This is a genomic window from Limibacter armeniacum (assembly GCF_036880985.1).
Taxonomy (GTDB): Bacteria; Bacteroidota; Bacteroidia; order Cytophagales; family Flammeovirgaceae; genus Limibacter; species Limibacter armeniacum.
Genome location: NZ_JBAJNO010000009.1, coordinates 2,450,172 through 2,507,842, shown reverse-complemented (window position 1 = coordinate 2,507,842; position 57,671 = coordinate 2,450,172). Strand labels below are relative to the sequence as shown.

44 protein-coding genes and 3 tRNA genes (1 of these 47 only partly in view) are annotated in these 57,671 nt (G+C 41.1%); 28 read left to right on the top strand and 19 right to left on the bottom strand.

All coding sequences use genetic code 11. From position 1 onward, the window contains the following. Nucleotides 1-158 precede the first annotated feature (158 nt). The 4 genes from V6R21_RS28260 to V6R21_RS28245 all read left to right on the top strand — a co-directional run bounded on the left by V6R21_RS28260 (nucleotide 159) and on the right by V6R21_RS28245 (nucleotide 4,055). On the top strand, nucleotides 159-1,136 hold the full coding sequence (locus V6R21_RS28260) for an ROK family protein (protein WP_334246853.1): 978 nt from the start codon (nucleotides 159-161) through the stop codon (nucleotides 1,134-1,136). Nucleotides 1,137-1,299: 163 nt separating this feature from the next. Further along, complete coding sequence (locus V6R21_RS28255) at nucleotides 1,300-2,121, top strand: IS982 family transposase (protein ID WP_456298559.1); 822 nt, start codon at nucleotides 1,300-1,302, stop codon at nucleotides 2,119-2,121. Between the two features lie 166 nt (nucleotides 2,122-2,287). Next, nucleotides 2,288-3,259, top strand: coding sequence for a hypothetical protein (locus V6R21_RS28250; RefSeq protein WP_334246852.1), 972 nt, complete (start codon nucleotides 2,288-2,290; stop codon nucleotides 3,257-3,259). Beyond that, on the top strand, nucleotides 3,237-4,055 hold the full coding sequence (locus tag V6R21_RS28245; RefSeq protein ID WP_334246851.1) for a DUF6048 family protein: 819 nt from the start codon (nucleotides 3,237-3,239) through the stop codon (nucleotides 4,053-4,055). The genes V6R21_RS28250 and V6R21_RS28245 overlap by 23 nt, the downstream gene beginning before the upstream one ends. Before the next feature lie 73 nt (nucleotides 4,056-4,128). Here V6R21_RS28245 and V6R21_RS28240 read toward each other — a convergent pair whose 3' ends face one another. Both V6R21_RS28240 and V6R21_RS28235 read right to left on the bottom strand, forming a co-directional pair. Beyond that, nucleotides 4,129-4,536: a DUF1573 domain-containing protein gene (locus V6R21_RS28240; RefSeq protein WP_334246850.1), complete on the bottom strand. Its 408-nt coding sequence runs from the start codon at nucleotides 4,534-4,536 to the stop codon at nucleotides 4,129-4,131. 170 nt (nucleotides 4,537-4,706) lie between these two features. Beyond that, entirely contained in the window at nucleotides 4,707-5,330 is a 624-nt protein-coding gene (locus V6R21_RS28235; protein ID WP_334246849.1) for an OmpH family outer membrane protein, read from the bottom strand. 323 nt (nucleotides 5,331-5,653) lie between these two features. On the opposite strand from V6R21_RS28235, the gene V6R21_RS28230 reads away from it, so the two are divergent. Beyond that, on the top strand, nucleotides 5,654-7,723 hold the full coding sequence (locus V6R21_RS28230; protein WP_334246848.1) for a BatA domain-containing protein: 2,070 nt from the start codon (nucleotides 5,654-5,656) through the stop codon (nucleotides 7,721-7,723). Between the two features lie 228 nt (nucleotides 7,724-7,951). Here V6R21_RS28230 and recQ read toward each other — a convergent pair whose 3' ends face one another. After that, the gene (gene recQ, locus V6R21_RS28225; protein WP_334246847.1) at nucleotides 7,952-10,102 is read right to left on the bottom strand and encodes a DNA helicase RecQ; all 2,151 of its coding nucleotides are present in this window, start codon (nucleotides 10,100-10,102) and stop codon (nucleotides 7,952-7,954) included. A gap of 353 nt (nucleotides 10,103-10,455) precedes the next feature. Between recQ and fahA the strand changes: the two genes are divergently transcribed. Both fahA and V6R21_RS28215 read left to right on the top strand, forming a co-directional pair. Further along, on the top strand, nucleotides 10,456-11,718 hold the full coding sequence (gene fahA, locus V6R21_RS28220) for a fumarylacetoacetase (RefSeq protein ID WP_334246846.1): 1,263 nt from the start codon (nucleotides 10,456-10,458) through the stop codon (nucleotides 11,716-11,718). Between the two features lie 151 nt (nucleotides 11,719-11,869). Further along, nucleotides 11,870-12,583 carry a hypothetical protein gene (locus V6R21_RS28215; RefSeq protein WP_334246845.1) on the top strand — a complete coding sequence of 238 codons (714 nt, stop codon included), beginning with the start codon at nucleotides 11,870-11,872 and terminating at the stop codon, nucleotides 12,581-12,583. 67 nt (nucleotides 12,584-12,650) lie between these two features. On the opposite strand, the gene V6R21_RS28210 is transcribed toward V6R21_RS28215, so the two are convergent. Then, a complete protein-coding gene (locus V6R21_RS28210; RefSeq protein WP_334246844.1) occupies nucleotides 12,651-13,145 on the bottom strand; it encodes a Dps family protein in 495 nt (164 codons plus the stop codon). A gap of 333 nt (nucleotides 13,146-13,478) precedes the next feature. Here V6R21_RS28210 and V6R21_RS28205 point away from each other — a divergent pair, with 333 nt between their 5' ends. After that, nucleotides 13,479-13,688: a hypothetical protein gene (locus V6R21_RS28205; protein ID WP_334246843.1), complete on the top strand. Its 210-nt coding sequence runs from the start codon at nucleotides 13,479-13,481 to the stop codon at nucleotides 13,686-13,688. A gap of 74 nt (nucleotides 13,689-13,762) precedes the next feature. On the opposite strand, the gene V6R21_RS28200 is transcribed toward V6R21_RS28205, so the two are convergent. The 4 genes from V6R21_RS28200 to gcvP form a co-directional block, all read right to left on the bottom strand. After that, nucleotides 13,763-14,335 (bottom strand): 50S ribosomal protein L25/general stress protein Ctc, encoded by a 573-nt coding sequence (locus V6R21_RS28200; RefSeq protein WP_334246842.1) that lies wholly within the window; start codon nucleotides 14,333-14,335, stop codon nucleotides 13,763-13,765. A 276-nt stretch (nucleotides 14,336-14,611) separates the two neighbouring features. Further along, nucleotides 14,612-15,538 (bottom strand): ribose-phosphate pyrophosphokinase, encoded by a 927-nt coding sequence (locus V6R21_RS28195; RefSeq protein WP_334246841.1) that lies wholly within the window; start codon nucleotides 15,536-15,538, stop codon nucleotides 14,612-14,614. A 235-nt stretch (nucleotides 15,539-15,773) separates the two neighbouring features. Continuing rightward, nucleotides 15,774-16,190, bottom strand: coding sequence for a hypothetical protein (locus V6R21_RS28190; RefSeq protein WP_334246840.1), 417 nt, complete (start codon nucleotides 16,188-16,190; stop codon nucleotides 15,774-15,776). A gap of 175 nt (nucleotides 16,191-16,365) precedes the next feature. Then, nucleotides 16,366-19,269: an aminomethyl-transferring glycine dehydrogenase gene (gcvP, locus tag V6R21_RS28185; protein ID WP_334246839.1), complete on the bottom strand. Its 2,904-nt coding sequence runs from the start codon at nucleotides 19,267-19,269 to the stop codon at nucleotides 16,366-16,368. 375 nt (nucleotides 19,270-19,644) lie between these two features. On the opposite strand from gcvP, the gene V6R21_RS28180 reads away from it, so the two are divergent. After that, complete coding sequence (locus V6R21_RS28180; RefSeq protein ID WP_334246838.1) at nucleotides 19,645-20,286, top strand: helix-turn-helix domain-containing protein; 642 nt, start codon at nucleotides 19,645-19,647, stop codon at nucleotides 20,284-20,286. A gap of 1 nt (nucleotide 20,287) precedes the next feature. Here V6R21_RS28180 and V6R21_RS28175 read toward each other — a convergent pair whose 3' ends face one another. After that, nucleotides 20,288-20,536: a hypothetical protein gene (locus V6R21_RS28175; protein WP_334246837.1), complete on the bottom strand. Its 249-nt coding sequence runs from the start codon at nucleotides 20,534-20,536 to the stop codon at nucleotides 20,288-20,290. Nucleotides 20,537-21,101: 565 nt separating this feature from the next. Here V6R21_RS28175 and V6R21_RS28170 point away from each other — a divergent pair. From V6R21_RS28170 to V6R21_RS28150, 5 genes are all read left to right on the top strand, one after another. After that, nucleotides 21,102-22,133, top strand: coding sequence for a serine hydrolase domain-containing protein (locus V6R21_RS28170; protein ID WP_334246836.1), 1,032 nt, complete (start codon nucleotides 21,102-21,104; stop codon nucleotides 22,131-22,133). A gap of 76 nt (nucleotides 22,134-22,209) precedes the next feature. After that, nucleotides 22,210-23,121: a polysaccharide deacetylase family protein gene (locus V6R21_RS28165; RefSeq protein ID WP_334246835.1), complete on the top strand. Its 912-nt coding sequence runs from the start codon at nucleotides 22,210-22,212 to the stop codon at nucleotides 23,119-23,121. A 279-nt stretch (nucleotides 23,122-23,400) separates the two neighbouring features. Further along, a complete protein-coding gene (locus V6R21_RS28160; protein ID WP_334246834.1) occupies nucleotides 23,401-23,574 on the top strand; it encodes a hypothetical protein in 174 nt (57 codons plus the stop codon). Between the two features lie 542 nt (nucleotides 23,575-24,116). After that, complete coding sequence (locus V6R21_RS28155; RefSeq protein WP_334246833.1) at nucleotides 24,117-24,824, top strand: SDR family oxidoreductase; 708 nt, start codon at nucleotides 24,117-24,119, stop codon at nucleotides 24,822-24,824. Nucleotides 24,825-24,961: 137 nt separating this feature from the next. Next, nucleotides 24,962-25,684 carry a YoaK family protein gene (locus V6R21_RS28150; protein WP_334246832.1) on the top strand — a complete coding sequence of 241 codons (723 nt, stop codon included), beginning with the start codon at nucleotides 24,962-24,964 and terminating at the stop codon, nucleotides 25,682-25,684. Nucleotides 25,685-25,721: 37 nt separating this feature from the next. Here the strand turns inward: V6R21_RS28150 and V6R21_RS28145 are convergent, their stop codons facing one another. Continuing rightward, a complete protein-coding gene (locus tag V6R21_RS28145; RefSeq protein ID WP_334246831.1) occupies nucleotides 25,722-27,587 on the bottom strand; it encodes a mechanosensitive ion channel family protein in 1,866 nt (621 codons plus the stop codon). 539 nt (nucleotides 27,588-28,126) lie between these two features. On the opposite strand from V6R21_RS28145, the gene V6R21_RS28140 reads away from it, so the two are divergent. From V6R21_RS28140 to V6R21_RS28115, 6 genes are all read left to right on the top strand, one after another. Beyond that, entirely contained in the window at nucleotides 28,127-29,335 is a 1,209-nt protein-coding gene (locus V6R21_RS28140; protein ID WP_334246830.1) for a hypothetical protein, read from the top strand. A gap of 270 nt (nucleotides 29,336-29,605) precedes the next feature. Beyond that, nucleotides 29,606-30,187 carry an RNA polymerase sigma-70 factor gene (locus V6R21_RS28135; protein ID WP_334246829.1) on the top strand — a complete coding sequence of 194 codons (582 nt, stop codon included), beginning with the start codon at nucleotides 29,606-29,608 and terminating at the stop codon, nucleotides 30,185-30,187. A gap of 115 nt (nucleotides 30,188-30,302) precedes the next feature. Further along, on the top strand, nucleotides 30,303-31,271 hold the full coding sequence (locus V6R21_RS28130; protein ID WP_334246828.1) for a FecR family protein: 969 nt from the start codon (nucleotides 30,303-30,305) through the stop codon (nucleotides 31,269-31,271). A gap of 281 nt (nucleotides 31,272-31,552) precedes the next feature. Next, complete coding sequence (locus V6R21_RS28125) at nucleotides 31,553-35,050, top strand: SusC/RagA family TonB-linked outer membrane protein (RefSeq protein WP_334246827.1); 3,498 nt, start codon at nucleotides 31,553-31,555, stop codon at nucleotides 35,048-35,050. Nucleotides 35,051-35,136: 86 nt separating this feature from the next. Further along, nucleotides 35,137-36,582, top strand: a complete 1,446-nt coding sequence (locus V6R21_RS28120) for a SusD/RagB family nutrient-binding outer membrane lipoprotein (protein ID WP_334246826.1) — start codon at nucleotides 35,137-35,139, stop codon at nucleotides 36,580-36,582. A gap of 92 nt (nucleotides 36,583-36,674) precedes the next feature. Continuing rightward, nucleotides 36,675-38,207, top strand: coding sequence for a calcineurin-like phosphoesterase family protein (locus V6R21_RS28115; RefSeq protein WP_334246825.1), 1,533 nt, complete (start codon nucleotides 36,675-36,677; stop codon nucleotides 38,205-38,207). Nucleotides 38,208-38,321: 114 nt separating this feature from the next. Here V6R21_RS28115 and buk read toward each other — a convergent pair whose 3' ends face one another. Further along, nucleotides 38,322-39,389 carry a butyrate kinase gene (gene buk, locus V6R21_RS28110; RefSeq protein WP_334246824.1) on the bottom strand — a complete coding sequence of 356 codons (1,068 nt, stop codon included), beginning with the start codon at nucleotides 39,387-39,389 and terminating at the stop codon, nucleotides 38,322-38,324. Between the two features lie 93 nt (nucleotides 39,390-39,482). Then, nucleotides 39,483-40,403, bottom strand: a complete 921-nt coding sequence (locus V6R21_RS28105) for a bifunctional enoyl-CoA hydratase/phosphate acetyltransferase (RefSeq protein ID WP_334246823.1) — start codon at nucleotides 40,401-40,403, stop codon at nucleotides 39,483-39,485. 790 nt (nucleotides 40,404-41,193) lie between these two features. Between V6R21_RS28105 and uvrB the strand changes: the two genes are divergently transcribed. From uvrB to V6R21_RS28070, 7 genes are all read left to right on the top strand, one after another. After that, complete coding sequence (gene uvrB, locus V6R21_RS28100) at nucleotides 41,194-43,230, top strand: excinuclease ABC subunit UvrB (RefSeq protein WP_334246822.1); 2,037 nt, start codon at nucleotides 41,194-41,196, stop codon at nucleotides 43,228-43,230. 24 nt (nucleotides 43,231-43,254) lie between these two features. Further along, nucleotides 43,255-44,421: a tetratricopeptide repeat protein gene (locus tag V6R21_RS28095; protein ID WP_334246821.1), complete on the top strand. Its 1,167-nt coding sequence runs from the start codon at nucleotides 43,255-43,257 to the stop codon at nucleotides 44,419-44,421. Between the two features lie 128 nt (nucleotides 44,422-44,549). Continuing rightward, nucleotides 44,550-46,091: a YifB family Mg chelatase-like AAA ATPase gene (locus V6R21_RS28090; protein WP_334246820.1), complete on the top strand. Its 1,542-nt coding sequence runs from the start codon at nucleotides 44,550-44,552 to the stop codon at nucleotides 46,089-46,091. A gap of 38 nt (nucleotides 46,092-46,129) precedes the next feature. Continuing rightward, entirely contained in the window at nucleotides 46,130-46,594 is a 465-nt protein-coding gene (locus tag V6R21_RS28085) for a CYTH domain-containing protein (RefSeq protein WP_334246819.1), read from the top strand. A gap of 138 nt (nucleotides 46,595-46,732) precedes the next feature. Continuing rightward, the gene (locus V6R21_RS28080; protein WP_334246818.1) at nucleotides 46,733-48,859 is read left to right on the top strand and encodes a multiheme c-type cytochrome; all 2,127 of its coding nucleotides are present in this window, start codon (nucleotides 46,733-46,735) and stop codon (nucleotides 48,857-48,859) included. 49 nt (nucleotides 48,860-48,908) lie between these two features. After that, entirely contained in the window at nucleotides 48,909-51,962 is a 3,054-nt protein-coding gene (locus V6R21_RS28075; RefSeq protein WP_334246817.1) for a golvesin C-terminal-like domain-containing protein, read from the top strand. 22 nt (nucleotides 51,963-51,984) lie between these two features. Next, complete coding sequence (locus V6R21_RS28070) at nucleotides 51,985-53,097, top strand: outer membrane beta-barrel protein (RefSeq protein ID WP_334246816.1); 1,113 nt, start codon at nucleotides 51,985-51,987, stop codon at nucleotides 53,095-53,097. Nucleotides 53,098-53,100: 3 nt separating this feature from the next. Here the strand turns inward: V6R21_RS28070 and V6R21_RS28065 are convergent, their stop codons facing one another. The 7 genes from V6R21_RS28065 to V6R21_RS28035 form a co-directional block, all read right to left on the bottom strand. Next, nucleotides 53,101-53,325 carry a hypothetical protein gene (locus V6R21_RS28065; protein ID WP_334246815.1) on the bottom strand — a complete coding sequence of 75 codons (225 nt, stop codon included), beginning with the start codon at nucleotides 53,323-53,325 and terminating at the stop codon, nucleotides 53,101-53,103. 108 nt (nucleotides 53,326-53,433) lie between these two features. Next, nucleotides 53,434-54,537 (bottom strand): SO2930 family diheme c-type cytochrome, encoded by a 1,104-nt coding sequence (locus V6R21_RS28060; protein WP_334246814.1) that lies wholly within the window; start codon nucleotides 54,535-54,537, stop codon nucleotides 53,434-53,436. A 101-nt stretch (nucleotides 54,538-54,638) separates the two neighbouring features. Further along, complete coding sequence (locus V6R21_RS28055) at nucleotides 54,639-56,006, bottom strand: parallel beta-helix domain-containing protein (RefSeq protein ID WP_334246813.1); 1,368 nt, start codon at nucleotides 56,004-56,006, stop codon at nucleotides 54,639-54,641. A 349-nt stretch (nucleotides 56,007-56,355) separates the two neighbouring features. Continuing rightward, a tRNA-Gln gene (locus V6R21_RS28050) sits at nucleotides 56,356-56,428 on the bottom strand. A 40-nt stretch (nucleotides 56,429-56,468) separates the two neighbouring features. Continuing rightward, nucleotides 56,469-56,541: transfer RNA gene (locus V6R21_RS28045), tRNA-Gln, on the bottom strand. A 29-nt stretch (nucleotides 56,542-56,570) separates the two neighbouring features. Further along, a tRNA-Gln gene (locus V6R21_RS28040) sits at nucleotides 56,571-56,646 on the bottom strand. A gap of 131 nt (nucleotides 56,647-56,777) precedes the next feature. Continuing rightward, nucleotides 56,778-57,311: a hypothetical protein gene (locus V6R21_RS28035; protein WP_334246812.1), complete on the bottom strand. Its 534-nt coding sequence runs from the start codon at nucleotides 57,309-57,311 to the stop codon at nucleotides 56,778-56,780. Between the two features lie 156 nt (nucleotides 57,312-57,467). Between V6R21_RS28035 and V6R21_RS28030 the strand changes: the two genes are divergently transcribed. Next, nucleotides 57,468-57,671: the 5' portion of a type I restriction enzyme HsdR N-terminal domain-containing protein gene (locus tag V6R21_RS28030; RefSeq protein WP_334246811.1), read on the top strand. Its footprint extends 246 nt past the window's final position; 204 of the gene's 450 nt are visible here — the first part of the coding sequence; its start codon is at nucleotides 57,468-57,470; the stop codon falls past the right edge of the window.

Below are 57,671 nucleotides of genomic sequence, written 5' to 3'. Positions count from 1 at the left end.
AAATTAAGCATTTTAATAGAGAGGAATGCCAAATGAGAAGGTCAAGGATGTTGATTTTTTTATAGATTCCTGTTGTTTTAACTTTAAAATGCCTGATGGTGAAGACAAGCAGCATTCATTGATAAAACCATTAAGCTCAAAAATTCAATAATATAAAGATGAAAGAAGTAACGCTTGGTATCGATATCGGAGGAACTAACACAAAACTTGGATTGGTAGACCGTGAGGGAAACTGTCTTGTCAGCTCAAGCATTGAAACGTATGCAGATAAACCTGTAGAAGTTTTTATGACATTACTTTTTAAGGCAATTGACCAACTGAAAGCTCAGGTAAAAGAGCCATTTGAGATCAAAGCTGTAGGTATTGGAGCGCCAAATGGGAATTACTACACAGGAACAATTGAGAATGCAGCAAACCTACATGGATGGGGTGACTACGTTCCATTGGCGGAATTGGTGAAGGATAAATTGAACTTGCCAGTTGCTGTAACGAACGATGCCAATGCTGCAGCTCTAGGTGAAATGAAGTTTGGTGTAGCCAAAGGAATGAAAAACTTTATGGTAATCACACTGGGAACCGGTTTGGGAAGTGGAATTATCGTAAATGGAGACTTGCTGTATGGTCACGATGGCTTTGCTGGTGAGTTTGGTCATATCAACGTAGTTCATAATGGTAGAAAGTGTGGTTGCGGTAGCAAAGGTTGTTTGGAAACATATGTATCTGCAACTGGTCTGAAGAGAAATATGCTGGAGATGATTGCAGAATACAATGGAGGAAGCCAGTTGGATCAGACACCATTTGAGCACATCACTTCTAAAATGATATTTGATGCTGCAGAGTCGGGAGATGAAATTGCCCAAAAAGCATTTCAAATGACTGGTGAGTATTTGGGTAAGTCACTGGCAGATGCTGTGGCAATCTTTAGCCCTGAAGCAATTGTTCTTTTTGGTGGTATGGCAGCAGCAGGAGATTGGATTTTGAAACCAACTCAGGAAGCAATGGATGCCAATACAATCAGAATGTTTAAGGGTAAGACAAAGCTGTTGTTCTCTAACCTGAAAGGTGACAACACTGCCATCCTTGGATCAAGTGCTTTGGCTTGGCAAGAGCTGGATAAAATGGTTAGTGCATCATAAGTGATGACTAGACCTTGAATATAGAATTCCACCGTACTGTACGGTGGAATTTTTTTATACCCAATATTTTATAATTAACTCAAGTTGCACTTTATAAATCAGGTTACCATGGAAGGTGTTGTTTAGGATGAAGAGCACCAAACACACCTGTCCAATGGCAACCATCAATGAAAATACCGTATGCATCTACTGTTTTGTAGATGATTACCTGAAAGCAACTAAGCTCAAAGAGCCTAGACAGCGTCGGATGTCCGACAGCCAGATCATTACCTCGGCCCTGCTGGCATGTGCCCATTTCGGTGGCAACATGGTACAATCTCTGGAGTACCTGAAAGCGCATCATGGCTTTAAGCCCATTGATAAGTCCGGGTTCAATCGCAGGCTTCACGGTTTGTTTGAGACGATCTTATTTATCTTCTCGGCATTGGGCAAAACCCTGATGGAGCTCAACACTAGCGGGGATTACCTCATAGACAGTTTTCCTGTAGCTGTCTGCCGGAATATCCGTATCCCCCGATGCAGAATCCTGCGAGGTGAACCCTACAGAGGCTATAATTCCTCCAAGAGGGAGTACTTCTATGGATTCAAGGTGATGTTAATTACCACATCTTCGGGCATTCCTGTCCAGTATTTTCTTATGGCGGGTTCAGTCCATGATATAACGGGGTTTCAATCCATGAACCTTGAAATTCCGGAAGGAAGTTCCCTGTATGGGGATGCCGCCTTCACCGATTACGATCTGGAAGACCTTTATGCCGAATGCGAAAACATTCGCATTTTGGCCGACCGGAAATCGAATGCAAAACGAAAGGATGAGCCTTGGCAAGCCTTTATCAAGAAGGTCTTGAGGAAGAGGGTGGAAACCACATTCAGTGGTATTACAGCCAAGTTCCCTAAGCATATTCATGCTGTCACGCCACAGGGTTTCATCATTAAAATTTTCTTATTCATTTTTGCCTATACAATCGAAAATGTCGCTTGGTAGGAAAATCAAACGCAACTTGAATTAATTATAACCTTGATAAAGAGGTGTAAGACTTAAAATATTGAAAAAATGCTCGATAGCGCTACCTCTTTTGCATTTTCCTCTAAATTTGGAAGAATTATAGAGAATAGCATTTAGCAGTAACTACATAAAATCATACAGTTCTATGCACTTTTTCAGAGGTAGGCTTTTGCTTGTAATAGGCTTTTTATCGCTTTTGACCTGCCAGGGATGTAGGGAATGTGATCCAATATCTGTACCAGACAGCACTGTCATTTTATCTGTTTTGGATAGAAGAACAGGTAGTGCCGCAGATATTGATTTTACACATATATATGGAATCAACGGGACTTTTGTAGGAGATTCAATAAAGGAAGTAGGAAGCAGTAGTTATCCTTTGCCGCTGAATACCAATGACAATCGAGTGTCTTTTGTATTTGAGACGACTGGTTTTACAGATACACTACATTTAAAATACAATGAAGTTGTAGAGATAAATGGTCCTGACTGTGGTGTTTATGAAGCATTTTCAGGACTTAAGGCTTTGACCGGTACTGAGCTGCAAGATGAGGTGACAGAAATCAAGTTTGGAAGAAATGACTTGTTTGATTCACTCTCTATAGTTTCGGACGGAACAGAGCGAGATACTCTGAATGCGAGTATCAACCTTTATGTTAACTTATGCTCTTCTGATATGACTCCGAACAGGGAGCTGGCCGTTTTCTTTTACGATCAAGGTGGAATTCCTGTCGCTACTGTATTCGAAAGTATATACAATATAAATAATCAAGCTAGACCAATTATTTCAGCTGCAGATGGTAGTGTTGCTTCTGTTGCATTACCACTAAATGCAACATCCCCAACAACTTTTGTATTTAAAGAAAGCGATACTCAATCTGATACATTAATTGTTACTTACAATAACAGTACAATCATCTCTGATGATCAGGCTGGCTGTATCTTTACAAAAGGCGTAGGTGGTCTAAAGTTGGTGGATAGAACAGGTGCTAATGTTGATAATAGGGTAGACTTTCCTGACGCAACACTCAATAAATCACTATTTGATTCCGCTGCTATTTTTAGAAACATTGTGAACTCAGATAATTCAATCCCGAATGTCAATATCTTTTTCAAGTAAAATACTGCCTATAATATGGGGCATTTTTTTCTTTAGCTTTTCGGTCAGTGCACAGGTAACTCCAAGTACACCTGAAGCTAAACAGCCTGTACAAGATTCCCTCAAAGTACCCAAAGTAACCTATGAAGGCTTTTTGGGTAAAAATGGCGTAATTCTATCAGGTGTTCGATTTGGAACTGATGTTTTGGCTTTGAGTCAATCATTTCTGGATGATGACTTGGATAAATACTCGTTTTACGGGGATTTGATGATCAAGAACAAGTACTTTATCACAATGGAGTATGGGTATCAGGACCGTACGAGGCGGGGTGATTTTTCATTTTCAGAAGATAATATACAGCCTTTCTCTTATCGCAGTGAAGGAACATTCTGGCGTTTTGGTGTGGAATATAACTTGATCCATAAGCAGACTGTTCATAATGCGGTTTATGCAGGGCTGAAGTATGGCGTAGCCACTTTTGATCAGGAAGCAACTTATTATTCTTTAGGAAGCGACTATTGGGAGATATCACCAGAACTGCAAGGTTTTTCGGAGCAGGGCTTAAGAGTTTCATGGCTCCAGATGATGTTCGGATTGAAAGTACGTCTTTTTGGAGGGTTGTATTCCGATGTGAATGCGAGTATTTCGATTCCTTCCAGCTTTGGTTCACCAGTAATCACGCAAAATGATATTCCTGGCTTTGGCTTTAATAAGGACAATAATGTAAAAATCATTTATCAGTACAGGCTGATCTATAAAATACCACTTTGGAAAGTCCCTATTGATATTCCGAAGGAGCTAGACCCAGACGAATAAATGATATGATAAAATAAAAAGGGCAGATGGTGTTTAGTCATCTGCCCTTTTTAGGTTTTAGAACCGTATACTCTTAGTTGCTGCTTTCAGCTTTGAGTACATTAGCTGTAATTGAGATTCTCTCAACGGCATTTGAAGCATTTGAGTTAATCGTAATTACTTTGTTTTGTTTACCCATTTTGCCACGGCTATTGAACTTGATCGTGATCTCAGCAGTTTCACCTGGAGCGATAGGTTCTCTTGGCCAAGCTGGAGCTGTACAGCCACAAGTTGTAGACACATTAGAAAGCACTAGAGGTGCAGCACCTGAGTTTTCGAACTTGAAAACGTGTGTTACTACATCACCTTGTGAGATATCACCAAAGTCAAATGTTTTTTCAGAGAATTTCAGCTCAGACGTTGCAGTGTTTTCAGCTTGTTGAGCTTGTGCTGCCACGATACAGAAAAGTGGAAGCAACAGAGTAAAGAATAATTTTTTCATGACTATCTATAGATTTTTATTTGAAAACTAGGTCATCAGCATATTACTGAATGCTAGACTTTTCTTTAAGAGGAAATCTCTTAAAATTGTTTGTACAAAGCCGCAAAATTCTTTCCAAAAGAAAAATCCGCAAATGCTTACACTTGCGGATTTACTTTAAAGCTATATGCTTATTTTTTCTTTTCTTCTTTTTTATCAGTGCTTGCTGCAGTTTCTTCGGCTTTCTGATCAGACTCGTACTGTCCGTTCAAGCCATTGATGATATCCCAAGTGATATCTTCAGCGTTAGGTGTAGACCAGATTAGCGTAGCAGTCGCTTGATCGTAACCCAAAACGATGCTGTAGTTCTTGTCTTTGCTGTAGTTATCAAGGTAACCTTTGATTTTCTCACGGATCTCGTTTTTGATCTCCATTTCTTCAGCAGCAAGACCTTGTGCTTGTGACTGCTGTGCAACAGCCAATTGGTCTCTTTTCTGCATCAGTTCAGCACCTTTCTTGTTGTACTCATTCTGAGAAACCAAGCCTGCTTGGACACGCTTTTCAAAGCTAGCAAGTTCTTTCTGAAGTTTTGAAGCTCTAGATTGAAGCTGCTTGTCTCCTTTTTCTACTTTTTTCTGGAACTCCTCAAAACGATCCTCAGCATATTTGTAGTAAGTAGATAGGGTATCGTTGTTGATGTAAGCAATTTTAGCAGCAGCACCTGTTGCAGCAGCAGTTTGTGCTGTTTGTGGCTGTTGCTGATTACATGAAAGCATAGTGGCTGCAATACCCACCAGGATTAATAATCTTTTCACTTTATTTCTTAGTTTAGTATTATCGGAAAAGTACTTAGTATATCTGTTGTAGCTGCATGCATAAAGCATTTGAGTTTTAGCAGCTCAACGGCCCAAATTTACTAGTTCTAAGCACGCAAACATAAATTTATCCCCCTAAAATAAAGAAATATTTTAATTCTTTGTGGGTACAGTGCTATTTTAAACTAGGATGTTACCATTCTACAAGAGAATCCTTATCAAGGTAATGATTCTTGACAACCGGTTATCGGAATATGCGGGCGGAGAATGGAGCTGTCAGTACACCCGCTGAGTAATGTTATTAACCACGAAACGTAATCAGGATGAACTTTCTTTTCCCTGCTTTTCTTTACGGTCTGTCTTTGGCCGCAATTCCTGTTATCATTCACTTCTTTAATTTTCAGCGTGCCCGTAAGGTTTACTTTACCAATGTGGCATTTTTGAAATCAGTGAAGGATGTCACCAATTCACGTAATAAGTTGAAAAACTTATTGGTCATGATGGCCAGAATACTGTTTATCGTATTTCTGGTGATGGCTTTTGCCAGACCATTTATTCCAAATGAGAACAGTATGGCGCTTACAGGCAATGCCAATTATGTAAGTGTTTATTTTGATAACTCTTACAGTATGGAAAATGAGCAGGATGGCAGAAGGTTATTTGATATGGGCAGGAGTCAGGTAGAACAGATTTCAAAGGTATTTCCTAACACAGCAGTGTATCAGCTATTGGATAATGGTTTTGAAAGTGGTTCAGGGTTCTTTTATGAACAGAATAAGATGGAGGAAAAACTGCTTTCGGTTGGGTTCAGTAATTTCGGACGAAACTTGAAAGATGTTTATGAGAAGCAGCAAACCGCTTTCAGAACTCATAGTCCTTCGGAAAGTAACCATATATTTTGGGTGTCAGACTTTCAGCGATCATCAGTGGGAGACCTTTCAAGAATACAACTAGATTCTACAAATAGGCTTTACTTAATGCCATTGAAGCCAAGTTCAGACGCAAACCTTTATATTGATTCGGTTTGGCTTTCTTCTCCATTCATTAGGGAAAATGAAAATAACACACTGAATGTTACCTTGGCGAATGACGGAGATGATAACGCAGAAGGAAAACTGGTCAAGCTGTTTTTGGGTGACAGGCAAGTTTCAAGTGCTTCAGTCAGTATTGCAGGGAAAAGCAGTGAAACTGTGGAGATGACTTTTGCGGTTACAGAATCCGGAGATCAACCTTGCCGCATTTCAGTTGAGGATTATCCTGTCAGTTTTGACAATGATTACTTCTTTGTCATAAAGGTAGCGCCTAAAATCCGTATTGTGGTGATTTCGGATCTTCCTGATGGCTTCCTTGAGAGTGTCTATAGTAGTGAAACTTTCTTTGAAGTGAAGTCTTTTTCAACAAAGGCAATAGACTACAGTGAGCTGACTAAGGCGGATCTGATTATTCTTGATCAGCTACCGACGATCAATGATGCTTTGAGTAGTGCAATTACTGCGGCAACGCAAGGGGGGACGAATGTGACAGTATTTCCAGCAGTTGACGCTAACCTGAAGAGTTATAGTGGAGCGTTGGGAATACCAATGAGAAAAGTACAGCAAGCAGGAACTCCTTCGGAAAAACAGCAAATAGCCATTCAGGTTCCAGCTAGGGAAAACCCATTTTTTGATGGGGTATTTGAAAAAATCTCTGCCAATATGAGTATGCCGAAGGCAATCGCAGGAGTGCAATGGACTGTGATGGGGAACAATTTGCTTTATTTTAAAACAGGAGAGCTGTTCCTGTCTGAAGTACCTAGGCAGAACCATAAGATTTACATGTTTGCTTCACCGCTTACAGACGCCTATACCAACTTCCCTAAACATGCACTGTTTGTACCAGTGATGTATAAGGTTGCAATCAGCAGTAAAATGCGATCTGACCATTTGTCTTATTCATTTGGAGACCCTGTAGCGGCAGTCAATATGGAAGAGCTTAACAAGGCAGATGTATATAAATTGGTGAAAGGTGAATTTGAGTTGATTCCTCCACAAAAAGTAGCCGGAAACATGTTGTTAATGGATATTCCAAAATCAGGGTTGGAGTCAGGATGTTATGACATAAAGCGTGCGCAGGATGGACAGTTGATGGGAAGGGTCGCTTTTAACTACAATAAAAAAGAGTCTGAGTTGAATTGTTATTCGTCAACTGAACTGGCCCAAATATTTAAGGGAAATAAAAACGTTCAGATTTATAATGAGGTTGGTGAAGACCAGTTTGTCAAAGAGTTTAGGGATAATAACGTTGCTAAGCCACTCTGGCGCTACTTTTTGATCGTTGCTTTGCTGGCATTGACAGCTGAGCTGCTGATGCTAAGGTTTTGGAATAGCGGTGCAAAAAAGAGACAAACGGTTTAAAGTTAGTCCCAACATATAGAGCATAAAAAAACAACCCCATCCGAAAGGACGGGGTTGTCTATTTAATCTAAAGGGTAATGTCGTTTCCAGTAATGGAATTTATAATTGAATTGGTTGGTTTGGTAGCACTAATATAATGTTAATTTAACTTAATGCAAAAATTAAGTTAAATATCTATATAAAAAATGTCATTATGTTAAGGGCATAATAAACACTTATAGAATAATATTAGGCATGTCTATTATGGTATGCTAAGGCAAATCCAATCTTGTGATAAGCTATTTCTCCCCCCAAATAATCATATAATGGCTTGAGTAATTCTGTTTCTCTCGTAGCCCTGATAGCTAGCTTGACTTTATCCAAATCTTCAGTGTTGATGTATTTGAAAATATCAATGTTGTAACCCATTTCATAGAGCATAGCCAAGTGGGTATAAACACTTCTCTCCTGTAGCTTTCTTTCTTTGGCAATCTCATCAATGCTAAGACCACTTTTATAAAGGGCATAAGTTACAAGTTGTGTACTTCCTTTAATACGGTGTCCCTCTTTGGTCTTTTGGATAATGAACTTGACAATGGTTCCAATAAAGGTATTGCCATAGCTACGTAACTTCTTCTCACCAACACCAGAGATATTGACCATGTCCTTGACAGAAACAGGACGGTTTTTAGCCATTTCAACCAATGTAGCATCGTTGAATACAACATATGGAGGTACGCCTTCTTTTTCGGCAACCTCTTTCCGAACCTGACGGAGTTGTTCGAACAGTTCTTCTCTGAGTACTTCTTCGGAGCTTTTCGGTTTTTCTGTCTTTTTCTGGAACTGCTCTTTTAGGTCTGTAAGTTTTGTGAATTCAACTGGCTGTCCCTCAAAAAGGACTCGCATACTTTCATCAGTCAGACGCACTATATTGCCTTGATCATACGCAATCTCTATCAAACCAAGGTTAAGCATCTGCTGAAGGTAAAGTTGCCAATCGAGGTAACTAATATCTCTTCCTGCTCCATAAGTACGTATATTGTTATACCCTTTCTGAATGAGATCAACCCTTGAGGAACCCCGCAAAATATCAATCAGCATACCCGTGGCAATCTGTACAGGCTTGGAAAGGCCGCTGTGTTGTGGATTGGCTAACCTAGCTACAGCAGAGAGTGCCATTTGTGCAATTTGTGTACCATCAAAATATTCAGGAGGGTTATGGCAGACATCGCAATTGCCACAGTTTTTACCCAAACTCTCACCAAAGTAGCTAAGCAGGATTTTACGACGACAGGTTTTAGCCTCCGCGTACTGTTGCATACGGTTCAACTTAGCTAACTGAAGGTCTTTTTGAGCACTTTCATCTACAATGTCACGCAATGTCATTACATCTGCATAACTGTAAAATAACAGTGTATCTGAAGGTAATCCGTCACGGCCTCCCCTACCGATTTCCTGATAATAACTTTCAATGTTTTTAGGAAGGTTATAATGTATTACCCACCTCACATTTGATTTGTCAATCCCCATCCCGAAAGCAATGGTAGCACAGATGATTGGAGCCGTATCCTTGATGAAGTTTTCTTGAACTATTTCCCTTTCATCAGGAGACATACCTGCATGGTAATATGCAGCTCTGTATCCAGCTTCTTGTAACTTCTTTGCAAGGTTCTCAGTATTCTTTCTGCTTAGGCAGTAGATGATTCCTGACTGTCTAGGTCTTTGTCCAATAAACCGAAGAATTTGCTGGAATTTCTTCTGACCAGGTGCTACAGTCAGGCTAAGGTTTGGTCTGTCAAAGGATGAAACAAATTGAGCAGGTTCTCTTAGACTAAGCTGATGGACAATGTCTCTTCGGGTAATTTTATCAGCTGTGGCAGTAAGTGCTATAATTGGTGTCTGAGGGAAATTATCTTTCAGTGTGGCAAGCTGTGTATACTCAGGTCTGAAATCATGTCCCCAGGCAGAAATACAGTGGGCTTCGTCCACGGCAAACAGGTTGACCTGAAGCATTCTGACAAAACCCATAAATTGAGATGAGAGCAATTTTTCAGGAGAAACATAAAGTAGCTTCAGTGTGCCATTTCTGGCCATCTGTTCCACTCGCATTTGCTCCTGCAATGATTGTGTACTATTGAGGTAAGCAGCGGGAATACCATTGGCATTTAATCCTTCTACCTGATCTTTCATAAGGGCAATCAGTGGGGATACAACGATAGCCAAACCCGGCATAACGATAGCTGGAATCTGGTAACAGATCGATTTTCCTCCACCTGTAGGCATTAGTACTACAGTGTCTTTTCCATACAGGACAGATTGTATAATATCTGCCTGCATTGGCCTGAAAGAATCATAACCAAAGAATTTCTTGAGTGCCGCTTGGGCTTGCTTCATCTCCATATTGCACGCTTGTCTTACCCTTTTCAGAAAAGTCCGCAAGTTATATTAAGATATTGATGTACGATAGGATTATTAGGATTTAAAAACAAAGTAACCAAAAAAGGTAAAAGGTGGGAAACAATTTTTTACAGGTTGTAAAAGTGTTCTGATATAAAGAGAATAATTCTGCATTTATATGGAATTTCGAGTAAGTTTTCTTCACTTTCAAAAAACAAATTGAATGTTTTTCTCTTTTATACGATTGGGTTACTTTGCGGAGCAATAAACAAGCAAAAGCACCTTAGGTATCGAAAAATACCTGAAACAACATAACATCAACCATTAACAACAACACTAACACATTCTTTTTAGATATGAACAATACACATCATCCAGACCTTAAATCTTGGGTGGAAGTTCCGGCGGGGTCCGACTTCACCATTCAAAACCTTCCATACGGAATCTTCAAGACAGACTATGTAGGTCCGAGGGTAGGCGTAGCGATTGGAGACCAAATTCTGGACCTTTCTCAGGTAGCTACTTTGAGAAGTTTTGATGACCTTGATATAGATATTAAAGTATTTGATAAAGCTACTCTCAATGATTTTATCGCATTGGGCAAGCCTGTATGGTCAAAAGTGCGCGAGAGAGTTTCAGAGTTGCTAAGAGAAGGCAGTGCTCTGGCTTATGAATCAGAGAAAGTGCTGGTTCCAATGGAAAAAGCAACTATGCTGCTACCGGTAGAAGTAAAAAACTACACAGACTTCTACTCTTCAGAAGAACACGCTACCAATGTAGGGGTTATGTTCAGAGGAAAAGACAATGCACTGATGCCTAACTGGAAGCATTTACCAGTTGGTTATCATGGTAGAGCATCTTCTATTGTCGTGTCAGGTACAGATATACACCGTCCTAAAGGCCAAACGATGCCACCAAACGCAGAAACACCGGTATTTGGTCCATCAAAACGAATGGACTTTGAGTTGGAAATGGCTTTTATCGTTGGAGATAATACAGCCTTGGGTGATACGGTCTCGGTGGCTGAAGCAGAGGATTATATTTTTGGTATGGTCGTCTTTAATGACTGGTCTGCAAGAGATATCCAGAAATGGGAATATGTTCCGTTAGGACCATTTTTGGGCAAAAACTTTGGCTCATCTGTGTCTCCATGGATTGTAACAATGGAAGCTTTGGAACCGTTCCGAGTGGCAGGTCCTGAACAAGAACCAAAGGTGTTGTCTTATTTGCAGTCTGAAGGAGATAAGGCATTTGATATCAACTTGCAGGTGGCTTTGGAGCCTGAAGGCAAAGAAGAAACTGTGATCTCGACTTCGAATTTCAAGTACCTGTACTGGAATATGGCACAGCAATTAGCTCACCATACAATCAATGGCTGTAATATTGAAATTGGAGATATGTATGCCTCAGGTACAATCAGTGGTAAATCTCCTGACTCATATGGTTCTATGTTGGAGTTGTCTTGGTCAGGTAAACAAGAAATACAGCTGAATGATGGCTCAAGTCGTACATTTTTGGAAGACAATGATACTGTGATTATGAGAGGTTGGTGTGAAAAGGATGGTGTCAGGGTTGGCTTTGGTGAGGTTCGCTCCAAGCTGTTGCCAGCCAAGCAATAGGCATAAACTAATTATTGAATATAGCCCTATCGTTAATTTATAATGATAGGGCTCTTTTTTTGCAGGAAACCATAGAAGTTTTATCTGAGCACTGAATTTGCTAAAATAGTATTATTCAAAAGTGTCAATTACCCGAAACTACTTTACAAACATGTACGATCCATATCAAATCCAACACCTTGAAAAGAAGAGAAAACGTAAGCGGTATTATCAAGTAGCCAAAACAGTTTTGTGGCTGTCAAAACCACTGATGTTGGTAGCTCTTCCCTTCTTTCTGCTGATTAGAGGAAGTATCTTTTTTTATCAGTATACAGAACTACATACATACCTGTCTTTTGTACTGGCATTTGCAGCGACCCTTTTTGTATTGGTGTTTTATGTTTCATTTATCTATAGAAAAGTATTGGGCAGGAAGTTTATTACGCTTAAAGAGTTTAAGTGGAAGGTCGGGGTGACTTCGGTAGTACTATTAGGTTATTGTGTGTTTGCTTTTTTCTCCTTTTCCTCAAAGCATACTAAACATACGGAAATACAGGAGGAGTACACTTCTCTTCACCCTTTTCTTAGGTTAGGAGCACGGACGTTACTATTCTTAGATAAGGATTTATTGATTACAGATGCAAAGAGGTTTCCTGAGGATTACAAAAAAATGGGATTGCCAACCAAAAAGAACTCATTGCACTATATTCAGCAGACAGGCTATGCACATGCCATGGATATTAGGGTAAATGGAAGGTCATTCTTTCGGAACTGGTTAGTGGCTATTTATTTCAGGTTACTAGGGTTTAATGTACTTAGACATGTTGGTACTGCAGACCACCTGCATATCTCTTTATCCTTGCCTGAGCTGCCCTACCGGATATAAAAAAGGCTTGCTGTAGATCAGCAAGCCTCTGTGTTACTATATAAACTAAACCTGAAGTTTTTTGAAGCTATTTTAAGTATGAAGTTAGCATCCAAACAGTTTTTTCTTGTTCGCTGATCATAGAGCTAAGCAAATCGACAGTACCTTCATCACCCAAGTCCCCTGCGTGACTGATTGCCTTTCTTTCGATTTTCAGCAGCGTAGAAAGGTTTTTAACTACCAGCGAAACAGACTCTTTTTCACCTGAAATCTTCTTACCTGGTTTGATATCCGAAGTATCAAGGTAGTCTTGGAAAGTGTGTAATGGAACCTCACCCAATGTCAGAATACGTTCTGCGATCTCATCGACTTTCATATTGGCATCTGTATAAAGCTCTTCAAACTTTGCATGAAGCTCAAAGAAACTACTGCCTTTAATATTCCAGTGAAGTCCTCTTAAGTTTTGGTAGTAAACCTGAAAGTTGGCAAGCAATACATTGAGTTGTTTAGCCAAGTCTTTAGATTTTTTTGCATCAAGTCCAATAAAGTTGATTTCTGGCTCTTTTGATGATTTTTTAGGCATGTTATCGTGTTTTTTGAAGTGATAGTTTCTATTTGTGAACAACACAAATTTACCAATTATTAGATATAACTAAAATTGATTCTTGCTATATAGTTATAATATTTAGCTATTATAATGACCTGAATCAGATTGGAAGGAAATCTTCGTCATTCCATTTTAGTTAATAACAAGGTATAGAGAAATAAATAAGGTTATGGAGAAGTGTTGAAATCATGCAATGGAAAGTTGCATTAGTAATAATCTTGATGTTGTCACTATCATTTATAGAAGATTATTTTTATCTTAATCAGCAAGAAGTACCTCCACGATTACACCAAACCCAACCTTAAACCTATGCCCATTATTATTCATGATTCGTCCACATCGGTCAACCCAGTGCAAAGTGAGTTAAAAAGCTTTTCAACAATTGAGGATTCATTGGTATGGGAGAACTCAGAGAGGAAGACTAAGTCCCATGAAAAAGAAGTGTTTGCCATGAAGTGTTCTGTACTCTTTCTGGGTTTTACCTTTATCCTTCTAGTACTGGGGGCTGTCTTGAACTAGAAAAAACTGGTAAAATGAAAAAGCCACTTGAACGTGAGTCCAAGCGGCTTTTAAATGCTTTATCGACACAATGATTATTGTGCTTTTGATTGAGCAGAACGAAGTGCTCTTGGGATCGCGATAGAAGCAATTGTAACTGATGGGTTGTAAAGGATTTCGAAATCCTTCGCCTCAACAGCTGCTACTTTCACTGATTTACCAAGATCCAAACCTTCTACAGAAACCTCAACAGTTTGAGGCATGTTAGCAGGAAGCGCTCTTACTTTCAGTTTTCTCAGTTTAGCAACCAGTTTACCACCCATTTGCAGACCAGGAGAAGTACCTACGAAAGAAACAGGGATTTCCATTTTAACTGGCTTGTCGTCTTGCAGCTCCAAGAAGTCAGCGTGCATCAGTGTCTCAGACACTGGGTGGAACTGAGTGTCCTGAATGATAGCAATTTTCTCCTCACCTTCGATGTTCAGTTTTACGAAACAAGCCTCTGGCGTGTAAACAACCTCTCTGAACAGGTACATAGGAGCGTAGAAATGTACAGGCTCACCTTTACCGTACACTACACATGGAACATTACCTTCAGCTCTCAGTCTCTTAGCAACAGTTTTGCCAAGATCAGCTCTTTTGAAGCCAACAACTTCTACAGTTTTCATCTTGTAATTCTTATGATAAATATAACATGTATTAAAGCTTCGGTACTTGATTCTGACGAACCCCATCCCGAAACATGTTGGAAATCATTAGGATATGATTTCGGGTGGCAAATTTCGCTTTTTTTACAACAAAATCAAACAGTTGAGAGGCTTTCGGTGTGAATAAATTGAAAGGAAAGGAAGTAGTACAGCTATATAACTAAAAAAGCACTCCAACGACAAAGCGTTGAAGTGCCCTATATTTTATTATCTGACGTCTAGCGTCATAGGATATTCTTAGATAAACAACGAGCTGATAGACTCGTGGTCTTGAATCTTTCTGATACCTTTAGCGAACAGGTCAGCAACGCTCAGTACACGGATCTTGTCACTTTCTTCAGCAAGTGGCAGTGTATCTGTTACGATTAGCTCTGTCAGTACCGAGTTGTTTACACGGTCATACGCAGGACCTGAAAGAACAGGGTGTGTACAAATAGCTCTAACGCTCTTAGCACCTTTTTCCATGATGATAGCAGCAGCATTAGTCAATGTACCTGCAGTATCAACAAGGTCGTCAATCAAGATCACGTCTTTGCCTTCTACATCACCGATTACTTGCATAGAAGCGATTTCATTTGCACGCTCTCTGTACTTGTCACAGATAACGATGTCAGCTTTGAAATACTTCGCATATGTACGTGCTCTCTTCGATCCTCCTACATCAGGAGATGCAAACACAAGGTTCTCAAGATTCAGACTTTGGATGTACGGTACAAAGATCGGAGAGCTTTGCAAGTGTACTACTGGAATGTCAAAGAAACCTTGGATCTGATCGGCATGAAGCTCACAAGTGATTACTCTTGAAGCACCAGCAGCAGTCAGTACGTTGGCGATCAGTTTTGCACCAATTCCAACTCTTGGTTTGTCTTTACGGTCCTGACGGGCATATCCGAAATATGGAATGATTACAGAGATTGTTGCTGCAGAAGCTCTTTTAGCTGCATCAACCATCAACAGTAGTTCCATGATATTGTCTGTCGGAGGACAAGTAGACTGAATCAGGAAGACGTCACAGCCCCTAACTGATTCATTGAAGTGAACTGACAGCTCGCCGTCACTGAAGCGTTGTGTTTCAACATTGCCCAGCGATTTCCCGTAGGAGTGAGCGATCTTTTTTGCCAAATATTCCGTTCCTGTTGCGGAGAAAATTTTAACAGAGGACATTAGATTTTCTTGAAGTTCTTACTAGAATTTTTAAGACTGTGTTATGGTAGAAGCGATTGACATACAGAATAATAGGAAATACTTATTAAAATATTCATCATTCCGTAAGGATTCTATCACATTACTTCGGCGCAAAGTTAGCAATTCATTAGGAAGAACAATCAACTGTTTAGAATTTTTAGAGTCTTATGCTGTATAAAACTGATATGCCCTCTTACACACGCTTATGATCGTATTATTCTTCCTTGTTTTTTTCTAGTTGAGCATCTATGTCTGAGGCTTTGTTAGACAGCTCAAAAGCCTGATCAAGTTTTTGGTTCATCTCATTCATGCCGGCTTCCATGGCCCGAGTAGGAAGGTGCACGGCTGCACCACGTGTCTGTTCCCTAGTGCGATCCATCATGAGTTCATCCTCCTCTTGGTCCTCACTCCAAATCTTATCGTTACTGATCGGTTGAAGGTTTATTCCAATAGGTTGAAGTGCTTTGTCAATCTGTTGGTCAAGCTCCTGCTGTTTTAGTTCGAACATACGCATGGACATATGTTCATCATCGGAGAAAGATTCATCCATATCCGTTTTTATCTGTGCTAAAGTAATAGTAGAGACGAACAGCAGCGGAATGGTCAGGATAATAAAGAATAGCTTTTTCATAGTAGTAATGTTTAATGGTTAGCCAAAAGTTTGCTTCTAACTATTAAACAAAATAAAAGGGGAGATAGAGCGAGGCAGGACTTGATAGGTAAAAAGAAAAGGCTGAGCATTCAAGTATCTATACTTGTTTGCCCAGCCTTTCAACTTATGTAAGATCTATACTGTAGGATACAGTTTAGATTACTTCTTCTTCTACATAATCAGAAACAGGGATACAGCTACACATCAGGTTCCTGTCACCGAAAACGCTGTCGATTCTTCTTACAGTAGGCCAGAACTTGTTGGCACTGACGTAAGGAAGTGGATAAACAGCTTTCTCTCTTGAGTATGGAAGTGTCCACTCTGTAGCTACAACAATCGCTTCTGTGTGAGGCGCGTTTTTCAACACGTTGTTAACCGCATCTGCTTTGCCTTCTTCTACTTCGCGAATTTCCTCTCTGATAGAGATCATTGCGTCACAGAATCTGTCAAGCTCAGCTTTATCTTCAGACTCAGTAGGCTCGATCATCATAGTACCTGGTACTGGGAATGATACAGTTGGAGCGTGGAAACCGTAGTCCATCAGACGTTTTGCGATATCCTCAACCTCAATGCCTGCAGGCTTGAACTGACGGCAATCTACGATCATCTCGTGGGCAGATCTTCCGTTAGCACCAACGTACAGAATTGGGAAGTGTTCCTTTAGTCTGTTCTGCATGTAGTTGGCATTCAGGATAGCAGTCTTAGTAGCATTAGTCAGGCCCTCACCACCCATCATTGCGATGTATGCGTAAGAGATTGGCAGAATACTCGCACTACCCCAAGGAGCCGCAGAAACCGCATGACCAGCTTTTTCACCTACATTGTTGTCGATCACTGCGTGACCTGGCAAGTAAGGAGCCAAATCTGAAACCACACCGATAGGGCCCATACCTGGTCCACCACCACCGTGAGGGATGCAGAATGTCTTGTGCAGGTTTAGGTGACAAACGTCAGCACCGATTGTTGCTGGGTTAGTCAAGCCTACCTGTGCATTCATGTTGGCACCATCCATGTAAACACGTCCGCCATTGTCGTGAATGATCTGACAGATCTCGATGATACTTTCCTCAAATACACCGTGTGTAGAAGGGTAAGTAACCATCAGTGAAGACAGGTTGTCTTTGTATTGTTCAGCTCTGGCTTTCAGGTCAGCTACATCGATGTTACCGTTTTCATCACACTTGGTAACCACCACTTTCATACCTGCCAATACAGCAGAAGCAGGGTTAGTACCGTGAGCTGATGAAGGAATCAGTACGATGTCTCTGTGTCCTTCGCCATTAGCGATATGGTAATTTCTGATTGTCAGAAGTCCTGCGTACTCACCGTTTGCACCTGAGTTAGGTTGCAGTGAGAATGCATCGAAACCTGTGATTTCACACAGCCACTGCTCTAATGCGGCAAATAGTTCCTGGTAACCAGCAGCCTGCTCTTTCGGAGCGAATGGGTGCATCTGACCGAACTCAGGCCACGTTACAGGGATCATTTCCGCAGTAGCATTCAGTTTCATTGTACATGAGCCCAGAGAGATCATAGAGTGAACCAAAGAAAGATCCTTGTTCTCCAAACGCTTCAGGTAACGAAGCATCTCATGCTCTGAGTGGTACTGGTTGAATACTGGGTGAGTCAGGAAGTCTGAAGTTCTTTGCAGACCGCCTTCTACTGCTACCTCGATGTCTGAAGCCAAAGCCTGTACATCGAATGATACTGTTTTGCCAGTAGCATCAGCGAAGATCTGTACGATCTCAGCGATGTGGCTAACATCAGTAGTTTGGTTCAGTGCGATACCAATTGTGTTGTCCGCGAAGTAACGGAAGTTGCTCTCACGCTCTTCAGCTACCTTTCTGATATTGTTTTTCACTTCTTCGCTTTCCACTGTTACTTTCAGTGTCTCGAAGAAGTTCTTGTTGTTTACTTCAAAGCCTAATTGCTCCAATGACTGTTTCAACAGCGCTGCCATGCCATGTACTCTGTAAGCGATACGCTTCAGGCCTTGTGGTCCATGGTAGACTGCATAGGCAGAAGCCATAACAGCCAACAGTACTTGTGCAGTACAGATATTGGAAGTCGCTTTCTCACGTTTGATGTGTTGCTCACGAGTCTGCAATGCCATACGGTAAGCAGGGTTGCCATCAGCATCTTGTGATACACCGATGATACGACCAGGAAGCTGACGCTTGTACTCGTCTTTAGTAGCGAAGTAACCAGCGTGAGGTCCACCGTAACCCATTGGTACACCAAAGCGTTGAGCAGAACCTACTACAGCATCAGCGCCCATTTCACCTGGAGCTTTCAGCATAACCAAAGCAAGCAGGTCAGCAGCAACAGCTACTTTTACATTGTTAGCAGCCGCATTGGCGATAAAGTCAGTGTAGTCGATTACTTCACCGTTAGTGTCAGGGTACTGTAACAGGATTCCGAACAACTCAGGGTCTGTTAAGTCCAGTGTGTTGTAGTCACCAACGACTACCTCAATACCAAGAGGTTCTGCCCTAGTGATCATCACGTCGATGGTCTGTGGGTGACAAGTCTGCGAAACAAAGAACTTGGTCGCTTTTTTCTTGTCTTTCTTCTTGGTAGAGAAGAAAAGGTTCATAGCTTCAGACGCAGCAGTACCTTCGTCAAGCAGGGATGCGTTAGCAATCTCCATACCTGTCAGGTCGGTCAGCATAGTCTGGAAGTTCAGGAGCATTTCCAAACGTCCTTGGGCAATCTCAGCTTGATAAGGAGTATAAGCTGTGTACCATCCTGGGTTCTCCATGATATTACGCAAGATCACGCCCGGTACGATGGTGTTGTAGTAACCCATACCAATGTAAGACTTGAAAATGCGGTTTTTCTGAGCCAGTTTCTTGAAGCTTTTCAGGAACTGGTACTCCGTCTGAGGAGCAGGAAGGTTCAGCGCCTTGTTCAGGCGGATTTGAGCAGGAACTGTTTCGTTGATGAGCTCATCTACTGAGGCTACGCCAATAACCTTCAGCATTTCTTCAATTTGAGTATGGTTGGGGCTGTTGTGCCTTTCCTCAAATTTTTCAAAGTTGTTCAGATCGATCTTCATTACCAAAAGAGGTTAGCAGTATTTATTTGAGTAAATGGAACAGGCTTAAATCCCTGCTCTCTGCACCTGTGCAGTTATAGAGAGTATGGTAAATTGTTCCCGCACCCTCCCGCATTGGCGGGGCAAATATAAAAAGTAAATGAATCAATATATGATTTACTTTATAAATATTGTGAATGTGTTGATTCTTGCTTTACAGCTAACAGTAAAAACGGCTAATAGGTTGCGTATCAAAGTAGTATTGTCCCTTTTTAGGGAAGCATGATGAATGTTACCCCTATTGAAAATAACCCATTAGCTTACACTGTCAAAAGAAATAGGGACAAACTTCAAGGTTACAGCGTCCGTTTAGCCCATAAATAACGCCCCTATGTCATGCACCTTACCCTTTCTCAAAGACAGCAAATCGAGCACCTGCTAACGGAAGGCACAAGCCAGACTGTGATAGCCCATGTACTTGGTGTACATCGCTCAACGGTCAGCAGGGAGATTAGTCGTAATACCTGTCCTGACAGTAAGGTATATAAGGCTGACTATGCTGAGCAGATAAAAAGGAGCAGGAGACATAAAGCCAATGCATTGCGGAAGAGACGCAGCTGGGTGGCTAGTTCCCTTTGCTGGCGCTACCTTGGTCGCTTTGGGGCAAGGGGTATTTACTTCCACTCTAGCCCACATCTGCGGCGCTTCCCTCCTTTTGAGATGACCTTCAACTTCTCCCCTAGAAATAACCATTACCTGCCAGCCTATCGTTTCCGCCCTAATCTACGGCACTATATACCCACTGACTGGTTACATGCCGACGTAATGCAGTATGTGCGAAACCACCGCAACTATTGGCACCGGAAGTGGCTAGCACCTGTAGGTGTAAGGCAGGCTGTACCGGAACAGCTGGTAACCACAGCAGAAAAGCAGCCCGAAGCGGATCAGTCCAACCTCATTTTATCGGTCTTGATGACCGATAGCCACTACGGCTGGAATGGGATTGGTTTGTCCTTATCTCAAAAAATGGGAGCATAATCTATCTACCCTCTTCTTTTTCTTTTGCGAAAGCCGGCAGTTTGTCGGCTTTTCTTACATCTGGGTTTGCTGTCAGTTGGAATATGGCCAGGTGCAGCCTGCTATTGCCTAGTGCGAATACCTTTCGTTGTCTTGTTGCATTTCGAAGATGAATAATGGAAGCGGTGAATTGTTGAAGTGCACTCAATGTCGCCAACTTAACAATACAATCTCTTGTAGGAATAGCGCTAGGCACTGTTCTATCATTCACAGACAAACCATAGTACGTGTTGCGTGAATCATCTCTAGTCGCGCGAAATTGAAGTGTGATATACAAGTTCGCTTAAATCGACAACTTTGGGATAGGCCTTTTCTGTTCTAATTTCTGAAGCTTCTAGCTCATTGAAGCGAGATGTTCACAGTTTGAAAGGACGTAGCATCTGCTACGACCAGTAGAACAAGACTTCTCCGCCAATATGCTTCATTCAAATTATAAACGACTTACAATCCCCACTATCAGTTTATTAAATCTTGGATTAGTTCTATATTGAGAATTATTTAGCTTGAACCAGCAAAGGTGTAAGCTGAATAATTTAAAGAATATGGAAAATGAAAAACATAGGGTATTAGGAGTTTATTCGGTACTGCAACTGGAGGTGTATTAGGTGTGTTGAGTGATAAATTTAGCTATTAGGAAATAGCTATAGGTGTTGGGGTAGGAGCATCTATAATTCAAAAGAAGAAAAAAGATAAAGCAGATTAAATAAATAATAAACACAAAGTAAGGCAGGTAAATTATGAGCCATTTAACAAATGGTGCGTGGTCCTGAAATAATATGAAAAAGAAAAAGGCAATAATTAGGGCAATGCTATTTATTGGCACTATAACATCCATGTTCTTCGTTCCATGGGTTTTGGTATGGGCGTGGATATTACCAATGCCAGATACAGTTCAAGCACAATTGAACGAAGCAATTGAGCATGGGTTTGATGGAATTATTGTCTATGTAGACAAAGCTGGCCAGTCACCAGCCTTTTATGCAGCTGGTTGGCATGACCGAAAAAATAAAATACCGGCCAATCCCGAAGCTTTATTCAAAATTGCTAGCATTAGCAAGTTATATACGGCTGTTGTAGTCACCAAATTGGTAAATGATGGACGTTTGTCTTTGGATAAAACACTGGCTGATTATTGTCCTGAACTTGTGGGAAGAATTGAAAATGCTGAGAAAATCACCTTGCGTATGCTGGTGCAGCATAGGAGTGGTATTCCTAACTATACGGACACTTATAATTATTGGGCAAGTCCAAAAGAAAGCAATAAAGAAAACCTTGAATTAGTTCTAGACTTGCCTGCTAATTTTGAACCAGGAGAAGCCTATGAATACTGCAATACGAATTATTTATTGCTTTCTCAAATAATGGATAAGGTGTTGGGATATGCTCATTTCCAGTTTATTCAGGAAGAAATTTTAAACCGACTTAAGCTTACAAATACATTTGGGTCAATTAGTGAAGTGAATATAGATGATGTGATGAGTGGTTACCATGTTGGATACCCTTTAGATTTAAAGAATGACAAGCAGGGAATGTTAGCGACAGCTGAGGATGTAGGTATATTCATAAGGGCATTAAACAATGGGTCATTGTTCGATGAAGGGGAGCAGGAAATCTATTCGTCTATTTATGTCTATGATCATACAGGTTTGGTTCCTGGTTATCAGAGTATTGCTAAATACCATAAAGATATCGATGCGGTTGTTATTCAATTTACTAATCCAACTTATTTTGAAGGTTACAACTGGAATTTATCAGAAATTGTATACAGCCGTATTGTGAAAATATTGAGAGGCGAAAGCGCTATTTAAACTAAAAACAGCTAGCCACTCATTGTGTAATCCATTCAGAATGTGTTTTTATATGGGTAGTTTATCATTAGGAAAGATGAAAAAAATATTAGTTGTATTACTCGGAATGCTTGTAACTATATCATCCTGCAAGGAGAAGGATGAGTTTATGGGCTTTTCCTATCCAGAAGGCAAGTACAAATCGCTAATCATGAGTTATGATGATGGTACAATTGAAGATATTCAATTAGTGAATTTGTTTGACCAGCATCATATCGTAGGTACTTTTAATCTGAATTCGGCTTATATTGGTGCTACACGTGGATGGCCTCAAGAAAATGGAGATACCATTTTTCAAAAATATGTTCCGAAAGAGACGCTGATGTCGCTTTACAAAAAACATGAAATTGCAGCTCATGGAGCCTTGCACAAAGACTTTCTGAAAGTATCTGATAAAGAAATTTTGGAAGAAATCAGTACAGATGTTTCAACATTGTCAGAGCTGACAGGTAGAGAAATTATTAGTATGGCTTACCCATTTGGAAACACAAGTGATCATATAGCTGAATTGGTGTCTACTACTGGTATTACCAATGCCAGAACTGTTGCAGATACTTATCAATTTGACTTGCCTACTAACTATCTGAAATGGAATCCTACTTGTCATGATAGTAAAGTACTGGATTATTTGGATGACTATCTGGCAATAGATAAGCCCGAATTATCCCTGTTTTATGTTTGGGGGCATTCTTGGGAATTTAAGGATGAAAGCAGGTGGGATATCATGGTGAAGTTTTGTGAAAAGATTGGGGCTAAAGAAGATATCTGGTATGTGGGGACTGGTGAGTTTACGGATTATATGAAGGCAATAAAAAATATAGAATTTGAAGCAGACAAGATTACTAATCCGACTGACAACAAGCCTGTATGGATTAAATTGTCCTCAGGATTTAAAGAACTTCAACCAGGAGAAGAGCAGGCCATAAAGCTTGTAGCTGATGAAGACTAAACCTACACAAGACGAAGAAAAAATGCTGTGATCTAGATTACTAACCCAAGAATGCGAACAGTAGTGGTTTTTGAACTTTTATTTAAGTGAAGCGTATGCTTTACTATATGTTCTGAGTAATAATACTAATACACTAGCAAATGCAAGTAGGAGTTTAATTACAATGGAATTGTCGGTGTTAAAGTGTTTATAGGCAGTTTGTAGAATATTGGGTTAGTGTGTTGAGAATGACTAAGCTTTAACAAAATATAGTTAAGCGTATGGGTAATTTAAAAAAATATGGAAAACGAAAAACATATAGTGTTAGGAGTTTTATTCGGTACTGCCATTGGAAGTATTATAGGTGTGCTGAGTGATAATTTAGCTTTATGGATCAGTTTGGGAATAGCTATAGGTGCTGGAGTAGGAACATCTATAGGTAGTCAAAAAAAGAAAAAAGGTAAAGCTGATTGAATCAATAATGAAAATGTAGTAAAACAGTTGACGTTAAAGATCTAGTTCTATTTCGTATATGGTCAACTCCTAGCTGATCTTTGTGTTTTTCTTAGACCAATGGAGAGTGTTATGCATAAATGTACGGTTGGAGATTATAAATCATAAATTAAAAATGCGATATAGCCTTCTTTAGCGTCATTTGCTATTTTTTTGTACCAATTTATAACTTCTTTACAGCCTTCACTGCTTTTGCTAATGGTACTCTAGGTGCTGGAAGTGTAGCGTATAATGGGGTGACTTATACAGCTAACTAGATATGTTAGAAGGTATTTGAGACAGAAAAATAAGGTCGGAGGAAAACCCTTCGGCCTTTTTCGTTTCAACTGATTTCCTTTTTGAAATGACTATGGCTTTATAGCATCTAAAGAATTCATTATGCAAATCTATTGGTAATAAGTATTCTAAAATTTTGGATTAGTATTATCTTAAAAAGCTCAATGCTTGTAGAGATAAAAACGAAAGAATAAACCAGTCTCTTCAAAAACTAAAATGATGAAATCATGGAGAAACAAAAGGTAACAGTGGTTACTGGTGGTGCACAGGGTATTGGAAAGGCTATATGTGATGCATTTGTTGCGCAGGGTGTAGCTGTTTGCACCATTGATATATTGGATAATGACTACTTTGTCGGAGACATTGCGGATGAACAAGTACTCAGAAGTTTTGCTGCCAAAGTGATCTCAGATTATGGAAAGGTAGACTACTTGATCAACAACGCGTGTATATCCCGTGGGGGACTTAATACTTGCTCCTACGAAGATTTCAATTATGTACTTCGTATAGGTGTTTCTGCTCCTTTTCTTTTGACTCAGTTGCTTCAGGATCATTTCAATACACCGGCAAGTATTGTCAATATCTCATCTACACGTCAGCTAATGAGTCAGGCAGACACTGAAAGCTATACAGCAGCCAAGGGAGGTATTGATGCCCTGACCCATGCCATGGCTATCACCTTAGCTGGTAAGGCACGCGTCAATGCGATTTCGCCAGGTTGGATCGATACAACCAACACTGAATTTGAAGGACCCGATGCGAGTCAGCACCCTGTTGGTCGTGTGGGCAACCCATTAGACATTGTTAATACGGTTATGTTTCTGTGCGATAGCAAGAGCAGTTTTATTACAGGACAAAATATTACTGTAGATGGCGGCATGACCAAGCTGATGGTGTACCACAATGATTTCGGTTGGGCTTATAAACCAGAATAAACGGAAAGTAGGCTAGATTCTTTGAAGTTCCTGTTTGGGATGGCGTTGTTAAAAAATAACTGTGGTAGCCTGCTTTGTGACCTTTACTCAAACCTAAATTTTATTGTTAAACCCATTTTGAAACCGCATCAAGCTGAATGTTTAGACATCAGGGGAAAAGTAGGACGATAAAGCATAACCTACAGATTGCCGTTGTTTTATCTTTTGTGGCAGGGATTGTAAATGTGACGGGCTTATTGTCCATTCAAACATTAACGACCAATGTGACGGGGCACTTTGCCCTCTTTATCAGCAATGTGGCAAGCTTTGAGTTTTGGAAGGCTGGACTTTACTTTCTATATATTTTGTCATTCCTGTTCGGCTCGTTTGTGTCAGGTTTATTGATGGCGAAGTCGAAGGAGAATAAGAAGTTGAATGTTTTTGTACTCCCTATCGCCATTGAAAGTCTTTTTTTGGTAGGGGTTGCTATTTTAAGTCAAATGACCGAGCCTTACCTGACTGCTTGTATGCTGCTTTTCACAATGGGTTTACAAAACTCATATGTTACAAGAATCTCTAATACTGTGGTACGGACGACGCACCTGACCGGACTGTTTACAGATCTAGGTATCGAACTGTCACAATTGTTTTTTCCAGCTTCCCATCCTCAGCAACAAAAAATCAGGTCAACCATCAAACTGCGTATCTATATCATTTCCTTTTTCTTTCTTGGAGGGATAAGTGGAGCTTTTTTGTTCTTAGGAATTGACTTGAAAACCAATACGCTTATTGCTGGAGCTGTTATTCTACAAGCCAGCTTATTTTATGATGATTTCAGGTTTCGGCTGATTCAAATCCAGCGGCGAAACAAGAGAAAGTAAGCCCAAGATTATCAAGGTTGTATCCTGAAGTATAACATCACTCCTCTTCCCTACCTTTTTCTTTTTCTATTCTTACATTAAATGCAGGTGGCCTATAGTCAGGTGGCAAGTACTGAGCAGGAATGGTGGTTGTATTTCCATCCCGTTTGGCATGGAACTGAGGTGACATGATCTCCACTCCTGCCTCATTGAAGGCATCTTGAATATTGGCGTGTAATTCTGAGTAGATTCGGGCAGCAATGGATTCTTGATCTGTGAAAGCATTGAGTTGATAACTGACGTAATAGTCATCAAGACTAGTTTGAAACACAAAAGGAGGCTGATCTTGCTTGATATGCTCAGTCTTTAAGGCTGCAGCAATCAGGAGTTCGTGTACTTGTCTCCAAGGTACATCATAGCCAATGGTAATGGTTGTGTTCAGAATTAGCCCGATGCTCCGTGCGTTAGCGCTGTAGTTGATGGTACTTCCACTCAAAATTGTGGAGTTGGGAATGGTGATGTCTTCATTCTTGATGGTACGGACTCTGGTAACCAGCAATGTTTTTTCTAGAACGTCTCCAGTGACCTCCCCTATTTTGACACGATCTCCAATCTGGAAAGGCCGCATATAGGTAATAACTAGTCCTGCAATAATATTACTGATAGCAGAAGACGAGCCAAGTGAGATGAGTAACCCAAAGAATACACTTACTCCCTGAAAAGCGGGTGAGTCACTGCCGGGCAAGTATGGGAAGATTACAATAAAGGCAAACGCATAGAGAATAATACGGAGCAAGCTGAAGGTTGGCAGTGCCCATTCAGGATAGAAGCCAGGTATTTGAAGTTTGTCATCTCTGATCTCTTTAGAAAGAAAATGCAGGAAGCTGACAAAATAGTGTGTAATCAAAATGATAGTCAGGATTGTAAACAGGGTAGGAATGTAATCAAAAATAGCCGTGAGAAAAGTCTCCAGCGGATTGAGAACATAACCTATTAAGGTCATGGCAATGCCTTTGGTAGTTGGGAAAATACCAAATACTAAAGGTAGTGCCAGGTAGACAATAATGGCAATGGTTATCCACTTCATTACCCTTAAGAGTGCCCTGACCAGTTTGGCTTGTTGTTCCTGTGAAAGAAACTCATAGTCATTGAACTTAATCCCCTTAAGGTACTGTCTACACTTACTCATCACCCAGTTATTCAGGCGGGTAAAGCCTTTGTTCATATACTTTATACTGAGGTAAAGTATTGCGAGTACCAGTAGCATTAGTGCTACCCTTCCTAAAGTATATAGCCAACCTGACTGCTTGTAATAGGTGTTGATATGTTTCTTGAGAATACGGGCATATTGATCGGCTGTCTTTTGACGGTTATGGGACATCCAGAAGGCATCTTGATCAGTGACACTCATGATGATCATGGTATCATACATCACATCATGGCTTTCCATGCCCTCATAAACGTTTATTTTGGTTGAATCAAAAACACCTTGATCAATAAGCGCTTCCACTTTTTGCTCTATGTTTTTAGCACGGTCAGCAGGTGTGAGAGGCCCAAGCTTGGAGTAGATATAGAATAGAGTGTCTTCAAAAGAAACAACAGGAGCACCTTTTGTGAGCGCACGTAAAGAGTCTACTTGCTGTCTGATTCGTATTTTATGTTGCTCAAGGGTCTCTTTCAGTAGCTTTCGCTTACTTAACAGGTTGTTTCGGGTTACGCTGTCATCAGAAAGGTTACCGATCTTCAGCTCTATCGTTTTCAGGTCAAGACTGTCCTTGGTGTGGATAGAGTCATATTTTTCTATCAGTCTCAGTACCTGTTCCTGTCTTAGGTGAAGGGAGTCAGTCTGAGTATAGCCTTGTAGTGCAGTGAGGACAAAAAGCAAACAGAGGGTTACCTTGATAAAAGTATTGGTGAGTGGCATAAGTTGAGCAGGGACTTAAGTATAGGTAGTAATATGCTGCAAGGGATGCAGCAAACTGTTGTTGATAGCTTTCATAAAACAATAGAAAGTGAGGAGGAAGTTCAGATATAAAGAAAGCATACCAACAAAACCAATTATCAGATTCAAAATACTGTTTGTTATAGCTGTATTACCAAAACCTTACCATTGTTATCAAATCGTTAAACCTGTCCATTCGGAGATTTTCATATAGGTGTGTCCGCTCGTGAGTTCTACTATAGGTTAAAAAAAGGAAAAGTAACCATAACCATCAGATGGCTATGTTTGTAACAATGTGCTTTATGTTTGGTGATTGATACCTTGAGAGGTATGATCATAAGCTATGTGTGTGTTGTTTTTAGGGAAGTGTATACGTTAGCCAAGCTGGTTATCTTCAATTCAATTTCTTTTTAGGACTATCTCATATGGCTGTTGATCGAATAAAGCTACCAACCTTGTAATAGCCAATGAGAAGTGATCAACCCTGAACATTATAAATATGAATCTTTAAAATAATAACCATGAAAACTTTTAATCTTTGGCTTTTAGTCATTTGTGGAGTGATGACTTTTGGGTGTTCTGATGAGACACTTGAAGCTGTTACTCCAGAGGCAACTACTGCCGTAACTCAAGATGATGCTTCTCTGAGGACTACTGGAACTGTAAACTATACCTCCCAAGAAGACCTTGCTGATTTTTTCTCAACATACGGCTTTATAGAGCCTGATGATGTTTATTTAAATAGAACTGCATCTAAGTCAGGATATACTTCAGTATATGGTTTTAATATACCATCAGGCAATCAGCAGATTGGTTTCAAGTGGAATGCTGATGATACCCAAACGGAAAAGTGGTACCCTCAGGGAGTAGGTGGTTTCAATTGGAATGGCAGAAGGTATGTGGTAGTGTCATGGTATGCCAAAGATTATTATAAAGGCTCAAGGGTATCACTGGTTGATATCACAGATATGAGTAATATAAAATACCGCCATATCCTTTTGGTGCAGAGCCGAACGACTCAAACGTCCAGCGAATATACACAGTTGGAGACCTTCAGGCCGGTTGATATACACGCTGGTGGGGTGGCATGTCATAATGGAAAGTTGTTTGTCGCCAGTACAAATTTGGGAATCAGGGTATTTGACCTGACAAAAATCATTGAGGTGAACTATACGGATGCAGGTACCATTTGTGGATGGGATGAATCTAGCAACCAGATATATGCATTAGGCTATCGATACATCCTGCCTCAGGTTGGCTATTACTCAATATCAGAAGGTGATCCTTTCTCTTGCTTGTCGCTAAGTTATGGCATTAATGACAGTGACTTAAGGTTAACTACGGGGCAGTATTTGACTTCTGGAAGTCCTGTAATTAATTCTTTCTACGTGGATTCAAATGGAGATATCGATACCTCAATCGCTCCTGAAATTATAGCCCCTGAAGATAAATATGAAGGACCTGTTTACAGGGTACAAGGCGCATTTACCAGATATGGCAAAAGCTTTTTAATCCATACCGGAAATAGTTCATATGAAGGCTCTACAGCGAGACTAAGCAAAGCAGTAGAAGGTAGCACAACTGTTCGTTACCGTTGGCCACATGGTGCTGAAGATTTGTATTATGAATCGTCTACTGGGCTATTGTGGAATGTAACAGAATATCCGACTTCTAAATATGGAACGGATAACCGCTGTGTGTTTGCAGTAAAATTGGAGGATTATTGGTAGAATCAAATTATTTGACCTGCCACCTGAATAAACAATGACGCTCAGGTTCTAAAGATTGACTTCTATTTGGAGGTGCTTTAGAGCCTGAGCTTTTCTCTAGTGTTTGGGCGTAGTCAATAGGCTACAATGCACGGTTCTTAAGAGATGATAAGTTGAACGACCCTGTAAAAATTAAACATTTCATAACTTTAATTATAAAGAAGATTTGGCTGTCATTTATCAACTTTCGAAGTCAATTGTAGGACATATCATATTCAATCCACTATGAACATGTCGAAAGAAACGCATAAAGAAGCAGACTTGTCATTGCTGCAAGACCTAAAAAAAGGCTCTTGGAAGGCTTTTGAAGGCTTATACAATAAGTACTGGGAACGACTTTACCATATCAGTCAATCCATTACCCAAGATGAGGACTTCAGTAAAGATATCGTGCAGGAAATCTTCATGGACTTATGGAACAGGCGAAAGGAGCTGGAGGTGAAAAATGTTTATGCCTACCTGTATCAAGCTTCAAAATATCGTCTGATTGAACATATCCGTAAGGAAAAGCTACAGCAGAACTATCTGGACCAGTTCAATGAAGTTTTGGAAACCAATTGTGTAGAGGATGATTTCTACTATCAGGAGCTTCAGGAAGAAGTGAAAAAAAGTCTGATGAACTTACCTCCTAAATGTCAGAAGGTTTTCTACCTGAGCCGCTACGAACACCTTTCCAATCAGGAGATCGCCCAAAAGCTACAGATCTCAAAGAGCACAGTAGAAAACCAGATCAACAAGGCTCTGAACCACCTGAGAAATAGTCCCGAATTGCAGTTTGCTGTTATGGTGCTGCTGATAGTGGCAAAGCTATAATGATGTTACCAAATCCTTACCATTGTTATCAAATCGTTAAACCTGCCTATTTGGAGATTTTTGTATAGGTGTACCGGCTTGCGAGTTCTACTATAGAGCAAAAGGCACAAATGCGATGATAAACGAAAAAGAGTTCGATATAATATTAGAGAAGTATCTGTCAGGAAGCGCGACAGCTGAGGAGGGAGAGTTGGTAGACCGTTGGTTCCAACAGTCTCATAAGACAGTGCCTGTAGGTGGTGAAGAGGATTTATCCCCTATTCGTGAGGAAATCTTACAGCGAATCAAGGCAAATCTTAAGGAAGAGCCTAAGACTGTCAGAATAGCTCCTCGTACTATCGCAACCAATTTGTGGAAATATGCAGCAGTAATTCTGCTTTTGATTATTGGAGGGTATAACCTATACCAAAGCCATATGACCTATACTGAGCCTAACTGGATCACCAAATCCACTCAGAATGGACAGCAGTTGGAGCTTATATTGGAGGATGGTACCCACGTGATGCTCAATGCGGCATCCAGTATCAGTTTTCCTGAAAAGTTTGCAAAAGATCATCGTTCGGTAAAAATGACTGGTGAAGTATTCTTCAAAGTAAACCGGGATACTGAGCGTCCATTTACCATTCATACGGCTTCCTTGGTAACGCAAGTATTGGGCACCTCATTCAATGTAAAATCATATGAAGAAGAACTTCCTAAAGTAAGTGTACTGGAAGGAAAAGTGAAGGTACATACGCCTTTACAGCCTGAAGATGGGGTGGTACTGGTAGCCAATCAGGAAGCTTTGCTTACCGCAGAAGGCGCTTTGAAAAAACAGCAATCCAATATAAATGCAGTACTGGCCTGGAAGTCAGGAGTAATAAGTTTGGAAAATACTTCTCTGAAGGAAGTAGCTAGAATCATCCAAAGGGTATATGATAAGCAAGTCACTTTTGAATCTCAGGAATTGGGAGAGCTCACCATTTCAGGAAGGTTCAAGCATGACAAGTTATCAAACCTGTTGAATCAGATATGCTTTATCAAAAAACTAGGTTGGGAGTTGGCTGAAGACAATTCCATTAAGCTTAAAAATACTCATAACTAGAAAGCCTATGTAACAGATCACTTACTACTTTCTTTTAAGAACCAGACGTTGGATTAGATAAAATAGCATTGTTTGAAATTAGTCATATAACAATGTGTTATCGATAATCTTGTCTCTCCTGTTGATTGAGGGATAAGTATAAGGAATAAGCTTTACAGAACTTAAGGTTATTCGAATGAGAAAGAGTCTATTGTGCTGAAAATTCTGGTTTCCAAATCGCTTTTTAAAGGTTTGTCTGGATGAAAGACAACCATTGTTTAAAACAAATATACATATCATCAATGTCCATGTTTTCTAATGCTTTAAAGCAATTGATGTCAGCATCAAAACAGGTGTGCTGTATCCTTTTGATTCAGTTGCTGGCGGTTCAAATTCTCTTTGCCAATAATACTTTGGGGCAAAACCTGAATCAGGTCAGCATTACTTTTGAAGCCAAAGACAATACCCTAAAAGAAGTTTTTATTCAGATTGAAGAAAAAACGGATTTTGTCTTTTTGTACGATGAGTCAGTATCAAGAAGCAAGGTGAAATTTTCGCTGAGTAAACGTACAATCAAGATAGCAGAGTTGTTGGATTTACTGTCCGTGAAGTTTCACTTGAAATATCAGCAGCTTAATAAGAGTATTTCCGTGTCCATGCCTGAAAAGTATTCTCAGCTTAGAAAGACGGTGATTACAGGTACGGTAAAAGATGCACAAACAGGTGAGCCATTACCAGGAACAAGTGTCTTATTCAAAGGTTCTACAACAGGAACCATCACCGATATGGAAGGTCGTTATAAGCTGTCCAGTGATAGAGCACTGACCAATGAGGATGTGATCATCTTTCGGTTTCTGGGCTACCAGACTTTAGAACTGTTATACGATGGGCGTACAGTCATTGACGTTGTACTGCAAGAAGATGAGAAGACACTGGAAACAGTTGTTGTAACAGCATTGGGTATTGAGCGTGACCAGAAAGCTTTGGGTTATGCAACACAGGAGTTAGGCGCTGGACAGCTGAATGATGCTCGCTCGAATAACTGGGCAGCAGCACTTTCAGGTAAGGTAGCAGGTCTGACGATGAACAGTTCTGGTTCTGGCCCTATCAATTCTACCCGAATAGTTTTGAGAGGTGACAATAACTTGGATCCTTCTGCCAACAATGCCTTGATCGTATTGGATGGGGTGCCATTGAATAACACCATTACTGAGTCTGGAGTGAGCAGTGCTTATGGAGCTGGTTCAGGAAGTGATGTGCCTATCGACTTTGGTAATGCCGTATCTGATATTAACCCTGATGATATTGAAAGTATTACTGTACTGAAAGGTGCTTCAGCAACAGCACTGTATGGTAACCGAGCGATGAATGGAGCTTTGATTATCACGACCAAGTCAGGTGCACGTAAGAAAAAGGGAATTGGTGTTACACTCAATTCAAATGTGAACTTTCAGACAGTATTGAAATGGCCTGACTACCAATATGAGTATGGGCAAGGTACGGGAGCTTACTTTAATGAGGATGGTGAATGGTACTACTCTTATAAGGCATCTGAAGATGGAGGAAATACAGGTAGTACAAGTAGTGCTTTCGGACCTAAGTTTGACGGGCAGATGTACTATCAGTATGATCCTACTGTAGAAGGACAGTCATTGGAGCGTCAACTGTGGAGACCGTATGAAGACAATATCAAAGGTTTTTGGAGAACAGGTTCAACTGTAACCAATAGCATAGCACTTTCAGGGGGCGATGAAAACAGTTCGGTACGTGCCTCGATCACACACTCTAAAAATGAGTGGATCATGCCAAACACAGGTTATGAGCGAATCAACTCATCTCTTAGCCTCAACCATAAACTGACTGACCGTCTGAAGTTGAGTGCCAAGGTTAACTACGCCAACAAGAAAAGCGACAACTTGCCTGCTACAGGTTATAACAACCAGTCGATTGCATACTTTATGATTTTCCAGAACCCAAATGTTGACTTGTCTTGGTATGAGCCAATCTGGAAAGAAGGTCAGAACCAAGTAGACCAAATACACCCATTCAGTTCTTATATCGACAACCCTTACATGATTGCATATGAGATGACAAACTCGATCAACAGCCATACGATGTTGGGGAATTTGTCTGCAACTTATGAGTTCTCAGACAAGTTTGACTTGATGGTTCGCTCAGCAATCAACTTGGGTAAACAGGAGCGTGAAATGAAACGCCCATTCAGCTCAGCCAATTATAAGAATGGCTATTACAAGATACAGAACATCAGCAATTATGAGGTGAACACAGACGCATTGTTGACCTATAAGGATAAATTGTCAGATCGTATTGACTTAAGGATTTCATTGGGAGGAAATATGAGATCTGAAGAATATAGAAGAACAGATTTGGCTGTGGATGGCTTGGTAACACCGGGCGTGTATAAGCTTTCTAATGGTATCAATAACCCAACGGTTACGCCAAGAGACTGGAACCGTAAGGTAAACAGTATGTACGGACTGGCAACTTTCTCCTACAACGATATGATCTTTGTGGATATCACAGGTCGTAACGACTGGTACAGTGTATTGCCTTCTCAGAATAACGCTTACTTCTACCCTTCTATCAGTACCGGTTTTGTGTTGAGTGAGATGTTCTCATTGCCTAGTCCTGTATCCTATGCCAAACTGAGATTGTCAGCAGCTCAGGTGGGAAGTGATACATCTCCATATCGTGACAGAAGTTACTATGGACTGAGTGATTTCCCATCTTCAGCTTCAGTACCTACTACCCTGCCAAATATTGATATTGAACCAATGCAATCGTTGAGCTATGAGGCAGGTTTGGAATACTACATGTTCCAACGCCGCTTCGGTATGGACTTGACCTTTTATCAGACGATCACCAACAACCAGATTCTGGATGTGCCAGTGGACCCAACTACGGGGTATAGCCGTGCTGTAATGAATGGTGGTGAGATCCGTAACAGAGGTATCGAGTTGGTATTGAATGGTACTCCGGTACAGACAGAGAACTTCAGATGGAATACGACAGTGACTTGGTCGAAAAACTACAACAAGGTATTGTCCTTGCCTGAGGAGCTGACTGACGAACAGATTATTGGTTCTGGAGGTAATGCTACCCTGATAGCCAAAGTTGGAGGTACAACAGGCGATATCTACGGCTATGGATTTGTTCGCTCACCTGAAGGAGAGATTGTGTACGATGCAGAAAGTGGCTTGCCAGTACGCCCTGATGAAATTCAGTACATCGGAAACGCTTATGCTGACTGGAAAGGTGGTTGGAACAACGAGTTCAAGTACAAGAACTTCCGTTTCAGTTTCTTGCTGGATGGTCAGTATGGTGGCATTATCTATTCACAGACACACCACAAGATGTCAGAGCAAGGCAAGTTGAAACACACATTGGCAGGGCGTGAAGATGGCTTTATCGTTGGGGATGGTGTAGTGCTAAACGAGGACGGAACTTACTCATCAAATACGACAGAGGTAGCAGTACAGAAGTACTACAAGGAGTATTACAGACGTGCCAATGTGGAGGCAAACTCTTTTGATGCATCTTACCTAAAGCTGCGTGAAGTACGCCTTGAGTATAACCTGCCCAAAGAATGGTTGAGACGTATTGCAATCGAAAGGGCAAGTGTGGCTGTATACGGTCGTGACCTGATGATGATCACAAACTTCCCAATCTTTGACCCTGAGACAGCAGCCTTGAATGGCTCGACGATTTTGCCGGGTATTGAAATGGGACAGTTACCGTCTACTCGTATTGTTGGGGTTAACCTGACTTTAGAGCTTTAAGCACTCTGTGGTTCCTGAAGCCTTAGCCTTCAAACAGGAATGACAGCCATTATTCTGAATCTTTTAAGCATATAGTGATTGAAATAATGATGTTTAATATCAAAAATATATTGGTGACAATGGGGGTTGCGTTAGGCGCCCTGTCATTTACTGCTTGTACCAGTGATTTTGACGAAATCAATACTGACCCGAACCGTATTGACCAGATCAGTCCGGGTACATTGCTGAACCCCATCATCTATGAGATGGCAAGTTTTGGAACTGCCCGAAGCGAAGCATTTACCTTTGACATTATGCAGGTAGCGCTACCTTTTCCTAGTGCTGCTGGAGGGTACCACCGTTATGACCTGACACCAGCATCAGGAAATTCTACTTGGAAGACTTATTACCGTTGGTTGAATAATGTTCGGGAAATGAGGGATGCAGCTATTACAGCTGAAGATCCAAACTATCAGGCGATCGCAATGACACTCAATGCATGGGGCTTCTCCATTCTGACAGATTGTTTTGGAGATATTCCAATGACAGAAGCAGTGAGAGGAAGTGAGGGGATTTTCTATCCTGCATTCGATACACAACAGGATATTTATACCGCGTTGCTGACTGATCTGGATTCTGCCAACAGCCTTTATGATGTATCCCGTTCGATGGTATTTGGCAATGAAATCCTTTATGGCAATGATGTGGATAGCTGGAAACGTTTCACTAACTCACTACGCTTGCGCCTGTTGCTGAGAGTATCGAACCGAAGTGAGATGAATGTATATCCTGAGCTTGTAAAGATGCTCGAAGACCCTGAAACTTATCCGATATTCACCAGCAATGAAGATGCGGCTATTCTTTCCATTACAGGCGAGACACCAAATGTATCTCCTTGGGGGCGTCCACAAGATTTGACGACAGGTCGTGCAACATCGGAGTTTTTCATTGAAAACCTGAACAACTTCAATGACCCAAGATTGCCGATCTTCTGTTCAGAAGCTAGGGCGGCAGATGGTCAGACCAAAATTGGATACAAAGGGATTCCGAGTGGTTATGATGCCAGTGAAAACTTTGATTTCACCCCTTCTAATATGCTTCAGGCATTGGTGATTGCACCAATGATATCAGTAGTCATGTCTTATGCTGAGGTAGAATTCATCAAGGCAGAGCTGATTCAGCAAGGTATTATGAGTGGCGATGCACAAGCGCACTATCAAGCAGGTGTACAGGCAGCTATCGAACAATGGGGAGGTGAGTTACCAGACGGTTATTTTGAGAATGAATACACCGCATATGATGGCACACTGGAGCAGATCATGTTGCAGAAGTATTATGCACTGTTCTTTAACGATTTTCAGCAGTGGTTTGAATATCGTCGAACAGGATATCCGGTTTTACCGAAAACGGATGCCATGTTGAATAACCAGCAAGTACCTGTTCGTTATATGTATCCTGATATTGTACAGATCAGTAACGGAGACAATTACAACAAGGTAGTGCAGGAAATGGGGGGAGATGATATCAACATCAAATGTTGGTGGGAAAAGTAAGAATGGATTTTAGATAGACAACTTGTAGCGATGTTAGTGCCTTGGTGCTGGCATCGCTCCTTTATTTCATACTTTTTAAAAACTGAGAATCAATGGCACAAAAAAGAAGAAGTTTCCTGAAGTCATTGGGTATAACCATGCTGGGGGCTCCGATGATGGTGGGTGGATTGTCTGCTCGTGAAAAGAAGGGAGCTACATTAGCCAAAGACTTGTCGGCAATAGAGTTGCGAGGACGTGTAATGTCAGGAGGTAAAGGCTTGGTGGGAGTTGCCGTAACAGATGGTATCAACGTGGTACTGACTGACACAAAAGGACGTTATGAACTCCTGAGTAACGCAACAGCTGAGTTTGTCCATATTTCTATTCCAAGAGGGTATGAATTCCCCAATCAGGATGGCATCACACAGTTTTTCCAAAAAATAGCAGCTAAGAATGGACAGTTTGTAGCAGACTTTGAGTTGAAAAAGCTTCAGCAGGATGATACAAAGCATAATTTTATTGTATGGGCAGATCCACAGATTCGTACCGCAGCTGATGCGAAACTGCTAAATACCGATTCAGCACCTGATACCGCAAAGCTCATCAGGAGTTATGGCAGCGGTGTATTGTTTCACGGTATTGGTTGTGGAGACTTGGTGTGGGACAAGTTTGAACTGTTTGAAGACTACAGACAAGCCATAAAGCAAACGGGTATCCCATACTTCCAAGTGATCGGTAACCACGATATGGATTTGGATGCTCGTACAGATGACTACTCTGCTGTCACATTCAAAAAGCAGTTTGGACCAACTTACTATTCCTACAATCGTGGAGAGATTCACTATGTCGTATTGGATGACGTATTCTTTATTGGCAAATCGAAAAAGTATATTGGCTATATCACAGAACAACAATTTGCTTGGTTGGAACAGGACTTGGCGCATGTGAAGCCAGGAGCTACAGTGGTTGTGTCAGTGCATATTCCTGTCAATACAGGTACGCAGCGTAGAGATAACCTGAAAGATGAGCCTATCGGAGGCGTGGTAGCCAACCGTCGTGAGTTATACCGTATTCTGAAGCCATTCAAGGCACATATTATGTCAGGACACACTCATTTCAATGAGAAGATGTTTGACAGTGAAAATGTCATTGAGCACGTACACGGAACGGTTTGTGGTGCTTGGTGGACAGGGCCTATCTGTCAGGATGGTACACCAGGTGGATATGGCGTTTATGAGGTGAACGGGGCTGATATCAGTTGGTATCACAAGGCGACAGGCAAGGAACGAAATCATCAGTTCAGGGTTTATCCTGTTGGTGCGGTAGAAGACTTCTCTGATGAGTTTTCTGTAAATGTATGGAACTGGGACCCTGAGTGGAAAGTAGAATGGTTGGAAGATGGAGTGGTCAAAGGGGAAATGAATCAGCGAACAGTCAATGACCCTTGGTCGATGCAGCTGCACTTAGGACCTGCCAAGCCATCCATCCGAAAGTGGGTAGAGCCTATCCTGACAGACCATATGTTTTTTGCTAAACCATCTGCTCAGGCTCAAACTGTTACTATTAGGGTGACAGACCGCTTCAAGCAAGTATATCAAAAAGAGGTTAACCTCAAGACATTAAAGCTTGGTGAGCAAGATAGCTAAATGTTAGGAAGCTACGATAGCTACTAAATAGATTGAAATATAAAAGCCAGACTTCAGTGTTTAGCTCACACTGAGTCTGGCTTTCTTATACATTCTAATAACAGGAGCTGCTATTTAGTTATATTCCTTAGTCACAATTTCTTTGCGTTTCAGCAGCAGAGCATTCATGGCAAGGGCTTTCATTTCATCTTCACCTGGGAAGATTGCCACTTTACCTAAATGTTTTATGCTGTCCTTGATCATGTCTACAAGGTATTCGCTTCTAGCCAAACCACCAGTAATCAGAATAGCATCTACATTACCTTTCAGTACAGTGCTCATGGCTCCGATTTCTTTGGCTACCTGATAAGCCATTGCCTTGTATGCCATAGCAGCATCTTTATTGCCGCCTATAGCAGAAAGCTCGACTTTGTAAGCATCATTGGAGCCGCAGTAAGCAACCATGCCTCCTTCGCCTACAACCATCTTCAATAGCTCTTCTTTTGTATACTCACCACTGAAGGCAGCTCTGATCAGGTCTCCAACTGGTAATGTACCACTTCTTTCTGGAGAGAATGGTCCCTCTCCATCTAGCGCCTGGTTGACATCGATTACTCTTCCTGCCTGATGAGCACCTACTGACACTCCTCCACCAAGGTGAACGACAATCAGGTTGAGTTCCTCATACTTGCAACGGTTCTGCTTTGCATATTGGCGTGCAATAGCCTTTTGGTTTAAGGCATGGAATACCGACTTGCGTGGGAAGTTTGGGTGTCCTGAGTAGCGTGCTACTTCGCTTAGTTCATCCACTACTACAGGATCTGCGATATAAGCTTGAATATTCAACTCTTCAGCCAATTCTTTAGCCATCATGGCACCAAGGTTACTGGCATGTTGTAACGTACTGTTCTTAAGGTCTTCAATCATTTGATTATTGACCTCATAGATACCTGACTCAATGGGTTTCAATAGACCACCACGGCTGATAATCATATCAAGTTTGGCAGGGTCAAATTGCTTTTCTTTTAAGGTATCTAGCAAAACCTCCTTACGGAAACGGTATTGCTCGTCTATATTTTTTAGCGTAGCCAACTCTTCATTTGTATGGCGTAGCGTCTGTTCAAAAAGTGGTTCATCTTTGTCAAAGACTGCAATCTTTGTTGATGTTGAACCTGGGTTGATAACCAGAATATATGTGTTCATAGAATCGGTATTTAGAAGTTAGAGTCAAGAAGTTAGAACATAGATGAAAAGGGTTAGCTAGGTTCTAGTCTCTAGTATCTTGCGCCTGAATGATTATACTTCAAAGTCAGCAGCTGATGCTGCTGCTAGCCTGATACTGTTTAGCTTAGTTTCTTCAGAGTCAGCTCTAGAAGTAAGTACTACTGGTACACTAGCTCCAAGAATGATAGAAGCAACCTTTGCATTGGCAAAGAATACAAACGCTTTATAAAGTACGTTTCCAGCCTCAATATCCGGAACCAGTAGCAAGTCTGCATCACCAGCTACTTCTCCTTTGATGCCTTTGTGTTCAGAGCTTTCAAAGCTGATGGCGTTGTCGAATGCCAAAGGACCATCAATGGTACAGTTACGAATTTGACCTCTTCGGTTCATGATGGAAAGTAGTGCAGCGTCTGTGGTTGCTGACATCTTTTCATTTACCATCTCTACAGCAGCAATGGCAGCAATCTTAGGTGTTTCTACACCGATGCGGCCCATAAACTCCACTGAGTTATTGATGATTCCCATCTTAGCTTCAAGGTCAGGAGAGATGTTCATAGCAACGTCAGTCAGCGCAAGTAGCTTATGGTATGCTGGAATCTCGAAAAGAGCAAAGTGAGACAATACTTTCTTTTCCTTCAGTCCCCACTCCTTATTGAGAACCCCCCTAAGTAATTCAGCAGTGGTAATATGCCCCTTCATCAGGATATCCCCTTCTCCATTGCGGATAAGTTTGATAGAGGTTTCCACCATTTTGTTAGGCTTGGTCTCATGGACAATACGAATATCATCTTCAATAAAGAAGAACCCGTATTCTTCCATCATCTTGCGGATCTTCTCCTCGTTACCTACCAAGATAGGTGTGATGACTCCCTCTTTGTATGCGTGGTATACTGCATCCAATGAATGCTCGTCAGCAGCAGCACAAAGCACTAGGCGTTTTTTGACCTGTTGGTTTTCTGCAATCTGCTTAAGTTGAGACAATTTTGTCAGCATGGTTAGTACGATTATAAAGTATGTAGTTAGTTGTGCCTGCTGAAATCTGACAGCAGAATAATATTCTGTATGTGCGCTGCAAATATACGGAAGGGAATCGGGATTCTTATAATATTATCCCTTGCCATTTTTGACTCTAACCCTGATAAATAGAGGTTAACAGGGTGTTTAAATAGTACTATTCAAAGATTTTTCGTACTAATATTTAACTAGGTTTAGAAAATCACAAAGAACAAGTCAAAAGAATATTCGGTTGTGGTAGGCTTGATTTCAAGAGAAGTATCCTATTATCCTTATCATGTGTTTTGATTTTGGATACCTATACTTGATCGTAGTCGGGCATTAATACCTTTCAAATATTTGGAGTCCGTTGGTAGCGGTATAGGAAATATTTGCTGTTTGAATCCATACACTCAAGCTGTTTGGTACTCGTATTGAGATTAGGGTAGAGAGAGGAAGGTAGAGATACTTGGAGGTAGTGAGGCTTATTTTAGGATGGATTTTTTTGAGACGATTTTTGTTCAAAAAAAATGTTTTTTATTACGACTTAATAATGATTTGTGATAAGTAAGCACAAAGGAATTGAGGTTAAATGTGGGTATTTGTATGATGTGTAATGAAAAGGAGGAACACCACATCGCAGGAAATTTTTAGTTACATTTGTCAACACTCAAATGGGGCAGTTAACAATCAATCGCATATTGAAGTTGAGAGGGTAAGAATACTGTTCTAATCAAATTGTTATCAGCATTTTCCGTAAGGGGAAATTCAAAGAAATATACAGAAACTCATGGATTTTAAACTGGCATCGGATTTTTCCCCTATGGGGGATCAGCCAGCAGCGATTAAGGAGCTTTCCCATAACCTGGAATCAGGAGAAACTTCACAAGTGCTGCTAGGGGTTACAGGTTCTGGTAAAACTTTTACCATTGCCAATGTAATACAGGAAGTACAGCGCCCTACATTGGTGTTGAGTCATAACAAGACATTGGCTGCACAGCTTTATGGAGAGTTCAAGCAGTTCTTTCCTGAAAATGCAGTAGAGTACTTTATATCTTACTATGACTATTACCAGCCTGAAGCTTATATCTCCACAACGAATACCTATATCGAGAAGGATTTGGCGATTAATGAGGAGATCGAAAAGCTGAGACTGGCAGCTACTTCTGCCCTACTGTCAGGTAGACGTGATGTAATCGTGGTGGCATCAGTTTCATGTATTTATGGTATCGGTAACCCTGAGGAGTTTGGTAAGAACATCGTTCGGATAAAGGCTGGAGAAGTCGTATCCAGAAATCAGCTGTTATTTAACTTGGTGGATATCCTTTATAGCCGTACTGAGGCGGAATTCAAAAGGGGTACTTTTAGGGTAAAAGGAGACACTGTAGATATTTTCCCTGCCTATGCAGACTTTGCTTACCGTATTTTCTTTTGGGGAGATGAAGTGGAGCAGATTCAGCGTATCGACCCTGAAACAGGTAAGAAGACTTCTGACGAAAGTGCGATTACGATTTTCCCTGCCAACTTATTTGTGACAGGGCAAGACACATTACATCAGGCAATTCGTGAGATTCAGGACGACATGGTGGAACAGATCCGTTACTTTGAACGTGAAGGCAGGGTCGAGGAAGCGAAGCGTATCAAGGAACGTACAGAGTTTGACCTTGAGATGATGCGGGAGCTAGGTTACTGTTCAGGAGTGGAGAACTATTCCCGATATTTTGACCGCAGAGAACCGGGACAGCGTCCATTCTGTTTACTGGACTATTTTCCAGATGATTTCCTGCTAGTAGTAGATGAAAGTCACGTAACCATGCCTCAAATTCGAGCTATGTGGGGAGGTGACCGTTCAAGGAAAGTGTCATTGGTGGATTATGGATTCAGGTTGCCATCTGCTTTGGATAACCGTCCACTGACTTTCAATGAGTTTGAAAATGTAGTGAAACAGTCCATTTTTGTGAGTGCTACACCTGGAGACTACGAACTAATACAAACAGAAGGTACTGTAGTAGAGCAGGTGATTCGTCCTACAGGCTTACTGGATCCTGAGATTTCTGTCAGGCCAAGTACCAACCAGATAGATGATCTGTTAGAAGAAATTGATGATACAATCAAACGAGGTGAGCGGGTACTGATTACGACCTTGACCAAAAGAATGGCTGAAGAACTGACGAAGTACTTTGACCAAATCAGGATCAAGGCGCGTTTTATGCACTCTGAGGTGAAGCCACTGGATAGGGTAGAAATCCTTCGTGAATTGAGGTTGGGAGTATTTGATGTCCTTGTGGGTGTAAACCTTCTTCGTGAGGGACTTGATTTGCCCGAAGTTTCACTTGTGGCGATTATGGATGCCGATAAGGAAGGATTTTTGCGTAATGAACGTTCGCTGATACAGACCATCGGTCGTGCAGCCCGAAACTCGAACGGTAGGGTGATCATGTATGCAGACAAGATGACCAAGTCCATGAAGAAGTCAATTGACGAGACGAACCGCCGTCGGAAAATACAGATGGACTTTAACAAGGAACATGGTATTACACCTAGAACCGTTAAGAAGTCCAGTGACCAGATTATTGGACAGACTCGTGTGGCAGACCATTCAGGCTTGCGTATTGAGCAGGAAGCTGCTGCTGCACCTAAAGAAGTGACGACATTTGCAGAAAGCCCAGCTAGCTATGGAAATGTACAGGACTTTGACAAGTTAATAGCAGAGACGAAGAAGCGAATGGAGAAAGCAGCGAAGGATTTGGACTTCATTACAGCTGCACAGCTTCGTGATGAAATGTTTGAATTGCAGAAACTCAAAAAGGAACAAGAAGGCAAGTAGCCTATAGCATTGTCAATCATAAATATGAGGTACACTAAACTAATTATATTGGCTTTTTTGGTATTGATATCCTGTAAAAAAGAGAAGCAGGATATGGATGCCCTAATCAATCTGAGGGAACAAACGGATGAGTTTTATCGCAGACAGATAGCGTTTATGAATGACGTGATTGACGATGAGCCAGACAATGCAAGGTACTACTACTTGCGTTCTCGTCTCCATGAAGCAAATGGGGAGATATCGGCGGCTCTGTCTGATATAGAAACTTCTCTAAAAAGGGATAGTACCAATGCAAGGTATTACTTCCTGAAAGCACGAATGCTTTTTCAGCGAGAAGCATTGACAGAAGCGCTTAGTGCTGCACAGCGTGCAGGAGAGTTGGGTTTTAGGGAACCCGAACTGTACAGCTTAATCGGGTCTTGCTATTATGAAAAGGGTGAGAACAAAAAAGCGCTGGAATACCTTCGCATTGCACAGCAGATTGTACCTGATGATGCCATTACACTTTTCAGTATCGGAGCTGTATATGCAGCGGACAATGATACAACACGCGCTATGAAGTACTTGCGTGAGAGTGTTGGCAAAAAGAAGGATTATACCAAGGCGTATACTAGGTTGATGGATTTGTACAACAATTTTGGAAAGCCACGCAGTGCACTTCGTTATGGGGCTGTGGCAATTGAAAATTGTGCTCCTCATGTAGGACTGTACACAGAGATGGGAAGAGCTTTGGAGAGTACAGGCTTAGCAGATAGTGCCATGTTTTGGTATGATAAGGCATTTGCATTGGATGATACCTACTGGAAAGTTGCTAAAAAGCTGGGTGATTTTTACCGTAAGAAAAAGCAACCTGAGGTGGCAGAAGGTTATTACCGAAAAGTAATTGCGGAACATCCTGATCAGAAAGATGCTTATTATGAATTGGGAATGACTTATGAGTATTGGTATAAAAAGCATGAAGAGGCAAAAGAGTTCTACACAAAAGCAGTAGAGCTGGATTCTACCTTTACGGATGGTCAGGTAGCGTTGCAGAGAGTGGAGAAAGCACTCCGTTGGCAGGATTATATCCGCCGTAACCCAGAGGTATTGGAACAAATGCAACGAGAGAAGGAAGAACAAAAAGAGCAAGAGGAAAAGCGCAAACTGCTTGAACGTCTTTCTGCTCCAATGGAAAAGGTGGGTGTACAATAAGACCTGACCTTTATAATAGCTTCTAACCTTACAGCAAACCTGATGGGTTAATCATTCTTTATGATTAATTCGTTAGGTTTGTTTGCTTTTGATAACACAGAAAATAAAGAGACTAAAAACTATTCAATATGATCGCTAAGACCTTTGGCAGTGCTGTACATGGGGTGGATGCTTTTCTAATTTCAATTGAGGCAAGTACGCTTGATGGTGGCACTGGTTTTTATATGGTAGGCTTACCTGATAACGCCATCAAGGAAAGTATTCACCGTATTGAGTCAGCTGTAAAGCACGATGGTTATGTGATACCGAGGCAGAAAGTAGTGGTAAACCTAGCCCCTGCTGACAGACGAAAAGAAGGTGCGGCTTTTGACCTGCCAATTGCTTTAGGAATGTTGGCTTCGTCAGGACAAATTTATTCTGAGCGACTGGAGCAGTATATAGTGTTGGGTGAGCTGGCACTGGATGGAAGTCTTCGTCCTATCAAAGGGGCGTTGCCGATTGCGATTGAAGCACGAAAGCAAGGGTTCAAAGGTTTTATTCTTCCTGTAGAGAATGCAGGTGAGGCAGCAATTGTCAATAACCTTGATGTAATAGGCGTCAGCTCCTTGCGTGAGGCCATAGATTTTGTGAAAGGGAAAAGTGAAATACCTCCCTTGAAAATAGATACCAGAGAAATATTCTTTGATTCACTGAATGATTATACAGTAGATTTCTCTCAAGTACAAGGTCAGGAAAATATTAAGCGAGCATTGGAAATTGCGGCAGCTGGTGGACATAACGTCATTATGGTAGGACCTCCCGGTGCAGGAAAAACCATGTTGGCAAAAAGGCTACCGACTATTCTCCCCCCTCCCACTTTGCAGGAAGCATTGGAAACAACCAAGATTCACTCTGTAGCAGGTAGGTTGGGTTCAGATGCTCAATTGATGCCTAGACGACCTTACCGTGCGCCACACCATACAATCAGTGATGTAGCGCTTGTTGGCGGTGGAGGTGTCCCTCAACCGGGGGAGATCTCATTGGCACATAATGGGGTTTTATTTTTAGATGAGTTACCTGAATTCAAACGTACAGTTTTGGAGGTAATGCGTCAGCCTTTGGAAGAAAGGCAGGTAACCATTTCACAGGCAAAGATGTCAGTAGATTATCCTGCGAACTTTATGTTGATAGCCAGTATGAATCCTTGTCCATGTGGTTATCATAATCATCCCGAAAAAGAATGTGTATGTGCTCCGGGAACTGTACAACGTTACCTCAATAAGATCAGTGGACCGTTGTTGGATCGTATAGACTTACATGTGGAGGTAACACCTATCAACTTTGATGAGATGACGGCTAACCGTAAGACAGAAAGCAGTGAAGAGATCCGTGAGCGAGTGATGCAGGCAAGAGAAATACAAAGTGAACGCTTCAAGGAGGTAAAAGGTGTTTATTCCAACGCCATGATGGCTTCGCAGCAGGTAAAGGAAGTTTGTGAAATTGATGAAGTGGGAAAAAACTTGTTGAAAGCTGCCATGCAAAAACTAGGACTTTCAGCCAGGGCTTATGACCGCATCTTGAAAGTGTCAAGAACAATAGCGGACTTGGCAGGGGCTGAGCGTATATTGCCTGAACATTTGGCAGAAGCAATTCAGTACAGAAGTCTGGACAGGGAAAATTGGGCAGGTTAAAACACACCTCAACTCTAAAATCAAAACGCTACAAAGCCATGTCACAGGAAATAGAAAGAAAGTTTTTGGTAAAAGGGGATTTACCCGAAGGGAAAACGACCCGCATTGTACAAGGGTATCTCAGTTCTGTACCTGAACGAACGGTAAGGGTAAGAGTAAAAGGAGAGCGCGCTTTCCTAACCATTAAAGGAATAGGCAACGAAACGGGTATTAGTAGATATGAGTGGGAAAAGGAAATTCCTGTCCAAGAAGCGGAACAGTTACTGAAAATCTGTGAACCGGGTGTGATTGAGAAGACTAGAACTGAGGTAGAAGTTGGAAAGCATACTTTTGAGATAGACCATTTTTTTGGGGATAACGAAGGGTTAGTCATGGCAGAGGTAGAGCTCTCTGATGAAGCCGAACAATTTGATAAGCCCGATTGGCTTGGGGAGGAAGTTTCAGGAGATAAGCGCTATTATAATTCCTATTTATCTCAACACCCCTTTAAAACATGGAAATAGATTAGGGTACAATAAGTATTGGAAATGGGCAAAGTAATGTCAGTATGTACATCACCTTTGTCCATTTTTTGTATCAATGTAGGTGGTGTGATGATTCTTGTTATCTTTAAAAAATCATACTTGAAAGAATATCTACCTATGAACAATACCTTACGTACAGCAGGGTTTTTTTCCATTACCCTACTCTTTGCTTATATCGTTTTCATTAGTTGCCAGAAAAAACCTTCAGAACTAACTAACAACCAATTAGGAAATGATGAAATCCTGGCGGCAACCAACTCATATATTGGAAAAGAATCCTGTATCAAATGCCACGAGCAAGCCTATCACCATTGGCAGGATTCAGACCATGATATGGCAATGAAAAAAGCTACGGATAAGAGTGTTCGAGGGAACTTCAACGACACAGAAGTCAAGATCGATGGTGTGCAGTACAGGTTTCATCAGAAAGATTCAGCTTACTATGCTACTGTCAAGGAGATAGACGGTTCAGAGAATACCTATAAAATTGCATATACGTTCGGATGGGCGCCACTACAACAGTATATGGTAGAATTTCCGGGAGGAAAAGTACAAGTGATGCGTGCTAGTTGGGATACAGAAAAGAAGAAATGGTTCCATCAATATGCCGGAGACAAGATACAACCTAACGATTGGCTTCATTGGACAGGTAACTCTCAGAATTGGCAGAACATGTGTGCATCTTGCCATAGCACCAACCTGAAGAAAAACTTCAATGAACAAGATTGGACTTACCATACTACTTTCTCGGAGATCAACGTCAGCTGTGAGTCTTGTCATGGTGCAGGTAAGCAACATGTAGAGGCAATGGAAAAAGGAGAAAGCTATTCGACAGGACATTTTGTGGATTTTCAGCAGCAGGAAGTACAGCTGAGTGTTTGTGGTAGTTGCCATGCTCGTCGAACAATGATGACAGAGAACTCAAACCCTCAGCCAGAGATGATGCAGTCATTTGTGCCTAATCTGCTAACAACCGAGAATTATCACGCAGATGGACAGATACGGGATGAGGATTATGTGTTGAGCTCTTTCATGTCAAGTAAGATGCACCAGAACAATGTGATGTGTACAAACTGCCATGATCCACATACCAGTAAGGTCAAGACGTTGACCAATGCACTTTGCCTACAGTGTCATGATAAGTCATATGACAGCAAGCTGCACCATTTTCATGAGAAGGAAACCAAAGGTGCACAGTGTATCAATTGCCATATGGATGGAGCTGTTTATATGGGGAATGATTACCGTCGTGACCATAGCTTCAGGGTTCCTCGTCCAGACCAGAGTGTAAAGTTTGGGACGCCTAATGCCTGTAACAGCTGTCATACGGAGAAGTCCGTGAAATGGGCTGCAGATAAGGTAGAAGAGTGGTATGGAAAAGATAGGGCGTATCATTTTTCGGATGACCTGATTCCTGGTAGCCATATGGATGCCTCTTCTGCACCACACCTGATCAAGCTTTTCAAGGATACTACCCAAAATGCAATCGTGAGAGCTACGGCATTGCATTACCTCTCATATTTGCCAGAACAGGCTGTTCCTTACCTTCAGAAAGGTGTATTGGATAAGGAGGGATTGGTTCGTTATGCGGCTTATACACGATCACTTGATTACCCACAACTTAGACAGCAAGCAGCATTTTGGAAAGGATTAACAGACCCATTGCGTACTGTGCGAGTAGTAGCCTACAGAGCTGTTATGGATGTGCCTGCTCAACAGCGTCCTACTAATTTTGCAAGTGCATTTAATCAGGGAAAGAAAGAGTATGAGGAATATCTGGCTGCTAACGCAGATATGGTAGCAGGTCAAATCAACAAGGGAGAATATCACCAAAGACTAAATGAAACGGAACAGGCGATAGCTGCCTACGAGAGGGCGTTGAAATTGGATAGTGTGCTGGTACTACCAAGAATCAACTTGTCATTATTATACAGTGGTATGGGCGATAATAAAAAAGCGAAATATATGCTGCAACAGGCTATCACCCAAGATGCTGACAATGATTTGTCTTACTACTACCTGAGTTTGCTTTATGCAGAAGAAGGGCAGTACAAGGAAGCCGCAGGAGCAGTACAGCAAGCGATTAACCTGAATGACAATGACCCAACTTATTATTATAACTATGTGGCAATGCTATTGAAATTGCAGAACATGAAGAAAGCGCAGGAAGTGACCTATTCTGCCTTACAGAAGTGGCCAAACAACCAAAGAATTCAAAGCCTGTTGCCGTATTTGAGGCAATAACACCATATTAAACGGTAAACAAACTGTTCAAACAACACATTTTTGACTGATGATACAAAAGCATATAAGAAAGTTAGCTTGGCTACCACTGTTGTTGTGGTCAACAATACTTTTTGGACAGACGAAAGAAGAAAAACAACTGAACTATAGGTTAGATACTTGTCTAAATTTTTTCAAGGAAGCTACTCACCCTTCTCGAATAGATGATAAGGTAAAGGTGGATTCTTTAAGTATAGACAAGGACGCCAAACGCATAGATTTATTCTTTTCAAGAGAAATGGAGTATATGCCTTTAAGGCCTGAAGGAGCCGGTGCGTTGAAGTATCGTTTGGTGGGGATGGCAGGGCAGAAATACAGATCCTATGATTGGAATTTTTATGTAGGCAAAGGCTTGGAACTGCAAGCAGATAGTACGGAGAAGATGATGCCTAAACAAAGGCTCCAAGACCTGGTGCCGAATTACTATCGAACTGCATCAGAACAGGATTTGAGTAGGAAGCCTGCAGTACGTCCATTTGAAGTGGTACCCCACGTTAAGAACCTGTCCAAGCCTGTCACTTTTACGGAAGGCTTACAAGATAGACATCTGGCTTTGTGGCATAGTCACGGATGGTATTATGAACCGTCACTTGACCGATGGGAATGGCAAAGGGCTAGGCTATTTCAAACAGTAGAGGATGTGTTACCTATGTCATTTGTATTGCCGTTTCTTACCCCAATGCTGGAGAATGCAGGAGCGAATGTATACCTGCCTCGTGAGCGGGATATGCAGACGGAAATGGTCGTTGTGGACAATGATGATACCGATAGTAAGGCTTATCGAGAATACCATAGAGGAATCAAGACTGGAGAGATGCAAGGGTTTGCCCCAAGTGAGATACCATTGACAGATGGGGAGAATCCTTTTAAGAAAGGTACGTACAGACAGTTTGCAGCAAAACAGAAAGTACAAAAGGCTCTCGATTGGATACCGTTTATTCCAACTAAAGGTAGATATGCTGTTTATGTTTCTTACCATTCATTACCTAATTCAGCAAAAGATGCCCGCTATACGGTTTACCATAAAGGGGGAGCAACGACTTTCTCAGTCAACCAGCAAATGGGAGGCAGTACTTGGGTGTACTTGGGAACTTTCGAGTTTGACAAGGGGGTCAACAAGACCAGTGGAGCTGTAGAACTTTCTGCTTTCAGTGAAGGCAAAGATGCTGTGATTACTGCCGATGCTGTCCGGTTTGGAGGAGGTATGGGAAATGTGGCAAGAAATGGTCAAACAAGTGGGCGACCTCGATATCTGGAAGGTGCCCGTTATAACTTACAGTATGCGGGAATGCCTGATACATTGGTTTATAGTTTGACTGAAAATAAGAATGACTATTCCGACGATTACCGAAGCCGAGGCAAGTGGGTCAATTACCTGTCAGATTCCTATACGGATTCAACCAATACCTTGACAGGTGAAGGTTTGCAGATACCATTGGACCTTTCTTTGGCTTTCCACACCGATGCAGGGCAAACAGCCAATGATACAGTGGTAGGCACACTGATGATTTACAGTACGACAGACCTATACAAGCACAAAAAATTTCCGAAAGGGCAATCTCGTTGGACAAACCGAGATCTGGCAGATGTGGTACAGACACAGCTTTGTGAGGATATCATAACACTTTACGACTCGGCTTGGACACGCAGACCGATGTGGGACAGGCGTTACTCGGAAGCTACTTACCCTAAAGTGCCATCGATTTTGTTGGAGCTTCTCTCCCACCATAACTTTATGGATATGCGTTTTGCGCAGGATCCTAAGTTTCGATTTGATGTATCAAGAGCCTTGTACAAAGGTATTCTCAAGTACTTGGCATTCCAATATGAAAAACCATATGTGGTACAACCTTTACCTGTTCAGAATATGGCGGTAGAGTTGTATGGTAAAGGCACGGTGAAGCTAACTTGGCAAGCTACAGTAGACTCTTTAGAAACGACCGCAATGCCTGACGGTTATATCGTCTATACAAGAGAGGAAGGAAAAGCCTTTGATAACGGCAGGGTCACCAACACTCCTGAGCTGCTTGTTGATGGGTTGGAAAAAGGGAAAATCTATAGTTTTAAGGTTGCAGCAATCAATAAGGGTGGGGAAAGTTTTCCTTCAGAAGTGGTTGCTGCATGTGATATGGGAACAGAGCCGCTGCTGGTTGTAAATGGCTTTGATCGAGTGGCAGCACCTGCTATTATGGAGTCCGAGAATCTGTCAGGTTTTATCAACTATTGGGATGCAGGCGTGGCTTATGGAACAGACTATTCTTATATCGGAAAGCAGTTCGATTTTTTCAATGACTCACCTTGGCTGGATGATGATGCTCCAGGGCATGGGGCAAGTTTTGCAGACTTTGAAGGGAAAGCAGTAGGAGGAAATACATTTGACTTTGCTGTAGTACATGGGGAATCGATCAGAAAAGCAGGTTATTCTTTTGTGTCTTGCAGTGCTGGAGCTGTAATGAATGGAATGATTTCGTTAGAAAAATATCCTGTCGTAGACCTGCTATTGGGTGAGCAACGTACTACCTACCCGCCACGTGCTTATCGCAAGCCACAGTATGCAACATTTCCTCAACTGTTACAGCAAAAAGTGACAGATTATTTACAGCAAGGTGGTAGTCTTTTGGCATCAGGTGCTTATATCGGAACAGACTTGTTCTTTGATAAAAGAAAACAGAAATCTGATAAAGATCAGGATGTTAAATTCGGTAAGGGTGTATTGAAGTTCTTAGCCAGAACAGACCATGCTACCAATACAGGAGAGTTGACGGTAGCAGACAGGAAGTTTGCTGTATTTGAAGGGATGACTTTTTCTCAGAATCTTGGAGATAGTGAGTTTTATGCTGTGGAATCACCGGACGGTATAGAACCTGCTGAAGATAATGCAAAGACAATTTTACGTTATAAATCCAATAACATAAGTGCAGCAGTAGCTTATCAGGGAGATTACAGGTTGGTATTATTGGGTTTTCCATTTGAAACAATTGAAGGAATGGAGAATAGAAGTAGCGCAATGGACGGTATATTACATTTCCTGCTTGCTGATAAGGAAAATAGCAATTTGAAATAGGGAATATTAAAAGACTTAAGGGATGAGAAAGTTATGGATGGCGGCGTTGTGTTTTTTTGCAGGAGTTTCTTCGGTAATGGCACAAGAAGAAGATACGACCAAACATCAACTGAAAATAGAAGGATATACAGATGTTTATTTTGCAGCTTTTTCAGATGAGCTGGAACCTAATGCATTGCAGAAGTTTACAACTGTCTCACCGAGAGATCGTCGGTTTGGGTTAAATGCTTTGCAAATGCAAGTAGGATATGAGTCAGAGCAAGTGAGAGGAAGTTTTACATTGCACTATGGGGATATTGCACAAGCTACTTGGTCTGAGACTTTCAATATGATTCAGGAAGCCAATATGGGAATAGAGCTAAAGGACGGTTTATGGCTTGATGCTGGCTTCTTCTCTACCCATATAGGAACGGAGAGTTATTTGCCAAAAAACAATTGGCTTAGTTCAACCACTGTTGCTACCTACAATGAGCCGTTTTACCAGAGTGGAGCAAGACTTTCATGGGAAGGCTCTGAAAAGTTTTCGGCTGAACTTTGGGTAGTAAGTGGCTATAACTTTTTCTTGGATGCAAATGATGCTAAGTCAGTAGGAGCACTTTTCTCATGGAATATCGCTAAAGGGCACAGCTTGACCTATACCAATTTGTTTGGCAGGGAATCATTGGATGAAGCTCCTGTCAAGCAATTTAGAACTTATCAGAACCTGTATTATAATGGGCAACTTAGTGATAGGTTACTGCTGACAGTAGGTGGAGACTTTGGTACACAAACAAACTCTGTATTAGACAACCCTCAGGAAACGGCTATTATGTATAATGCTTTGACGGTTATCCGTTGGCAGTTTGATAAAAACTTGTCAGTAACAGCAAGGGGTGAAGTGTTTAATGATAAGGATGGCTTTATCAGTGGTCTTTATATGGAAGACACTGAAAACATACAAGGCTTACAGATATACGGACTTACATTAGGTGGAGAGTACAGACCAATGCCTAATGCTTTTGTAAGAGTAGAGACTCGATATATCCAGACAGAAGATGAGTTGGAGATCTTTACACAGGATGGAAGCCAGACCAATCAGAGATGGGAAGCCATGCTAACAATGGGGTATACTTTTGACAGGCTATTCCGTTGGTAGTCATTACTCCCCAACATCAAATACAATTCTGATTTCGCCTGTATCAACCCAATTGATCGGAATGCCTTCAATAGCATTGTCATTGGTGGTGTCATCATTCATATACTTGAGTCCATCTTTGTATTTGCTTTCAAACTTGGTGGGTAACTCAATGGATTTTACTTCAGCGATGCTGTTTGAGTATTTGATTAGGTCAACCAACTGACCTACGTGTGCTATCTTCTTCATATACTGAAAGTACACATAATAAGGCAGGTCAAAAAATTATGTAAACAATAAAAGCAAGAAACCCCGAGCTTAGCGATAAGGCAAAGCTCGGGGTTTTATAGTTTGTTGCTATTGGGCATTACAGCCTCTATTTTCCATATTGCGTATCCAGTTTTCAATTAGCTCAACACCTTCTTTGTGAACAACTGTTCTTCCTAGTTCAGGCATCATCACTTCAATGTTAGTGGAGTTCATACGGTAAGGTAGAATAGAATTTTCAGGCTCTCCAGGTACAATGTCAAACTTAAGACCACCTGAGCCACTTCCTGCAGCAACAGGGACTTTGCAAAGACCCAAATTATTATCATCTGTTTCTTGGTGATAAAGGAAAAGGCCTGAGTTATTGGCAGGAGCATTTGGACGGTGACAGTGTCCGCAGTTGACGTCTAGATAAGCACGAGCACGATCTTCCAGTAGCTCACTGGTATCATCCCATTTTGCAGCCTTATCAACCTCAGACAGTGCAGGCATGCCATTCAGCCATCCCATTTCTTTCAATTTCAGCAATTGATTTTGACTTCCATCAGCATAAGGGTAATTACCATTCAGGTTACGTGCTTTTGGTCCTATAGGGTGCAGGATATTATCAATAACATGACAACCTTTACAATCATTCTTGTTTGGCATCTGATAGTTAATAACTTGCTCTTCTCCATTTTGGTCTACCCATGAAACCTCTGTTTGAAAACCACCAACCCAATAATCGGCATCAGTTTGTCCATCATTCCAAAGGTAAGGATATGCATTCCATCCATCTTCTTGGTGGATCAGAAGACGTGTTTCGATAATTCTTTTTCCTTTGGAAGGATCGCGCTCATCATTGTGGTAAAAGAAGTTTTTGATAAGAACAGTTCCTACAGGAAAGTCCAATGATTCCAGGGCTGTATAGTTGATCTGCTTTCCTTCAGGAAGGTAGATAAAACGTGCTTTATGTGCGTAATCTGAAAATAGTGGTGTGTTAAGGTCGTAAGGCAATACGCCTTCTTGTGCTTGCAGGTCTGATATTTCTCCCTTGAAGAAATGATACTCTGAAAGCTTTCTGTAAGGAACTTCTGCAAGGTCGGCAACAGGTGGTATAGCTTGTGTATCTTCAACAGGCTCTTCTGTGCAGGCAATTTGAAATACACTTATAAATAATATAAGTGTAGCGATAATTTGATGTTTGAATACCATGGCTGATCACTGAATTAAAAAAAGTCAATCGGGAATGCTTTAAAAGTCGAATTACTGGAAGGGATTACTAGCCCCTCCAGTAATTCATTTGCTTGTTATTTTTATTCAGCTCTTGCAGAAACAGTCACTTCTGACCCTACGTAACCTCCTTCTATTGCAAATGGACTTACATCAAAGCTCATCTGCCATGCTTCAAGGAATGCTTGGTCATCAGCATAGTCTTCTTGGTTAGGTGCTTGAATAACATTCATGTTTGTGAAAATAACCCCATCTCCATTGTTGTTGATTGTGAGGTTAGTCAGGTCTTGCTCCCCTACATATAAAGGAATGCCATCAAACAGGATGTGAGAGATTGATTTATTGAACTCAGGGAAAACTTTGTATAGGTTGATACCCAATACAAGCTCACCAATAGCACTTTGTGTCAGGTTTGGAAACTGTCCATCCTCAGTGATGATCTGATTGTTATGGATGTTAATGTCCATATTGAGCTTGAAGTAATCATCTCCTTCATATAACCTGCTTGGATCCAAAGCTTCCAATGCTGCCCATGAGAAAATAGCAACAGATGTCATGTTGTTATTCTTGATCGTGTTTCCAAAAATCTCAACACCTTGGTAAGCCAAAGTCATGATACCTGTTCCGGCAGGAACATTACCTACAATGTTTCCGGCAGGGGCAAAGTTATTATGGTTGTTGTTCTCAATTGTATTATTGAAAACCCTTGTGTGCATACCATTCTTGATAACTTCAAGACCAGGAAGGCTGAATACCAAGATACCACCTGTGTTGTTTTTGGCTGTATTGCTGAATACATCTGCATACATACAGTTTTCAATTTCAATACCGGCTACGTTCTCTTCAGCGATACAGTTCTTCACGATGACATTTTCCGTTTGACCTACGTAAATACCAGCATCAGAAGCACCTCTAACGTAAACGCCATCCAACAGCACATTTTTACAAGCTACTGGGTAAACAGCATAAGCTCCATTGTCTTCAGATGCTTCACCTGTATAGACAGCTTCCATATTCAGGAATGTTACTCCATTAGAGTCTTTTACTTTAATGTTGTCACCTGGAGAGTCTTGAATAGTAAAATCCTTAAACAGGATGCCATCTGTATGAGTCGCCAATATACCTTGGGCTCCAGCCGATTGCCCTGAAAAAGAAAGGACTGTTTTTGTAGAGCCATCGCCCATAAGGGTGATGTTTTTCTTGTCCTGAATGGAAAGGGATGTAGTAAACTCATAAGTACCTTCAGCAAAATGGAGTGTGTCGCCATCTTCCATTTCAATCATGGCTGTCTGTACCTCATTTGCGTTGAAGCTCTCAGTAGTGAAATAGTGATGTTTTTCAGTAAAGTGAGCATTTTTAGAAGTACCAGGGTCTTCTTCGTTATTACATGCGGAGAAAGCAACAGCTAGGGCAACCGCTCCTATTGTGCCTTTGAGTAAGTTGTAGTTCATCGGTTTCTGTAATTAAATTGGTGTATTGTTGGATTGTCTAAAGCCTCTATCAGTAAAAAATAGGTTAGTTACAGAAGTTGCTTGTTAGTAAAATCCTAATCATTCCGAAATAAAGACAATTCATTTTAATTGTCAAAATTACATTTTAAGTGAATGAGTATTCATAAAATATAAATGAATGAATGAGTCTTATTCCAATAGAATATTTCAAAGAAAGGAAAGTGGGGAAAGACAAAAGAAGGGAGTGATTATTGAGAGTTAAAGGGAATGAATGTATACGGAAACTACATATACTTATAACACTGTAATAAAAAAAGGCTTCCTAATTTTATTAGGAAGCCTTTTTTAGTTGCCCGACTAGGGCTCGAACCTAGACTCTTCTGAACCAAAATCAGACGTGTTGCCAGTTACACCATCGGGCATTCGAAACATTTTTTTAAAAGCTTGTCTCTTGCTTTTTAGTTGCCCGACTAGGGCTCGAACCTAGACTCTTCTGAACCAAAATCAGACGTGTTGCCAGTTACACCATCGGGCATGCAAGTCAAGAAAGAAAACTAATTTTTTTGGTTGCCCGACTAGGGCTCGAACCTAGACTCTTCTGAACCAAAATCAGACGTGTTGCCAGTTACACCATCGGGCAAAATTGCGTCCTCTTTCTCGTTTTGCGAGTGCAAATATAAAAGGGAATTGGATTAATATCCAAGAATAGAACTAAAAAAATCCTATACTTTTTTTAAAATATCTCTATGGGAATGCTCTGTAAACGGCGTGTTAGAAGCGTTTTGCTTTGATTATATGGTGGTTAGCTACTTCAATGAATTTTTGAAGGTCCTGCCCATATTCATCAATAAAAAGTGAAAGTGTGTTACCCCGCATTTCAACATTCAGTTGGTAAGTACCACGATAACCGTAATAGAACATCAGCAGTGCAATGACAAATATGGAAAAGCCTGTAACAGGTGCCAACACCTCAGTCACGATAGCCGCAATGGCTAAAGGAGCAATGATACCGCCCGTGGTAAGGGGTAACATCAGGCGACGGAACTTTACAGAAAGCTTTTGTAGGTGATTGATATCAATAATCTTGGTAGAGTATTTCTGTGAGATTTTCAGCTTACGAGAAGTCAGGGTCATCGATTCCTCATCATTGAATTCGCAGGTGTCCAACGTGTTGTCTTCAAGGTTAAGCCATCGGTAATTGTAGGAGTAATCAAAAGTATACCCTGTTGGGTAACCAAAATATTGGTCACTCATACTGTAATGGTATGAATCCGAGTTGTGTGCTATCGTATATTCGTATTTCAATATCTCATGCGTTTTGGACCGCTGCAATAACCGATAGGTTCAATTTCATTGCTGATCGACAGAAAATGTATAAAGAATAAAGCAAATTGGAAAGAAATTGTTGGATTGAAAAATAGTACATTTGCCACACAAATTAAGTAAACGGTTTTTATCCCTATGAGTCTTCCTCCACTGAACTTACCCTCATATGACTGCAAGTTGCAGAAACGAGACAATAAGCTTTATATATTTGATCAGATCAGAAAAAAATACCTTCAGCTTACCCCTGAGGAATGGGTGAGGCAACATTTCATTCATTTTCTTTCTCAGCAGGGTTTTCCGAAGTCATTGATGAGTATTGAAGCGGGACTCAAACTGAAT

Bases quoted from the DNA above. Each gene is read 5' to 3' on its own strand.
- V6R21_RS28200 (WP_334246842.1), bottom strand. From the start codon at position 14,335: ATGAAAACTGTAGAAGTTGTTGGCTTCAAAAGAGCTGATCTTGGCAAA.
- V6R21_RS28260 (WP_334246853.1), top strand. From the start codon at position 159: ATGAAAGAAGTAACGCTTGGTATCGATATCGGAGGAACTAACACAAAA.
- V6R21_RS28115 (WP_334246825.1), top strand. From the start codon at position 36,675: ATGGCACAAAAAAGAAGAAGTTTCCTGAAGTCATTGGGTATAACCATG.
- V6R21_RS28245 (WP_334246851.1), top strand. From the start codon at position 3,237: ATGTCAATATCTTTTTCAAGTAAAATACTGCCTATAATATGGGGCATT.
- V6R21_RS28070 (WP_334246816.1), top strand. From the start codon at position 51,985: ATGAGAAAGTTATGGATGGCGGCGTTGTGTTTTTTTGCAGGAGTTTCT.
- V6R21_RS28205 (WP_334246843.1), top strand. From the start codon at position 13,479: ATGCCCATTATTATTCATGATTCGTCCACATCGGTCAACCCAGTGCAA.
- V6R21_RS28140 (WP_334246830.1), top strand. From the start codon at position 28,127: ATGAAAACTTTTAATCTTTGGCTTTTAGTCATTTGTGGAGTGATGACT.
- V6R21_RS28080 (WP_334246818.1), top strand. From the start codon at position 46,733: ATGAACAATACCTTACGTACAGCAGGGTTTTTTTCCATTACCCTACTC.
- V6R21_RS28125 (WP_334246827.1), top strand. From the start codon at position 31,553: ATGTCCATGTTTTCTAATGCTTTAAAGCAATTGATGTCAGCATCAAAA.
- V6R21_RS28055 (WP_334246813.1), bottom strand. From the start codon at position 56,006: ATGAACTACAACTTACTCAAAGGCACAATAGGAGCGGTTGCCCTAGCT.
- V6R21_RS28195 (WP_334246841.1), bottom strand. From the start codon at position 15,538: ATGTCCTCTGTTAAAATTTTCTCCGCAACAGGAACGGAATATTTGGCA.
- V6R21_RS28095 (WP_334246821.1), top strand. From the start codon at position 43,255: ATGAGGTACACTAAACTAATTATATTGGCTTTTTTGGTATTGATATCC.
- V6R21_RS28190 (WP_334246840.1), bottom strand. From the start codon at position 16,190: ATGAAAAAGCTATTCTTTATTATCCTGACCATTCCGCTGCTGTTCGTC.
- V6R21_RS28170 (WP_334246836.1), top strand. From the start codon at position 21,102: ATGAAAAAGAAAAAGGCAATAATTAGGGCAATGCTATTTATTGGCACT.
- fahA (WP_334246846.1), top strand. From the start codon at position 10,456: ATGAACAATACACATCATCCAGACCTTAAATCTTGGGTGGAAGTTCCG.
- V6R21_RS28160 (WP_334246834.1), top strand. From the start codon at position 23,401: ATGGAAAACGAAAAACATATAGTGTTAGGAGTTTTATTCGGTACTGCC.
- V6R21_RS28210 (WP_334246844.1), bottom strand. From the start codon at position 13,145: ATGCCTAAAAAATCATCAAAAGAGCCAGAAATCAACTTTATTGGACTT.
- V6R21_RS28215 (WP_334246845.1), top strand. From the start codon at position 11,870: ATGTACGATCCATATCAAATCCAACACCTTGAAAAGAAGAGAAAACGT.
- recQ (WP_334246847.1), bottom strand. From the start codon at position 10,102: ATGGAGATGAAGCAAGCCCAAGCGGCACTCAAGAAATTCTTTGGTTAT.
- V6R21_RS28145 (WP_334246831.1), bottom strand. From the start codon at position 27,587: ATGCCACTCACCAATACTTTTATCAAGGTAACCCTCTGTTTGCTTTTT.
- V6R21_RS28135 (WP_334246829.1), top strand. From the start codon at position 29,606: ATGTCGAAAGAAACGCATAAAGAAGCAGACTTGTCATTGCTGCAAGAC.
- V6R21_RS28085 (WP_334246819.1), top strand. From the start codon at position 46,130: ATGTCACAGGAAATAGAAAGAAAGTTTTTGGTAAAAGGGGATTTACCC.
- uvrB (WP_334246822.1), top strand. From the start codon at position 41,194: ATGGATTTTAAACTGGCATCGGATTTTTCCCCTATGGGGGATCAGCCA.
- V6R21_RS28230 (WP_334246848.1), top strand. From the start codon at position 5,654: ATGAACTTTCTTTTCCCTGCTTTTCTTTACGGTCTGTCTTTGGCCGCA.
- V6R21_RS28060 (WP_334246814.1), bottom strand. From the start codon at position 54,537: ATGGTATTCAAACATCAAATTATCGCTACACTTATATTATTTATAAGT.
- V6R21_RS28065 (WP_334246815.1), bottom strand. From the start codon at position 53,325: ATGAAGAAGATAGCACACGTAGGTCAGTTGGTTGACCTAATCAAATAC.
- gcvP (WP_334246839.1), bottom strand. From the start codon at position 19,269: ATGAAGATCGATCTGAACAACTTTGAAAAATTTGAGGAAAGGCACAAC.
- V6R21_RS28150 (WP_334246832.1), top strand. From the start codon at position 24,962: ATGTTTAGACATCAGGGGAAAAGTAGGACGATAAAGCATAACCTACAG.
- V6R21_RS28250 (WP_334246852.1), top strand. From the start codon at position 2,288: ATGCACTTTTTCAGAGGTAGGCTTTTGCTTGTAATAGGCTTTTTATCG.
- V6R21_RS28090 (WP_334246820.1), top strand. From the start codon at position 44,550: ATGATCGCTAAGACCTTTGGCAGTGCTGTACATGGGGTGGATGCTTTT.
- buk (WP_334246824.1), bottom strand. From the start codon at position 39,389: ATGAACACATATATTCTGGTTATCAACCCAGGTTCAACATCAACAAAG.
- V6R21_RS28240 (WP_334246850.1), bottom strand. From the start codon at position 4,536: ATGAAAAAATTATTCTTTACTCTGTTGCTTCCACTTTTCTGTATCGTG.
- V6R21_RS28180 (WP_334246838.1), top strand. From the start codon at position 19,645: ATGCACCTTACCCTTTCTCAAAGACAGCAAATCGAGCACCTGCTAACG.
- V6R21_RS28155 (WP_334246833.1), top strand. From the start codon at position 24,117: ATGGAGAAACAAAAGGTAACAGTGGTTACTGGTGGTGCACAGGGTATT.
- V6R21_RS28075 (WP_334246817.1), top strand. From the start codon at position 48,909: ATGATACAAAAGCATATAAGAAAGTTAGCTTGGCTACCACTGTTGTTG.
- V6R21_RS28165 (WP_334246835.1), top strand. From the start codon at position 22,210: ATGAAAAAAATATTAGTTGTATTACTCGGAATGCTTGTAACTATATCA.
- V6R21_RS28130 (WP_334246828.1), top strand. From the start codon at position 30,303: ATGATAAACGAAAAAGAGTTCGATATAATATTAGAGAAGTATCTGTCA.
- V6R21_RS28105 (WP_334246823.1), bottom strand. From the start codon at position 40,403: ATGCTGACAAAATTGTCTCAACTTAAGCAGATTGCAGAAAACCAACAG.
- V6R21_RS28120 (WP_334246826.1), top strand. From the start codon at position 35,137: ATGATGTTTAATATCAAAAATATATTGGTGACAATGGGGGTTGCGTTA.